The organism is Brenneria uluponensis (assembly GCF_032395385.1).
Classification (GTDB): domain Bacteria; phylum Pseudomonadota; class Gammaproteobacteria; order Enterobacterales; family Enterobacteriaceae; genus Prodigiosinella; species Prodigiosinella aquatilis.
Map to the genome: position 1 here is coordinate 2014128 of NZ_CP135917.1, position 57671 is coordinate 2071798.

General features: G+C 47.0%; 52 protein-coding genes and 3 pseudogenes (1 of these 55 only partly in view). 38 read left to right on the forward strand and 17 right to left on the reverse strand.

Going from position 1 to position 57671, the window contains the following annotated elements; all coding sequences use genetic code 11:
• Positions 1 to 6 precede the first annotated feature (6 nt).
• Complete coding sequence (gene matP, locus RS889_RS09240; RefSeq protein WP_290183166.1) at positions 7 to 462, forward strand: macrodomain Ter protein MatP; 456 nt, start codon at positions 7 to 9, stop codon at positions 460 to 462.
• Here matP and RS889_RS09245 read toward each other — a convergent pair.
• A complete protein-coding gene (locus tag RS889_RS09245) occupies positions 440 to 988 on the reverse strand; it encodes a 2-thiouracil desulfurase family protein (protein ID WP_021016399.1) in 549 nt (182 codons plus the stop codon). The genes matP and RS889_RS09245 overlap by 23 nt on opposite strands.
• Positions 989 to 1096: 108 nt before the next feature.
• Positions 1097 to 1282, reverse strand: a complete 186-nt coding sequence (locus tag RS889_RS09250) for a GhoT/OrtT family toxin (RefSeq protein ID WP_021016398.1) — start codon at positions 1280 to 1282, stop codon at positions 1097 to 1099.
• Positions 1283 to 1837: 555 nt separating this feature from the next.
• Here RS889_RS09250 and tnpA (RS889_RS09255) point away from each other — a divergent pair.
• From tnpA (RS889_RS09255) to mdoH, 9 genes and pseudogenes are all read left to right on the forward strand, one after another.
• Complete coding sequence (gene tnpA / locus RS889_RS09255) at positions 1838 to 2146, forward strand: IS66 family insertion sequence element accessory protein TnpA (protein ID WP_315707813.1); 309 nt, start codon at positions 1838 to 1840, stop codon at positions 2144 to 2146.
• Positions 2146 to 2514, forward strand: coding sequence for an IS66 family insertion sequence element accessory protein TnpB (gene tnpB, locus RS889_RS09260; RefSeq protein WP_290180505.1), 369 nt, complete (start codon positions 2146 to 2148; stop codon positions 2512 to 2514). Before tnpA (RS889_RS09255) ends, tnpB (RS889_RS09260) begins: the two co-directional genes overlap by 1 nt.
• 45 nt (positions 2515 to 2559) lie before the next feature.
• A pseudogene (gene tnpC, locus RS889_RS09265) lies at positions 2560 to 3987 on the forward strand (IS66 family transposase); the annotation flags it as partial.
• Positions 3982 to 4122, forward strand: coding sequence for a transposase domain-containing protein (locus RS889_RS09270; protein WP_315710963.1), 141 nt, complete (start codon positions 3982 to 3984; stop codon positions 4120 to 4122). The pseudogene tnpC (RS889_RS09265) and the gene RS889_RS09270, both read left to right, overlap by 6 nt.
• Positions 4123 to 4393: 271 nt before the next feature.
• Positions 4394 to 4666 carry a hypothetical protein gene (locus tag RS889_RS09275; RefSeq protein WP_315710397.1) on the forward strand — a complete coding sequence of 91 codons (273 nt, stop codon included), beginning with the start codon at positions 4394 to 4396 and terminating at the stop codon, positions 4664 to 4666.
• Between the two features lie 146 nt (positions 4667 to 4812).
• A complete protein-coding gene (locus RS889_RS09280) occupies positions 4813 to 5088 on the forward strand; it encodes a hypothetical protein (protein WP_021016396.1) in 276 nt (91 codons plus the stop codon).
• Between the two features lie 651 nt (positions 5089 to 5739).
• A complete protein-coding gene (locus RS889_RS09285; protein WP_315710399.1) occupies positions 5740 to 7410 on the forward strand; it encodes a methyl-accepting chemotaxis protein in 1671 nt (556 codons plus the stop codon).
• An 855-nt stretch (positions 7411 to 8265) separates the two neighbouring features.
• Entirely contained in the window at positions 8266 to 9801 is a 1536-nt protein-coding gene (locus tag RS889_RS09290) for a glucan biosynthesis protein G (RefSeq protein WP_315710964.1), read from the forward strand.
• Complete coding sequence (gene mdoH, locus RS889_RS09295) at positions 9794 to 12337, forward strand: glucans biosynthesis glucosyltransferase MdoH (RefSeq protein ID WP_315710400.1); 2544 nt, start codon at positions 9794 to 9796, stop codon at positions 12335 to 12337. The genes RS889_RS09290 and mdoH overlap by 8 nt, the downstream gene beginning before the upstream one ends.
• A gap of 109 nt (positions 12338 to 12446) precedes the next feature.
• On the opposite strand, the pseudogene RS889_RS09300 reads toward mdoH, so the two are convergent.
• The 6 genes and pseudogenes from RS889_RS09300 to RS889_RS09325 form a co-directional block, all read right to left on the reverse strand.
• Positions 12447 to 12842, reverse strand: a pseudogene (locus tag RS889_RS09300) (MFS transporter); the annotation flags it as partial.
• A 26-nt stretch (positions 12843 to 12868) separates the two neighbouring features.
• Entirely contained in the window at positions 12869 to 14398 is a 1530-nt protein-coding gene (gene tnpC / locus RS889_RS09305) for an IS66 family transposase (protein ID WP_315708219.1), read from the reverse strand.
• 85 nt (positions 14399 to 14483) lie between these two features.
• The gene (tnpB, locus tag RS889_RS09310) at positions 14484 to 14783 is read right to left on the reverse strand and encodes an IS66 family insertion sequence element accessory protein TnpB (RefSeq protein ID WP_315707917.1); all 300 of its coding nucleotides are present in this window, start codon (positions 14781 to 14783) and stop codon (positions 14484 to 14486) included.
• A 41-nt stretch (positions 14784 to 14824) separates the two neighbouring features.
• Complete coding sequence (tnpA, locus tag RS889_RS09315; RefSeq protein ID WP_315707916.1) at positions 14825 to 15130, reverse strand: IS66 family insertion sequence element accessory protein TnpA; 306 nt, start codon at positions 15128 to 15130, stop codon at positions 14825 to 14827.
• A gap of 76 nt (positions 15131 to 15206) precedes the next feature.
• Positions 15207 to 16046, reverse strand: a pseudogene (locus RS889_RS09320) (MFS transporter); the annotation flags it as partial.
• A gap of 146 nt (positions 16047 to 16192) precedes the next feature.
• The gene (locus RS889_RS09325) at positions 16193 to 17113 is read right to left on the reverse strand and encodes a Kdo(2)-lipid IV(A) acyltransferase (protein ID WP_021016391.1); all 921 of its coding nucleotides are present in this window, start codon (positions 17111 to 17113) and stop codon (positions 16193 to 16195) included.
• Positions 17114 to 17486: 373 nt separating this feature from the next.
• On the opposite strand from RS889_RS09325, the gene trhO reads away from it, so the two are divergent.
• The gene (gene trhO / locus RS889_RS09330) at positions 17487 to 18536 is read left to right on the forward strand and encodes an oxygen-dependent tRNA uridine(34) hydroxylase TrhO (RefSeq protein WP_315710401.1); all 1050 of its coding nucleotides are present in this window, start codon (positions 17487 to 17489) and stop codon (positions 18534 to 18536) included.
• 241 nt (positions 18537 to 18777) lie between these two features.
• Here the strand turns inward: trhO and bssS are convergent, their stop codons facing one another.
• The 3 genes from bssS to pyrC all read right to left on the reverse strand — a co-directional run bounded on the left by bssS (position 18778) and on the right by pyrC (position 20801).
• Positions 18778 to 19032: a biofilm formation regulator BssS gene (bssS, locus tag RS889_RS09335; RefSeq protein WP_021016389.1), complete on the reverse strand. Its 255-nt coding sequence runs from the start codon at positions 19030 to 19032 to the stop codon at positions 18778 to 18780.
• 359 nt (positions 19033 to 19391) lie between these two features.
• Positions 19392 to 19631: a DNA damage-inducible protein I gene (gene dinI, locus RS889_RS09340; protein WP_021016388.1), complete on the reverse strand. Its 240-nt coding sequence runs from the start codon at positions 19629 to 19631 to the stop codon at positions 19392 to 19394.
• Positions 19632 to 19757: 126 nt separating this feature from the next.
• Positions 19758 to 20801, reverse strand: coding sequence for a dihydroorotase (gene pyrC / locus RS889_RS09345; protein WP_315710966.1), 1044 nt, complete (start codon positions 20799 to 20801; stop codon positions 19758 to 19760).
• 181 nt (positions 20802 to 20982) lie between these two features.
• On the opposite strand from pyrC, the gene RS889_RS09350 reads away from it, so the two are divergent.
• On the forward strand, positions 20983 to 21270 hold the full coding sequence (locus RS889_RS09350) for a putative quinol monooxygenase (RefSeq protein ID WP_315710402.1): 288 nt from the start codon (positions 20983 to 20985) through the stop codon (positions 21268 to 21270).
• 74 nt (positions 21271 to 21344) lie between these two features.
• On the opposite strand, the gene rne is transcribed toward RS889_RS09350, so the two are convergent.
• The gene (gene rne / locus RS889_RS09355; RefSeq protein ID WP_315710404.1) at positions 21345 to 24560 is read right to left on the reverse strand and encodes a ribonuclease E; all 3216 of its coding nucleotides are present in this window, start codon (positions 24558 to 24560) and stop codon (positions 21345 to 21347) included.
• A gap of 582 nt (positions 24561 to 25142) precedes the next feature.
• On the opposite strand from rne, the gene rluC reads away from it, so the two are divergent.
• Positions 25143 to 26099 (forward strand): 23S rRNA pseudouridine(955/2504/2580) synthase RluC, encoded by a 957-nt coding sequence (gene rluC, locus RS889_RS09360; protein ID WP_315710406.1) that lies wholly within the window; start codon positions 25143 to 25145, stop codon positions 26097 to 26099.
• 44 nt (positions 26100 to 26143) lie between these two features.
• On the opposite strand, the gene RS889_RS09365 is transcribed toward rluC, so the two are convergent.
• A complete protein-coding gene (locus tag RS889_RS09365) occupies positions 26144 to 26728 on the reverse strand; it encodes a Maf family protein (protein WP_315710408.1) in 585 nt (194 codons plus the stop codon).
• A gap of 140 nt (positions 26729 to 26868) precedes the next feature.
• On the opposite strand from RS889_RS09365, the gene yceD reads away from it, so the two are divergent.
• The 22 genes from yceD to RS889_RS09475 all read left to right on the forward strand — a co-directional run bounded on the left by yceD (position 26869) and on the right by RS889_RS09475 (position 46815).
• Positions 26869 to 27390 (forward strand): 23S rRNA accumulation protein YceD, encoded by a 522-nt coding sequence (gene yceD, locus RS889_RS09370; RefSeq protein ID WP_021016382.1) that lies wholly within the window; start codon positions 26869 to 26871, stop codon positions 27388 to 27390.
• Positions 27391 to 27406: 16 nt separating this feature from the next.
• Positions 27407 to 27577 carry a 50S ribosomal protein L32 gene (gene rpmF / locus RS889_RS09375; protein ID WP_021016381.1) on the forward strand — a complete coding sequence of 57 codons (171 nt, stop codon included), beginning with the start codon at positions 27407 to 27409 and terminating at the stop codon, positions 27575 to 27577.
• A gap of 28 nt (positions 27578 to 27605) precedes the next feature.
• Entirely contained in the window at positions 27606 to 28649 is a 1044-nt protein-coding gene (plsX, locus tag RS889_RS09380) for a phosphate acyltransferase PlsX (protein WP_021016380.1), read from the forward strand.
• 6 nt (positions 28650 to 28655) lie between these two features.
• Positions 28656 to 29606, forward strand: a complete 951-nt coding sequence (locus RS889_RS09385; RefSeq protein ID WP_315710410.1) for a beta-ketoacyl-ACP synthase III — start codon at positions 28656 to 28658, stop codon at positions 29604 to 29606.
• An 18-nt stretch (positions 29607 to 29624) separates the two neighbouring features.
• Positions 29625 to 30554: an ACP S-malonyltransferase gene (fabD, locus tag RS889_RS09390; protein WP_315710411.1), complete on the forward strand. Its 930-nt coding sequence runs from the start codon at positions 29625 to 29627 to the stop codon at positions 30552 to 30554.
• Positions 30555 to 30567: 13 nt separating this feature from the next.
• Positions 30568 to 31302, forward strand: a complete 735-nt coding sequence (fabG, locus tag RS889_RS09395) for a 3-oxoacyl-ACP reductase FabG (protein ID WP_021016377.1) — start codon at positions 30568 to 30570, stop codon at positions 31300 to 31302.
• Positions 31303 to 31457: 155 nt separating this feature from the next.
• On the forward strand, positions 31458 to 31694 hold the full coding sequence (gene acpP / locus RS889_RS09400) for an acyl carrier protein (protein WP_016940845.1): 237 nt from the start codon (positions 31458 to 31460) through the stop codon (positions 31692 to 31694).
• Between the two features lie 84 nt (positions 31695 to 31778).
• A complete protein-coding gene (gene fabF, locus RS889_RS09405; RefSeq protein WP_021016376.1) occupies positions 31779 to 33020 on the forward strand; it encodes a beta-ketoacyl-ACP synthase II in 1242 nt (413 codons plus the stop codon).
• A 128-nt stretch (positions 33021 to 33148) separates the two neighbouring features.
• Complete coding sequence (gene pabC, locus RS889_RS09410; RefSeq protein ID WP_315710412.1) at positions 33149 to 33952, forward strand: aminodeoxychorismate lyase; 804 nt, start codon at positions 33149 to 33151, stop codon at positions 33950 to 33952.
• A gap of 5 nt (positions 33953 to 33957) precedes the next feature.
• Positions 33958 to 34974, forward strand: coding sequence for an endolytic transglycosylase MltG (gene mltG / locus RS889_RS09415; protein WP_315710414.1), 1017 nt, complete (start codon positions 33958 to 33960; stop codon positions 34972 to 34974).
• Positions 34974 to 35627 carry a dTMP kinase gene (tmk, locus tag RS889_RS09420; protein WP_021016373.1) on the forward strand — a complete coding sequence of 218 codons (654 nt, stop codon included), beginning with the start codon at positions 34974 to 34976 and terminating at the stop codon, positions 35625 to 35627. The genes mltG and tmk overlap by 1 nt, the downstream gene beginning before the upstream one ends.
• Positions 35627 to 36640 carry a DNA polymerase III subunit delta' gene (gene holB, locus RS889_RS09425; protein WP_315710416.1) on the forward strand — a complete coding sequence of 338 codons (1014 nt, stop codon included), beginning with the start codon at positions 35627 to 35629 and terminating at the stop codon, positions 36638 to 36640. The genes tmk and holB overlap by 1 nt, the downstream gene beginning before the upstream one ends.
• An 18-nt stretch (positions 36641 to 36658) precedes the next feature.
• The gene (locus RS889_RS09430) at positions 36659 to 37456 is read left to right on the forward strand and encodes a metal-dependent hydrolase (RefSeq protein WP_315710417.1); all 798 of its coding nucleotides are present in this window, start codon (positions 36659 to 36661) and stop codon (positions 37454 to 37456) included.
• 317 nt (positions 37457 to 37773) lie between these two features.
• Positions 37774 to 39207, forward strand: a complete 1434-nt coding sequence (ptsG, locus tag RS889_RS09435; RefSeq protein ID WP_021016370.1) for a PTS glucose transporter subunit IIBC — start codon at positions 37774 to 37776, stop codon at positions 39205 to 39207.
• A gap of 351 nt (positions 39208 to 39558) precedes the next feature.
• On the forward strand, positions 39559 to 40620 hold the full coding sequence (locus RS889_RS09440) for a malate/lactate/ureidoglycolate dehydrogenase (protein ID WP_315710419.1): 1062 nt from the start codon (positions 39559 to 39561) through the stop codon (positions 40618 to 40620).
• Positions 40621 to 40730: 110 nt separating this feature from the next.
• Positions 40731 to 41081 (forward strand): purine nucleoside phosphoramidase, encoded by a 351-nt coding sequence (gene hinT, locus RS889_RS09445; protein WP_021016368.1) that lies wholly within the window; start codon positions 40731 to 40733, stop codon positions 41079 to 41081.
• A 153-nt stretch (positions 41082 to 41234) separates the two neighbouring features.
• On the forward strand, positions 41235 to 41810 hold the full coding sequence (gene lpoB / locus RS889_RS09450) for a penicillin-binding protein activator LpoB (protein ID WP_315710420.1): 576 nt from the start codon (positions 41235 to 41237) through the stop codon (positions 41808 to 41810).
• Positions 41770 to 42654, forward strand: a complete 885-nt coding sequence (locus RS889_RS09455) for a phosphotransferase (protein WP_315710421.1) — start codon at positions 41770 to 41772, stop codon at positions 42652 to 42654. Before lpoB ends, RS889_RS09455 begins: the two co-directional genes overlap by 41 nt.
• Before the next feature lie 54 nt (positions 42655 to 42708).
• On the forward strand, positions 42709 to 43737 hold the full coding sequence (nagZ, locus tag RS889_RS09460; protein ID WP_315710422.1) for a beta-N-acetylhexosaminidase: 1029 nt from the start codon (positions 42709 to 42711) through the stop codon (positions 43735 to 43737).
• Positions 43738 to 43796: 59 nt separating this feature from the next.
• Positions 43797 to 44339, forward strand: coding sequence for an alpha/beta hydrolase YcfP (ycfP, locus tag RS889_RS09465; protein WP_315710424.1), 543 nt, complete (start codon positions 43797 to 43799; stop codon positions 44337 to 44339).
• A 309-nt stretch (positions 44340 to 44648) separates the two neighbouring features.
• On the forward strand, positions 44649 to 45947 hold the full coding sequence (locus RS889_RS09470) for an NAD(P)/FAD-dependent oxidoreductase (protein ID WP_425475146.1): 1299 nt from the start codon (positions 44649 to 44651) through the stop codon (positions 45945 to 45947).
• Between the two features lie 328 nt (positions 45948 to 46275).
• Positions 46276 to 46815 carry a glycine zipper 2TM domain-containing protein gene (locus RS889_RS09475; protein WP_021016362.1) on the forward strand — a complete coding sequence of 180 codons (540 nt, stop codon included), beginning with the start codon at positions 46276 to 46278 and terminating at the stop codon, positions 46813 to 46815.
• A gap of 205 nt (positions 46816 to 47020) precedes the next feature.
• Here RS889_RS09475 and RS889_RS09480 read toward each other — a convergent pair whose 3' ends face one another.
• Complete coding sequence (locus RS889_RS09480; protein WP_021016361.1) at positions 47021 to 48091, reverse strand: LacI family DNA-binding transcriptional regulator; 1071 nt, start codon at positions 48089 to 48091, stop codon at positions 47021 to 47023.
• Positions 48092 to 48407: 316 nt separating this feature from the next.
• On the opposite strand from RS889_RS09480, the gene RS889_RS09485 reads away from it, so the two are divergent.
• From RS889_RS09485 to RS889_RS09495, 3 genes are all read left to right on the forward strand, one after another.
• Positions 48408 to 49709 carry an MFS transporter gene (locus RS889_RS09485; RefSeq protein WP_021016360.1) on the forward strand — a complete coding sequence of 434 codons (1302 nt, stop codon included), beginning with the start codon at positions 48408 to 48410 and terminating at the stop codon, positions 49707 to 49709.
• Positions 49710 to 49742: 33 nt separating this feature from the next.
• Positions 49743 to 52106 (forward strand): glycoside hydrolase family 31 protein, encoded by a 2364-nt coding sequence (locus RS889_RS09490; protein WP_315710426.1) that lies wholly within the window; start codon positions 49743 to 49745, stop codon positions 52104 to 52106.
• A gap of 166 nt (positions 52107 to 52272) precedes the next feature.
• On the forward strand, positions 52273 to 53082 hold the full coding sequence (locus tag RS889_RS09495; RefSeq protein ID WP_315710428.1) for an arylamine N-acetyltransferase family protein: 810 nt from the start codon (positions 52273 to 52275) through the stop codon (positions 53080 to 53082).
• 129 nt (positions 53083 to 53211) lie between these two features.
• Here RS889_RS09495 and yegD read toward each other — a convergent pair whose 3' ends face one another.
• The 3 genes from yegD to mfd all read right to left on the reverse strand — a co-directional run.
• The gene (gene yegD / locus RS889_RS09500; protein WP_315710430.1) at positions 53212 to 54567 is read right to left on the reverse strand and encodes a molecular chaperone; all 1356 of its coding nucleotides are present in this window, start codon (positions 54565 to 54567) and stop codon (positions 53212 to 53214) included.
• 168 nt (positions 54568 to 54735) lie between these two features.
• Positions 54736 to 56241: an EAL domain-containing protein gene (locus RS889_RS09505; RefSeq protein ID WP_315710431.1), complete on the reverse strand. Its 1506-nt coding sequence runs from the start codon at positions 56239 to 56241 to the stop codon at positions 54736 to 54738.
• 92 nt (positions 56242 to 56333) lie between these two features.
• On the reverse strand, positions 56334 to 57671 hold the end of the coding sequence (gene mfd, locus RS889_RS09510; protein WP_315710432.1) for a transcription-repair coupling factor. It continues 2112 nt past the right edge of the window; only the last 1338 of its 3450 coding nucleotides appear in the window; its start codon lies beyond the right edge, outside the window — the gene reads right to left on this strand; its stop codon occupies positions 56334 to 56336.

Sequence of the window (57671 nt, forward strand, 5' to 3'; positions counted from 1 at the left end):
TTTATGATGAAATATCAGCAATTAGAAAATCTTGAGTGTGGTTGGAAATGGAAATATCTGGTGAAGAAACACCGTGAAGGTGAGCCAATAACACGTTTTTTGGAGCAGAGTGCTGCGGAAGAAGCAGTGAATGCATTATTGAACATGGAGAGTCAACCAATAAAAGTGTTGCAGTGGATTGAACAAGACATGAACCCGGCATTGGCAAACCGGATGAAACAAACCATTCGTGCCCGGCGCAAACGCCATTTTAATGCCGAACATCAGAACACGCGCAAAAAGTCTATCGATCTGGAATATCTGGTCTGGCAGCGTTTGGCGGGACTAGCGCATCGGCGTGGCTGTACACTTTCTGAAACCATTGTGCAATTGATTGAGGATGCTGAACATAAGGAGAAATATGCCAGTCAGATGTCGCTACTCAAACAAGATTTGCAGGCTATTCTGAATAATAAGGCGTGATGCGACTCCTTTCTCTCACACCTTCCCGGTTTTGCTGATCATTCTCTGACACTCGTTGTACTAACGCGCTTATATTATGCTCTGCAAACACCTCAATACCATGAATCAGAAGAAGCTCGGCTACTACGCCATAACCGGCCGTTGTCTGCCCATTAAATTGGCCGTTGTATACTCTCTGGCTTCCGCAAGAAGGACTCCCCTCTGTCAGCAATGCGAAACGACAACCATGCTCTTTGGCCATTTTCAGTGCCAACCAGGCACCGAGAATATACTTTTCTGTGACATCTGTACCAGAGGACTCGATTACTCGAGCACCCTGTGTAATAACAGCTCGTCCTGATAAGGAGGGAATAATCTCTGCTGAAGGTCGAGGTGTGGGGAATCCTGCTGCCAGTTCCGGGCAAAAAGTAACCAGCCGGTTTTCTTTGTGCCAGATATCCAGGTATTCCGACACCGTTTTTTTATCAGACCCATTATAACGGACCGGAAATCCTGCTAGGCAGGCGCTAATCAGGATTTTGCTCATCTGAAACCTTTAATCATTAATCACATGAGGACGGTGGCAAGATACGATGATTGTGGCAAGTCATGCATTATACAAGGAAATAATAGGTAATTTATTAACTAATAATAATTAAAAAAATGAAAAAACCAACACCACAGGAAAGCTTAATGGCCATGTCAGGCCAATTATCAACGCTGCCAGGAAACGGATAAACAAGGAATTATCACGACTCATTAGAAAAGTAAATAACATTGAAACCACAAGGCCAATGAAATAAACATATTCCATGATTTCCCATAGGTTATGATGCAACACATTTCTTTCCTTAGTATATAGAGTACAATTATTATAAAATATTAGTATTTAATTATCAATAAGTTAACTTGTCATTTCCGACTGCTCCAAACACGTTGTCAGGATGGTTAGCAAACCACAGTGATAAGTTTAGTCTGGATAAGCCAGCATCTGCTTTGTGTGAATATACTTTCCCATATAAGCGGACTCCTATAAAGATTTGCATATGCTATCAATATTAAGGATAGATTATGGCGTCACTGTTTGTTGCTTTATTCATCAGTGTCTGACTATTGTTGCTGAATAATGTTAACGCTAACGGCATCATTGTTTCTGATGGGCATGTCAAAGAAAAAGTTATTCGGTCATCAACCTCAGCCTATTCAGGAAACTCCCTTGTCCGTTTAATATCACCAACAGTGGTTGGTTGTCGCTGTGAAAAGCACTGTGCATGGGATAGACAAGGTGGGTGGTGCCTCTATTGGTTACAAAGTAAGCGCCCTTAAATCGGCATCTTTTTTTCAGTGATTAACTGCGCCACACTGCCGCTGTCTACCATAAATGCAGGGCGCAATCATGACATCTCAACAGCGGGCCGAGCATTGGCGCGAACAGATCACCACCTGGCAAGCATCCGGTCTTTCTGGCCAGGTTTTCTGCCAGCAACAGCAGCTGACATACCACCAGTTTGTTTACTGGCGGCAAAAATATTGTACCGATAACCCGACTCAAGCGCGGGCCCCAGGGTTTGCCAAAGTCACCGCCGACATCACCCACGTCGACACCCCAACCGAGCTGACACTCTCATTGCCCAATGGCCTGGTGATCACCGGTCTTAATGACCGCAATGTTTCCCTGCTGGGCGCTATTCTCAGGCAACTCTGATGCGTAACCGTGACTTACGCCCGGCGCTGGCGATGCCACAGATTTTTCTTTATCGCGCACCCATCGATTTCCGCAAGCAGGTCAACGGGCTGGCGGCGCTGATAGAACAGGAATTGGGACACGATCCTTTTACCGGGGCGCTGTATGCTTTTACCAACCGCCAGCGCAATAAAATCAAATGTCTGATGTGGGAAGACAATGGTTTTGTCCTCTATTACAAGGCGCTGGCAGAGGAGAAGTTCAAATGGCCCAGTCTGGCCGATGACCTGTTACCCCTGACCGGGGAGCAGATTAACTGGCTGCTTGATGGTTACGATATCAGTCTACTCAATGGGCATAAAAAACTGCATTATGATGGCGTTAATTAGTCGAAACAGGAAGCATCAGGTGGCTGTTTTTGTTATAATTTAACCATGAAAACGCCCACTTTCCCGCCAGCCGAAAACCCCGACAACCGCAGTTTATCTGCGGTTGAATTGCTGGCGCAGGTCGAGAAACTTCAGCAGCAGCTTCAACATCGCGAATGTTATATTTCCCTACTCGAAGAACTGCTCCGCCTCAAAAAAGCCCAACAGTTTGCCGCCAGCAGTGAGCGGCATACTGACCAGATTGCCTTGTTCGATGAAGCCGAACTGGACGTGGCAATGGAGTCCTTGTTGGCTCAACTGCCGGATGACGTATCGCCGCCCCCACCGCCGTCTGGCACCCAAAAACGCCAACGCGGTTTCTCCGCCAACCTGCTGCGTGAGCGTGTGGAGTTGTGCCTGTCCGACGAAGAAAAAGCCGGCGCCCGCGCCACCTTCTTCAGCAAGGTTAAAGAAGAGCTGGCGTTTATTCCCGCCCAATTAAAAGTCATCGAATACTGGCAGGAAAAAGCGGTGTTTGACCGCGATGGCGAGGAGTTTATCGTGGCGGCCCGCCGCCCGGTCCATCCGCTGGGCAAATGTTTTGCCACCACCGCCTTGCTGGCGTATATCATCGTCGCCAAATATGCCGATGGGCTGCCGCTGTACCGCCTGGAAAACATGCTTGCCCGCAGTGGCCACCCGGTAGGCCGCACCAATATGGCCCACTGGATCATCCGGTTAGCCAAGGTATTTGCCCCGCTGCTGGCCCGGTTGCGTGACGTGCAAAACAGTAGCCGTTACCTGCAAATGGATGAGTCCCGCATCCAGGTACTGAAAGAAGAAGGCAAAACCGCCCAATCGGACAAATGGATGTGGGTGATACGCGGTGGCCCCCGATAAACCTTCAGTGCTGTTCGAGTATGACCCGAGCCGCGCCGGTAGTGTTCCCGTGCGCCTGTTGGCGGATTCACCGGTATTTTGCAAACCGATGGCTATGCCGGTTATGACGCGGTGTGCCGTGAAAACAAGCTTGTGCGTATCGGCTGCTGGGATCATGCCCGGCGCAAATATATTGAAGCGGGCAAAGCGGTCCCCAAGGGCGCAAAATCTGCCAAAGGCAAACCCACTAAAGCGGATGTGGCGCTGGGCTACATCGGTAAACTGTATGGCATTGAACGGAGCCTGCAGGGGCGCAGTGAAGCGGACAAATACCTGGCCCGTCAGCAATATAGCCTGCCGTTGCTCAAGGCATTCAAACTATGGCTGGAGCAGAATGTCGGCAAGATAATGAAGGGCTCGCTGACCCGTCAGGCCATGGACTACACGCTCAACCACTGGGCAGAATTGATAGGTTATTGCGATCATGGGCAGGTGAACATCAGCAATGCGTTGGCGGAAAATGCCATCCGCCCGTTTGCGGTCGGTCGCAAGGCATGGCTATTTGCCGACAGTTCGCAGGGCGCCAGCGCCAGTGCCGGGTGTTATTCCTTGATCGAAACGGCGAAGGCCAATCAGTTAGAGCCGACGGCGTATATCCAGTATGTGCTGGATCACATCGGCGAGGCGGATACGCAAGAAAAACTCGACGCGTTATTGCCCTGGAATGTGCGGACCTGGTCCCCTTTTTAAAAAATGTGTCGCAGTATGGATAGGGGGAGTACGTCGATTTAACGGCGCTTACGTTACAAAGAGGAGGTAACCGGGAAAAAGATCACACAGTGAAGACAGAAAAATGCTCAATCCACTCGTTAACCAGTATATGTGTAACATGTTCATAATGCAGCGACAGTGGGTGTTTAAGTCATATTTATGACAAAAATATTAATTTTTTGTTCTCCTATGGACATCATAAGGAGAGTAGCATAGTTTGGGTTTTTATCTCTGTGATAAAGGTAATAAAATGAGTGAGATATCAAGTTTGTCGTTAAAGATTCCCTTGAGTCTGAAAGAGAAGATTAAAGTAGCTGCGCTGGAGAATCAGGTTTCGATCAGTACTGAGGTAAGCGACCGGTTGCTGAAAAGTTTTGATACTGATGTCCATTCCAGTGATGTTGATGTCATCGATAACCAAAATACCGAGGAAATGGCAGAGTTACCTCTTACAGCCAAAGAGATTAAAAAATTACGTCAGTTGCTGAAAGAAAAGCCTAAAAGCACCTCCAAAAAAAAGTAATGCCTTCCTGAATGCATGCTGTATCACGTTCTGATATAGCATGCTCTAAATCTGTGAATCCCTAGAATGTGAACAAGATCGATAAAATATCTTCGCTTTGTGCCGATAGACTACCTTTAGGCTGATTTATCTGACAGGGAATAAACATGCTCATGGGTACACTAAAAGAAACGTTACTGTTTGGTGCAACCGGTCAAGTTGGCATTCATCGCTATGAGATCTATAAACATGAGATGAAAGGTGGTTATTTTGCCATCATCTATGTACAAAAAACGATAGCTGTCCATGATAATAGTATGGTGATGTGGGTAATGGAGAATTCATATTTACCACTAAAATCAAATTTTGTACCGAATGCCCGCATGGAATGTGAAGTACATTGGCAAGAAGAAATTGCACCATCTCTCTGTTCTGGGGATTAATGGATTAAACCTGTAACGGATGGCTCGTGGCTTAATAAACGGATGAGAAGACAAGGACGTTATCTAAATGATACATAAAAACATTTTTTTGATAAAAATTTTACTATTAACACGATTAACTTTTAAGGATTTTAATACGTAGAATACGTAACCGCTATCAAACCCGCGTTAGTGCTCTTTCGATAACTTACTGATCTAGTAAAAATCGTACAAAAATTAATACCAGGCATTATCTTTGCAACACTGATCTGGTCTGGTTGCAGAGAAGGCACAACATCGTTTACGATATCTCACTGCAATTGATTCATGGAGGATGAAAATGATTTTTTCTATGTGGGAAATAACGGATAGTTGCATTGGATATGTCCGTTCTTTGATTTCTATCAAAAATTTATCACATCTGCGACTGCCAACCTGACTTGATTTTCTGTGAACAAAATTATTTTTGTCAATTATTCTGTTTTTCTATTATGGAAATATTCACTACGTCACCTCAAAAATAATAGTCTCAAATATTGCATAACATTGATAATCTTTCTACTAAAGGAAATTAAATCCACAAGGTAGGATCCTGGATAAACATATTATTCAATAATAGTAGTTATTTTTCTGGATTGTTAATAATAGGATTGAAGTTCAAAGGGGATTTATATGAGTTTTTCTAATTTACGCATAGGTTATCGCCTGGCTATTGGGTTCTTTTTCTTGATATTCATGTTATTGATCGCTGGAGGGGTGGCATTATTTAATATGAGTGATTTCAATAAAAAAATGGATAGTACGGTTTCAGAAATTTATCCGCTCACAGCCAAAGGTAATCAATTAATTGAGGAGTTGAATAATGCACTGATGGGACAACAGGTTATCCTTTTCCTCAACTCCGAATCTGATATCACCCGTAAACTGGAGGAAATCAAGGGGCACTCTGCCACTATCACTACAGTACTTAATGATCTTGAAAAGTCAGTTCACGACAAAAAATCCATTGATTTGTTTAATGAAATTCAAAGAATTCGCAAAGAATATATGATTTCTGGCAATAAAATCATGGAGTTGGTAAATAGTGGTAATAAAGATGAAGCAGTTTCGGAGTTGTTGAATGTCGCATTAACGCTTCAAAGCAAATATAAAAGTAAGGTTTCAGAGTTTGTTGACTATCAAGATGACCAAATGGTTGAGGCAAAAAATGAGGTGAAAAAAAGTTATTTTGAAGCTCGTTTATTGCTGATTTCGGTATTTCTGAGCAGTGTTGTTGTCGGTGTACTCATTGCGTGGTTGATGACTCGTAGTGTTACTCATCCATTACAGGAAGCATTGTTGATTGCTGAAAAAGTGGCGAAAGGAGATCTTTCTTCTGAAATAAAAACGGAGCGTAAGGATGAAACAGGTATGTTGTTGCGGGCACTCAACAATATGAATGCGAGTCTGCGTCAGATTGTCAGTCAGGTTCGAGATGGGGCTGAAATGATTTCCACCGCAGCTTCACAAGTCGCTGCCGGTAACCAGGATCTTTCTGCCAGAACGGAAGAGCAAGCTAGTTCTCTGGAGGAAACTGCAGCATCTATCGAGCAACTGACCTCGACTATTAAAAATACCGCTGACAATACGTCACATGCAACATCGCTTGCTAGTGAGGCTTCTGAAACCGTGGAGAAGAGCGGTGAGATGATGGTAAGTGTGACGCAGGAGATGCGTGAGATTAAAGATTCATCTCAACGGATGGCGGAAATCATCGGTGTTATTGACAGCATCGCTTTCCAGACCAATATTTTGGCGTTGAATGCTGCAGTTGAAGCGGCAAGGGCGGGTGAGCAGGGCAGAGGTTTTGCAGTAGTGGCTAGTGAAGTTCGTGCGTTGGCGCAGCGTAGTGCAACAGCAGCAAAAGAAATTAAAGAACTCATCGACGACTCAGTGGAAAAAGTTCTGGATGGGATGTCTCTAGTTGAAAACACGGAATTAACTATGGGGTCGGTGATTCAGAATGTCCAAAATGTGAACGGCATAATCAATGAGATTGCCCAGGCAAGTCATGAACAGAGTGATGGTATTAATCAAATTAATCTGGCGGTTGGACAGATTGATACCACAACCCAACAGAATGCGGCACTAGTTGAAGAGTCTGCCGCTGCTGCTCGTTCATTACAGGATCAGGCGCAGAATCTGACTAGAATGGTCAGTGTTTTCAAACTCGGCACATTTCATGTGCATTATGGTGAAAGCAAATATGTCTCGGAAAATAACCAGTTGGCATTGGTTACGGATTTACCCGATGTAAAAGGAAAGAAGATTACAGAGGATATGGCCGATTGGGCAACGTTCTGATATCACTGACATGATTTTTATGCTGAAAACCGTCATGGTGACCACGACGGTTTGTGCGTTTCCATCCTGGAATCGACCACAGCAGGGAAACACTTGACCTCGCCTATTGAGGACAGATTAGCCTGATTCAATGCATGCCAACACCATAGATTACTTCTCTTGATAATCGGCGACTGATGAACTGCTTTCTTGCGCTTTGGATGCGAAGCTATCTGGGAAGAAAACGACAGGTGTATGTTCTACCAGTCTATTGAGCCTCGATGAATATAATCCAGCCAGGCCGGAAAATGTTGCTGGTATAATTGAAGGCATACTGAATTGAGCAGGAGACAATGATTATTTTGTCACTTTACCTGAATCATGATAATGAGGTTATAGGAATGTTCTCTCACTGTGATTTGATGTGAAATCCCGTGGTGAATTTTTCAAAAAAAACGTGTCTATTCGAGTGATTAGAGGGAAGCACTTGCTACCTGTAGTGTGGAAGAGGACAATCAGCTTCTTTCTGTGTCAAAGGACTATTCTTAGGAATATCCTAGTTAGTATCCGTTATGGCAATAGCCATGCATAGAGCAATAAACGGACGGGGTGTTGAGGTGACAATGCACTGGAATTATTGAAAACCCAAATGATTTCTTGCCGGTGCAATAAGTCGATTTATCGGCGTTTTGCTATAAAAAAGCTGTTTATTGTCTTATAAAGATGTCTGTTGTCTAAACGCTGACCTATTATGATAGACCGTATCTTTATGAAGTTGTCGAAAGGCTAACTTATCCATTAATATGGATTTTAGTTGATTTAAGCACAGATACAGGGGGAGATGTGCTGGTTAATAATTTTAGGGTTAAACAGCGAGTGGCAAACCTTCGCTGGCTTTCAGCAGTGGTTATGTTGTCTTTGACTTCTTTACCCGTCTGGGCATTTTCTATTGATGATGTTGCCCAGCAGGCTGAGAAGCTGGCCGCAAAAGGTTTTGAAGCGCCGAAAAGTAATCTTCCTGCACAATTTCGTGATATGAAATTTGCTGACTATCAGCAAATTCGTTTCAAGCAAGACAAATCATACTGGAATGCAGCCAAAACACCGTTCAAACTGCAATTCTATCATCAGGGGATGTATTTCGACCTGCCTGTTAAGATCAACGAGGTTACGGCTACTAGTGTAAACGAGATCAAATATTCCCCAGACTATTTTGATTTCGGTTCTGTAAATCATGATCCTGAAACAGTGAAAAATCTGGGTTTTGCCGGATTCAAAGTACTTTATCCTATTAACAAGGCTGATAAGTACGATGAAATTGTTAGCATGCTCGGAGCAAGCTATTTCCGGGTCGTCGGTAAAGGTCAGGTGTATGGTCTGTCTGCACGCGGTCTGGCAATTGATACCGCACTGCCTTCTGGTGAAGAATTCCCTCGTTTTCGTGAGTTCTGGATTGAGCGTCCAAAACCGAATGACAATCATTTAGTCATTTATGCGCTGTTGGATTCACCACGTTCTACAGGAGCTTATCGTTTTGTTGTATATCCGGGACGTGACACTGTTGTAAATGTGGAAGCGCGAATTTATCTGCGAGATAAAGTGGGTAAGCTGGGTATTGCCCCGCTTACCAGCATGTATCTCTTTGGTGCGAATCAACCTTCGCCAACGTTGAATTACCGTCCAGAGCTGCACGATTCAGACGGTTTATCTATTCACGCGGGCAATGGTGAGTGGATTTGGCGCCCATTGAATAACCCGAAACATCTTGCTGTTAGTACCTATACTATAGAAAGTCCGAAAGGTTTTGGCCTGTTGCAACGTGGTCGTAATTTCTTGTCTTACGAAGATCTTGACGATCGCTATGATCTGCGTCCGAGTGGCTGGGTTGAGCCTCTAGGAGATTGGGGTAAGGGTAAGGTTGAATTGGTAGAAATACCGACGTCTGATGAGACTAACGATAATATCGTCGCGTTTTGGACTCCCGATGTATTGCCGGAAAAAGGCAAGCCACTGGATATGAAATACCGCTTGCGCTTTACCAGCGATGAAGACCAACTGCATACCCCTGGTATTGCCTACGTTAAGCGAACGATGCGCTCAACCGGTGATGTAAAACAGTCTAACCTGATTCGTCAACCAGATGGTACCACTGCTTTCCTGGTGGATTTTGTCGGACCGGAAATGGCAAAAATGGACCCGGCTACTCCCGTTACTCCACAAGTGAGTATTGGCGCTAACGGTGAAATTGTAGAAGACAGTGTACGTTATAATCCGGTCACTCATGGTTGGCGTTTGACACTGCGTTTACGCGTCAAGGACAATAAACAGCCAACAGAAATGAGAGCGGCATTAGTTAATGGTGATAAGACATTAACTGAAACCTGGAGCTATCAGTTGCCTGCTAATGAATAAGCCAACTTCTTCCTTCGATTATATCGATAAACTCCCTTTGTCTGCTGAGCAAGCGGGTGTCCTGCGTGAAAGATTATCGCGGGCAGATATCCAAGACCAGTCGGCGATTCATCAGGCATTGTCTGATAGGACGGCCGTCAATACCTTTTCAGGCGATGATGTCGCGCTTGCATCAGTGCAGGCACGCCTTGAAATTGCCTGGCCTGACGGGTTAAACGAAGGTAAACAGATAAGCAAAGACAAAGAAGGCCGTACGGCGTTACAGGCGATGCCAGTGATTACTCGTACGTCGATGTTTCCTGATGCATGGCAAACCAACCCGTTGGTACGCTGGTGGGATGGTTTGCTTGGCCGAGCCAAACCGCCTCGCCATCACTCAGAGGAGACAGTATATGAAAGCAGGTGGCGTATGGTTGGAACTATTCGTCGCTATATTCTGTTGATATTAACTTTATTTCAGACAGCCATTGCCACTTGGTATATGAAAACGATTCTACCTTATCAAGGGTGGGCACTTATTGACCCCTCTGAAATGATACATCAGGGGTGGTTTCAGATAGTAGTACAACTCCTTCCTTATATGCTGCAGAGCGGGATTTTGATTCTGTTTGCAATTTTGTTCTGTTGGGTTTCTGCCGGATTCTGGACAGCGCTGATGGGATTTTTGCAACTGCTTATTGGGAAGGATAAATACAGTATCTCTTCGACTATTGTTGGCAACGAGCCTTTGAATCCCGAACATCGTACTGCACTGATCATGCCGATTTGTAATGAAGATGTGGACCGTGTTTTTGCTGGTCTGCGTGCGACTTATGAGTCAGTGGAAGCCACCGGACAGCTCGACTATTTTGATATCTATGTCCTGAGTGATAGCAATGATGCGGATATCTGTATTGCAGAGCAAAAAGCCTGGATGGATTTGTGCCAGAAAGTTGGAGGGGCAGGGCGTATTTTCTATCGTCGCCGACACCGACGTGTTAAACGCAAGAGTGGCAACATTGATGATTTCTGCCGTCGTTGGGGAACGCAGTACAGCTACATAGTGGTACTGGATGCAGACAGTGTGATGAGTGGCGAATGTTTGACGTCGCTTGTCCGTTTGATGGAGGCTAATCCTAACGCTGGTATTATTCAGTCTTCACCCAGAGCGTCCGGTATGGATACCCTTTATGCTCGTTGCCAGCAGTTTGCCACCCGGGTTTACGGACCGCTGTTTACCGCCGGTCTGCATTTCTGGCAGTTGGGTGAGTCTCATTATTGGGGTCACAACGCCATTATCCGCCTGAAACCTTTCATTGAGCATTGTGCATTGGCTCCTTTGCCTGGGGAGGGCTCTTTTGCCGGTTCTATACTTTCTCATGATTTTGTTGAAGCGGCGTTGATGCGTCGGGCTGGCTGGGGGGTATGGATCGCTTATGATCTGCCAGGCAGTTACGAGGAGTTGCCACCTAATTTATTGGATGAACTAAAACGTGACCGACGTTGGTGTCACGGTAATTTAATGAATTTCCGCTTGTTCTTGGTGAAGGGAATGCATCCTGTACATCGTGCGGTATTCCTGACTGGCGTAATGTCTTATCTGTCAGCACCACTGTGGTTTATGTTTTTGGTATTGTCGACTGCTTTACAGGTAGTACATACCTTGATGGAGCCACAGTACTTTCTGCAACCGAGGCAATTGTTCCCAGTTTGGCCTCAGTGGCGCCCAGAGCTGGCAATCGCCTTGTTTTCAACCACGTTGGTTTTGCTGTTCTTACCCAAGTTGCTAAGTGTGATGTTGGTGTGCGCAAAAGGGGCAAAGGCCTATGGTGGCATATTCCGGGTGTTTATTTCGCTACTGGTAGAAATGCTTTTTTCCGTATTATTGGCACCAGTTCGGATGTTGTTTCATACCGTTTTTGTTATCAGTGCATTTCTTGGTTGGTCTGTACAGTGGAAATCACCTCAGCGTGATGATGACGCCACTCCCTGGAGTGAGGCATTCGTTCGTCATGGCTCCCAGCTAATCATTGGGCTGGTATGGGCGATTGGTATGGCTTGGTTGGATCTACGCTTCCTCTGGTGGCTGTCACCTATTGTCTTTTCTTTGATCCTGTCTCCGTGGGTGTCTGTGCTTTCTAGCCGTGCAAATCTGGGACTGAGCTGCAAGCGTTCAGGTTTATTATTGATCCCCGAAGAGTATGATCCGCCGTGTGAGCTGGTAGCGACGGATAAATATTTTCGTCTAAATCGTGATGGTAAATTGGATAACGGATTTATGCATGCGGTGTTCGATCCGTCGATTAATGCATTGTCTAGTGCTATGGCAACTGCTCGGCATCGGTTCAGTCAGCCGATTGAAAATATACGTGAACAGCGTGTAGCCGACGCATTGGCTCGAAAACCACAGCAGATTGATAATAACCAACGATTAGCATTAATCAGTGATCCGGTTACATTGTCTCGTTTGCACTATCGTGTCTGGCAGCAACCGGAGCATTATGCCGCTTGGAGTAATTACTATCGAAGTTTACCCATGCCGGTGATTAAAAATTAATCTTTTTATATTTAGCTATCTGAAAAGCGACAACATAAGTTGTCGTTTTTTTTATATGAAAGAATAACGAAGGCGTTTAAATCTACCCTGAGTGAGGATGAACAATCATCTAATCACCCGGGAGTTCTATCCGAGTGGGTTTGCGCTGCAAGCTCCACCACGAATAAACCGTATTGAGTAGTACCACACAAGCCGTCGCAATAAATACTGCCCTGAAACCATAATTAGCAGACACCGTGGCACCCAACAGTGGGCCGGTTACATTTCCGGCATCCCGGAACGATTGGTTATAACTGAAAATTCTACCAGCGACCTGATTGGATGAATGATAGATCAATAAGGTTTGTACCGCAGGCAGTAATGCACCATCAGCCGCCCCCAGTAAAAAACGTAAGACAGCAAGCTGCCATGGAGATTGAACTAACGCCATAGGTATTAACAAAATCACTGATATTGCCAGCATGGCCGTCAGAATACGTTCGGGGCCGACTTTGTCACCGAGTTGTAAGCGCCGAGTTACCCGGTGAAGCCTTATTCAGCTTCGCTGATCACCACATTCCACGGCAGTAAATCATTCAGATCATCGTTCGATGTCCGTTTAGGCAGTTCGCGGAACAGATGCATGAAGTAGTAATACGGATTGAGATCGTTGGCGCGGCAGGTCATCACCAGGCTGTACAGATTCGCGCTCGCGATGGCACCGCCCACCGATTGGGAGAACATCCAGTTTTTGCGGCCCGTGGTGAACGGGCGGACATCTCGCTCGGTCACGTTATTATCAATGCTCAGTCGCCCATCTTCAAGGTAGGTTTGCAGTTTCATCCACTGGTTCAGCGTGTAGTTAACGGCTTTGCCTAGCGTACTTTTCGGCACCACACCAGGCTGCGTTTCAACGAGCCATTGATAAAATTCATTCAGTACCGGCACCGCTTTTTTCTGGCGCAGCGCCTGTCGCTCGTCCGGACTGAGGGCTTTAGCTTCTCGCTCCACTCCATATAATTTGCCGAGGTAATTGAGCGCTTTTTCTACTCGCCCGGCTTTCTTTTTCGGCTGCGACTTTTGCGCATCAACGAAGTAACGCCGGGCATGAGCCCAGCATCCTGCTTGAGTGACGGTTTTCAATGTGTCGTATCCAGCGTAACCGTCGGTGAGTAAATACCCGGCGTAGTCACCTAAAAAGTGTTGGACACACAGACCCGCACGACTCGGTTGATAATCGTAAATCACCACCGGATCCGCTTCGAACTCACCGCTGCGATAAACCCACATGTACGATTGGCTCTGGGCTTTTCTATCCGGTTCATTGAGCACTTGCACGGTGGTTTCATCGGCGCAGATGAGAGGCTCAGCCAGCAAGTGACCTTTCATTGCTTCAATGATGACCCCAACTTTACTGCCCAGTTGCACGCACCAGTTGGCCAATGTTGTGCGGCTCAGTTCAATGTCACTGCGTTTTAATATCTCTTCCTGGCGATAGAGCGGCAACGCATCAACATATTTAGCGGTGACCACGGCGGCAAAGGTTTCTGGACAGCCGATGCTTTTGGGGATCATGCTCGGTGGCTTGGGCGCGGTGACGATTTTGCTGCGCATTTCGGTGGACTCACAGTGGCGGCATGCGTATTTGGTACGTTCGTGACGAATGACGCTGACGTGTTGTGGGATGATTTTTAACTGCTCAGACGTTTCGACGCCACAGGGATGCAGCTCATGACCACAACATTCGCAGTGCGGCGCATTCAGCGTGTGAGTGTGGACGTCACGCTCAAGCGCTTTGGGTAGCGGTTTACGACCTTTTTTGTGGTGTGCTGGCGCAGGTTTGCTGATGGCATGTTGTTGCTCGGCTTCGTTGAAGGTGCCTTTAGGCACGTGCTCACTTTGGGCCGAGAAGCGTCTGGATGTGCTTAGGTTGAGTTGCTCAATAAGCAGTTGAAGCCGATTTTCAAGTTCAACCACCGCTTCTGCTTGCGTATGAAGTGCCTCTTTGAGCGAGCCATTTTCGGCCTGAAGTTGCAGCAACATGGCTTTCAGTTGGTCAACATCATCGGGCAAGTCAGTCATGGTCAAGGCTCATCGTAATAAGATGAGTCAAGTGTGACAGCCTAAAAGGATCGTTCAAGTGACAAATGACGATCAGTTTTACCGGTCACACGTTTAAGTGATGCAGCGGCTTATGCGCTTGAGCATGCTCGATAGTGAGCCCCGACAAGAGCCAATGGAGCTGAGCCTGGCTGATGTGTATCGCATTATCGGGTTTGGGTGCTGGCCATTTGAAGCGGCCTTTTTCCAGGCGTCGATAATAGAGCCAGAAGCCGTTGGTATCCCAGAAGAGGATTTTGATTTTATCGCGCGCGCGATTGCAGAAGATGAACCAGGCTTGGCTCAGTGGATCCATCTCCAGCACATCGGCGACGATCAGAGACAATCCATCAATTGATTTGCGCATGTCGGTAGAACCGGAGACGAGGTAAATACCCGAATGGGGGACTAACATAGCAGCGCGTTAACCCAGCTCTGGATGTGGTGAGCGGGTAAGTCGGCGGGCAGTTCGACCGACAGTCCGGAAGGCAGTGAGAGTATCACCACCCCATGAGGCGATAAGTCGCGGTATTCTTGTACGCGTACTGGGTGAATCCGCAGTGTGGATGAGTGGTCGCTGAGTTTTTGTTTCCAGTAATAATAGGTGCCGATATTAATCTGGTGGGCTTTACAAAAATTGGTAATGGAGAGGTCACTTTGAGCTTGTTGTACAAAGAGTTGAGACCAGTATTGCTGTTTTTCGTGAGATGTCATAATGTGCTCCTTGTGGTTAGGAGCACTATGCCGCGAGGGTGGTATTATTGGTAGGTGGGGTTAAATTGGCGCTTACACCGAGTTTGCCTAGCCGGGGAGCACTGATTAACGCGGAAATTCCAGGAATCGCCGCTATCATACCGCTAATGAAGGCCAGATTTTGAGTTTGTCCAGCCAGATCCCTTACATATAAAGTAAGAATCGGGGCGACAGAACCGGTAGCGATCTGAATAATCATCGTTGTAACAAATAAGCTGAGAATAAGTTTTGGATTTTTAAGTGAAGTCATCACTTGTCTTCCATTCAACATGTGTTTCTTGTCTACCGGCGCAAAGTGCTCACGAACACTGAAAAGTGTAATCACAAAACACAAAAAGAGCACAGATGCTGTAATGAAAAACACAGGTTTGAGTCCATATATATCAGCAAGATAACCACCGATCAGTGGACCTATTAATGCACCACTGACGGCACCGGTTGACAGTGTCCCCAGGGCCCATCCACTTCGGTGGCGTGGTACTTGTGTGGCGATGAGTGCATTAGCATTAGGAACAAAACCTCCCAGCATACCTAAGGCAGCACGCAGAAATAAAAATTGCCAAATATTTTGCGCGAGACCCATTAATACCATGACTATAGCCATGCCAAGTGCAGAACGTAATAGCATCAGCTTTCGCCCTTTACGGTCGGCGAGTCTTCCCCAGAATGGTGACGCGATAGCAGAAAAAAGGAAGGTAATACTAAAGACCAGGCCTGACCACAGATTCAAGGCTTCATGACCCGTGATGCCAAGTTGTTCCACATAGAGTGGTAGGAAAGGCATGACTAGACTGAATGCAGCGCCGGTAAAAAAACAGCCTAGCCAAGTAACATACAGATTGCGCTTCCAATCAATCGGTTCTGCTTCAGAGGTCATAAATTCCTAATACAAATGATACATATTCCGAACCGGTGATAGAGGCAATGCTGCTGAAACTTAACTAACAGTATGTGCCTCTGGTCTTATGCCAGTAAATCGAATATTACATGGCATCAAAGGGTATTCTCAGTGAGTTTTCCAACTTAATAAAGGGAAGGCTCCCCTTCCGGGCGTGTCTTAAAGCGGCGATGCAGCCACATATATTGATCCGGTGCCAGCAAGATATTTTGCTCAATGAGACTATTCATCCAGGCAACGGTGGTTTCTTCATTTTCAAGCGGTATATCCGTTTCTGCTGGCTGAATAATTAATTCATATCCGTTGGCATTAGGCAGTCGGCGGGGGACAAATGGGACAACCGCCGGTTTGGCTGCACGGGCCAGCATGTAACTCCCTACGGTGGTGGCCGCTTTATCTACCGCAAACAGAGGAACAAAGACGCTACTACGTGGGCCATAATCATGGTCTGGTGCATACCATATAATTTCACCCTGTTTGAGCGCTCGAATCATACCTTTCAGATCTTTGCGATCCAGCATGGATTTGTTGGAGCGCATTCTTCCCCAGGTTTGTAACCAGTCGAGCAATTTATTGTCATTGGGTCGATAAACACCGATGCCGGCGTTTTGCATTCCAAAGATACGTGCGCCCAATTCCAAAGTAAGGAAGTGCAGGCCAATCAGCATAATACCCCGTTTTTCCTGTCGCAATGGCAACATGTGCTCTATCCCGATGACGGTAACCCAACGGTTGATTCGCCAGTCTGGCCAAAACCAGGCTATACCGGTTTCCATTATCCCCATTCCTACAGACTCAAAGTTTTTTTTCACCATGACATTACGTTCTTCCAGAGACATATCAGGAAAACAAAGTTCAAGATTGCGGTGGGTAATTTCTACGCGTCGCTTCAGAAAGTGCATTGCCAGACGTCCTAATGCAGTACCAATATGATAGATAATTGGATAGGGAAGCAGCACGATCAGATAGAGAACACCAATGCCTAGCCATGTTAGCCAGTAACGGGGGTGAAGCAGAGAGCGATTAAATGAAGGGATTTGTGTCATGGTCTCAAGTATCAAAATCGGCACAAACAGTGCCAGTTGTTAATGGTTAGAAATCAGAACTCACTCGGCAGGTGGATCACCACTGCATTGATAGCATCTGTGGTTACTATGCTACAGCCTAATTTTTATACGAAAATTCAACATGAGGATTATAATAACATCCGCTATTGATCGTTTTAACTTTTGATGGCAATAAATGAAACAGAACATCATTGTATATATAGCAGAAAACTTGATTTTTATATCCTGATAGCAATTTTACTATCCTGACAGATAGTGTCCAATCAGGTATCATGCCAGCCCACACATTTAAGCAACAATGCCATAACATGGCGTTGATGTTCTAATCTCATCAAAAACAGGAAAGTACACCATGCCAGTGCTACATAACCGTGTTTCCAATGAGGAGTTGAAGGCGCGCATGCTCGCAGAAACAGAGCCTCGCATGACCATCTCCTTTTACCGATATTTTCATATTGATGACCCACAGGTTTTTCGCGACCGATTATATATGGCGTTCACTGCACTTAATGTTTTTGGTCGGATTTATATTGCTCAGGAAGGTATCAATGCACAAATCAGCATACCGCAGAGCCGCTTTGACGACTTCAAGACAACATTATTTAGCACTCATTCAGAACTTGATCACATTCGACTCAATATAGCTCTGGATGACGATGGAAAATCATTTTGGGTTTTGCGGATGAAAGTTCGTGACAGGATCGTGGCTGACGGTATTGACGACCCGACGTTTGATTCATCTCTGGTCGGGCATTATCTGAAAGCGGAACAGGTTAATCAGATGGCCGAAGACCCCGATACGCTGTTTGTTGATATGCGTAATCATTATGAATATGAAGTTGGTCATTTTGAGAATGCGATAGAAATTCCTTCAGATACCTTCCGGGAACAGCTTCCGATGGCAGTGGATATGCTTACTGATTCACGTGAAAAAAATATTGTCATGTATTGTACTGGGGGCATTCGCTGTGAGAAGGCTAGCGCATATCTACTGCATCGTGGCTTTAAAAATGTTTATCATGTCGAAGGTGGCATTATTGAGTATGCACGACAAGCCAAAGTCAAAGGTCTGCCGCTCAAGTTTATTGGCAAGAACTTTGTGTTTGATGAACGTATGGGCGAACGTATCTCAGAACATATCATTGCGCATTGTCACCAATGTGGAACGCCATGTGACAGTCACACTAATTGCCGTAATGAGGGGTGTCATTTACTGTTTATTCAATGTTCTGTATGTGCGGAAAAATATGAAGGATGCTGTAGTTCAGCGTGTCAGGAAGAGCGAAAGTTATCACTTGAAGAACAACGATCCCATCGTAGTAACCGGGAAAATGGCATGAAAATTTTCAATAAATCAAAAAAATTATTGAATTTAACGCTACATAAACCTGGAATGAAATGAGTAAATAAACAAGATATTGCTTATCTGAGTTACCAATTGATTTCAGGAAAATAGACAGTATGGTTTGGTTTTACTAAACGCTCAAATTTGAATAAAGTCACACATAATATGAGTCGATGTGCCTATTAACGAGAAGATTTACCTGAAATTAAAAAGAGGCTCTGTGAGCTAAGACACCGCTCATTAAGAGCGGTGTCTATAGTGCTGAAAAGAAAATTGATGTAAATATAAAAATAAAATATCAGTGCTTTAGGTAATCAATAGCTTGAAATTCAGTCGATTCGATCTTGGCAATACCGGCTTCTAAAATATAAATAAGCTGTCTTGCCACATCTGTTGTTAACCACAGTGTGCGATCAACTTGCGCCTCATCGGGTGTTTGATCCGCTTTTGATAAATAATGCAAGCGAATCATCATTGCGTCATAACTGTCAACGGTACTGATATCCCAACCCACGAGTGGATGTGTTTGAATAACTTCATTTTTTCTGTCCATAAATACCCCTTATTGACTAGTTACTAACGTGAGTGACTAACGAGGTTTAAGGCGGCTCTTATCAAGTGAGCAATATCAGTATATCGTTGCTGGATTCATTTATGGAAATTAATTGTAGGAAATTTGCAAATAAAGATGTCGGTCAATAATTATTCAGACGAGATACAGAGAGTGATAAACAATAAAACCCGTTAACATGAGGAAGCTATTGCTTCATTGGCAAATAGTAATGTAGGCAGATCTCAATAAAAACAAGGTGCAGCTACACTGTTGAGTCCGCCTCTAAGCCGAAAAAGCTAAATGATGAAGGAGAAAAACGATCATTCATATTGTGCAAATTCATGATATGTGGATTCTCATTATTCAGATATAAACCAATCGTCAGCACTCTCCCAGGTTTCCTGTAAAATTTCTGAGATCTTTTCTTTGTCTTCCTTACTCCCTCCCAAAACACTCAGATTGTTGGCTGCGGCGTAGCGTACCTTAACCGCCGTTTCCGGGTAATAGTGGCTAATTCGCAAACTGAGCTCATGAGTTAGCGCCTCAATGGCACCAACGGGCAGGATTGATGTTTTTGCTATAGTGACTTCGACGTGCATGATATCCTCCAAAGTTAACTGTTTATTTATACAGCTGTTAACGCAGAAGGACAAGACATTGAATGAAAATTTTTATTTACGGGTAAGTGAGGTTTCACCCTGTCGGAGCAGGGTGAAGAAAGCCGATCAGCGAATAGACCAGTTTAATGTCTGGCCAGCAAGGAATGGGATCAATACGTTGTCACCAGCTTGAACCTCTTCTGGGAATATGGTGGCTTCACGATGGAGTTCAATAAACGAGTCGTTTACCGGTAAATCATAAAAATGAGGGCCATTAAGTGAACAGAAGGCTTCTAGTTGATCCAGCGCATTCATTTCTTCAAACACAGTTGCATAAGCACTTAATGCTGCCTGCGCATTAAAAACTCCGGCACATCCACAGGATGACTCTTTGTAATGTCGGGCATGGGGAGCTGAGTCGGTCCCCAGGAAGAATTTTTTGCAACCGCTAGTAACTGCATCACGCAGTGCCTGTTGATGCACATTACGTTTTAGTATCGGTAGGCAATAAAGATGGGGGTGAATACCGCCAACTAACATGTGGTTACGGTTAAACATTAAATGTTGAGGGGTAATAGTGGCAGCCAGAAAGTGATCCCCTTCTTGTACATATTGTGCTGCTTCTCGTGTTGTAATGTGTTCGAAAACAACCTTCAACTCAGGAAACTGCTTTCGTAACGGCTCCATGACTCTCTCAATGAAACGGGCTTCCCGATCAAATATGTCTACCGCAGGGTCAGTGACTTCACCATGAACCAGCAGTGGTATGCCTAGCTTTTGCATCATTTCCAGTACGGGATAAATTGTCCTGATGTCAGTCACGCCATGACTGGAATTAGTTGTCGCATGAGCGGGGTAGAGTTTGGCGGCAGTGAATATGCCCCGTTCGTAACCTGATTCCAGTTCTGCCTTATCAAGAGAGTCCGTCAGATAGCATGTCATCAGCGGCTGAAAATTATCCCCTGCCGGGCGCGCGTCTAGAATGCGTTGTCTGTAAGCGACGGCACCTGCAACTGTCGTTATGGGCGGCGTCAGATTTGGCATAACGATGGCTCGGGCGAAAAAGCGGCTGGTGTGTGGCAGGACAGCTTTAAGCATCTGATCGTCACGTAGGTGAAGATGCCAGTCGTCAGGGCGACGAATCTTCAGAACATTTGGCAAGGGGGTCATGAATAACGCTCCGGCGGTCAGTGAATAAACATCATAATTAATGAACTGATACGGCGGGGAATAAGCATAAGCGGAAAGTCCCATCAATGCATCCGTTTGTTGATAAACGGTTGAAATTAATTCCGTACTAGCGTTTTATGGTTAAACATTCAAATACTTATGTAAATAGTAGAGGATAGTTATGGAAATTCGTATTGTTGCCAGTGTGCAGGCCAAACCTGGATGCATTCAGGAAGTCACGGCAGTACTAAAACAGGTAGTTGACCCTAGTCGTCAGGAGGCTGGGAATCTACAGTATGATTTACATGAAGAAATCAACAAACCAGGTACTTTTGTGTTTTTTGAACGTTGGAAAAGTCAGGATGTGCTGAATGAACATGAACAAACGCCACATTTCCAACAGTTAGTTGCACAGCTAAAGGGTAAAATTGAAGGTATGGACATCAAGTTATTGAAATCTATTGCATAAAAAGCCCGTCATAGACGGGCATAGAGAAAAAAACAGAGCACCACGAGATGAACTTACGTGGTGCTTTTTTATGGTCAGTCTTCAGTCGTTGATGATGGTTTTGTCGCTGGTACACTAGCCTGATTAGCTGCGGCATGGCCGCCTGCTGCTCCTTTACCATCAAAATGGTAGCCTGAGCGCTGCCAGTCACTCAATTTTGGCGTGTCAGGCACATAAGAGGGGGCTGGTGCTTTTGTCATCGGTGCAGTTGCATGGTGATAATGTGACTTATCATCAGCATCATGCTGTTCAATGACGGGTGAGGGTGCAGACTGAGGTGCTGCGACATAAGGTTCTGGTCGCTCACCAACAGGTTGAACGTCGATTATCTGTGGAGATAACGGCGCCGCTTCCTGTATTTCCTCGACGATTGGCTGAACAGCAACATCTGAAGATGTCTCTTGAGTCAGTGCGGCGACTTCCTCAATAATGTTAATGTCAGTTTCAAGAGCCGGGGATACATCGTGTGAGAGATGTGTTTCCAGCGGTGATGGCGATTGTGCGGTAACTGCTTCTTCTGGTGCAGTTATCGTATCTACCTCAGCGTCAGTGGCTACAGACTTAACTTCTGGTGGCATGTCGTGGGATGTTTCCGTCACAACAGTTTCAGTCGCGAGCGTATTTTCTGTAGCCGCAGCTACCGGCAACAAGGGTAATTCAGATGAAGGCATCACGTCCTGTATCTGTTCCTCATCAACTTCAGGCAATTGAGGCTGTGCTACAGGATATTTAATCCAGACTTTCCCTGATGCTATTTCAGGTGCAGATGCAGCCTGGGCCAATGGCATAGGGGAACTGACCGGATAACGCTCATCACGATAGCGACGACGGCGTTGTCCGCTGACGCGTAGATGCCGAGGAGAGCGGCGTGAGCGCCGTGGCATCCCATTTTCACCAGTGGTACCACCACGATTAGTTTCTGTGATCTGATGGTTTTCCACTCCATTAGAATTACCTTCAACTTCAACCGATGCTTCTTCCACATCAGCCTGATGGGGCAGCACCAGAGAAACTTCCTCAATAATACCGATTGACGTATCAACAACATCATCCGTGGTAGATACATCACGAACACGGACTTTTTGCGTTAACTGACGACGCTGACGACGTTGCATTACCGGAGCTGGCTTATCCTGTTCCGCCGACGGGGAGGTCTCTTCTGCACTCTCGACAGTGGTATCGAGCGCTTTGACTTCTGGTTGTGTCGGCCGTTTTTCTTCCTGTCGACGTTTCTGACGATCTGCTCGTTGTTCGCGACGCTGTTCATCATGAGGTGCTTTTTCAGTCGTTGCGGCAGCAGCAGTACTACTTTGGTTTTGATCATCATCGGATACGACGTTCTGTGCGCGCTTATTCCGGCGCTGATCTTCACGCGGTTCTCTGTTCTCGCGGGGAGTTCTGTCACGGCGATTGCTGGACTGGCGACGGCTGTTATTCCGACGCTCCTGGCGTGGTTCTTCAGTAACAACGGGTACGGTGTCTTCTTTCTTATCCGTCTCGGTAGCCGGAGAGGCGAAAATGCCTTTCAATGCACCAAACAGCCGACCGAATAAACCAGGTTCAGTAGGTGCTGAGTTGGTTTCAGATGATGTCGCCGGGGAGGGGGAGACAGCTGGCACTTTTTTCTCAGAAAGTGGAATGTCCGGCATGGTAAAGGTTGCCAGTGCGGGTTGTTCCGGTATTTTCCGTTCAATAGGCTGTTGTTCTTCCAGTGCCTGCTGAGTTTCAGCTTCCAGCAATTGGGGAAGCAGGTAGCTGAGCGTCGGCTTCTCTTCGCCTTTGCGAACGCGGACGACAGAATAATGTGGCGTTTCCATACCATCGTGCGGAACGATAATTGCTCGTACACCGCCTTGTCGTTTTTCAACTGCGTTTACGGCATCACGTTTTTCGTTCAGCAGGTAAGAGGCGATAGGTACCGGAACAATGGCGTGAACCTCTTGGGTATTCTCCTTCAGCGCCTCTTCTTCAATCAAACGCAAGATGGACAATGACAGGGATTCATTATCCCGGATAGTTCCCATTCCGCTACAACGTGGACATACGTGATGGCTGGATTCACCCAACGAAGGGCTGAGACGTTGACGAGACATTTCTAACAGGCCAAAGCGTGAAATCCGCCCAATCTGGATACGGGCACGATCCTGACGAACAGCATCACGCAGACGGTTTTCAACTTCTCGCTGATGGCGTACTGGGGTCATATCAATATAATCAATGACAATCAGGCCACCGAGGTCGCGCAGACGCAGTTGCCGTGCAATTTCATCTGCGGCTTCAAGATTGGTGTTAAATGCCGTCTCTTCGATATCCCCTCCACGGGTAGCCCGTGCTGAGTTGATATCTATAGCTGTCAATGCTTCCGTGCTGTCGATAACGATAGAGCCACCGGAAGGCAGTCGGACTTCGCGCTGGAAGGCCGATTCAATTTGAGACTCGATCTGATAATGGCTGAACAGTGGAATCTCACCGCTGTACAGCTTGATTTTACTACTGAAATCTGGGCGACCCAATGCAGCAATATGTTCTTTGGCTAATTCGAGAACTTTTGGATTGTCGATCAGAATTTCGCCGATATCCTGACGCAGATAATCACGAAATGCGCGCACTATCACATTGCTTTCCTGGTGAATCAGGAACGGTGCCTGTCGGCCTTCTGCTGCTTTTTTAATGGCTTCCCAGTGCTTTAAGCGGAAAGCCAAATCCCATTGCAGAGAGTCAGCCGATTTCCCTACACCGGCGGTACGGACAATAAGCCCCATACCATCGGGTAACTGTAATGAACCCAGTGCTTCTTTCAGTTCTGTACGATCATCACCTTCAATTCGGCGAGAAATTCCACCGGCTCTTGGATTGTTTGGCATTAGCACCAGATAACTGCCGGCCAGACTGATAAACGTTGTAAGCGCTGCCCCTTTGTTACCACGCTCTTCCTTATCGACCTGAACGATAACTTCTTGTCCTTCACGCAAAACATCTTTGATGTTCGGGCGACCGTGAGAAGAGTAATTACTGGGGAAATATTCGCGCGCGATTTCTTTAAGTGGGAGGAAGCCATGCCGTTCTGCACCATAATCAACAAATGCTGCTTCCAGACTTGGCTCAATGCGTGTGATTTTACCTTTGTAGATATTTGCTTTCTTTTGTTCATGACCCGGACTTTCAATGTCCAAATCATAGAGGCGTTGACCATCAACCAAGGCAACACGCAACTCTTCTTGCTGAGTTGCGTTAATCAACATTCTTTTCATCGTAACTTACTCATTATTTTTACAATACATTATTGATAGAGCTGCGGATAAATACGGTGCATGACCGGAGAGAACCGATGGCCTCGAGGCTTATTGCAGAGACGTCAACCTCCCGGTTGTCGACTGCATAGAGACGCATTTTTCGGTAGCCTGTAGATCCTGGCGGGAGTTACAGCGCATTTACTGCGGGAACAGCTTCTGAAAGTATGTTACCAGACCTGATTCCATATGCCGGCCAAGCTGCAAACCGCAGCTCGCTAACTGCTTGATTAAACAATACGTCTTACGCCATTGCTGCGTTTATGTGTAATCAGGCAAATATAATAATTCCGCAATTTCCCTTGTTCTAATGGAAATCAGCATGGAAAACTAAAGCATTATTCCATTGCTGACACGTTTATAGCAAGGTGACTTTGCCTGTCTGTATAAAGCTTGTCGTGCTGTTTTTAACCAAACTAGCAATAGTTGATACTAGTACCGGCGAGGCAAACCACTCTAACAATATCTTCATAAGTCAGACTGACAGTTAAGCATAGAAAAAGATGTGGCGCTATCTACCTGTGCTCTTTAGAATCCCGTTTCATGAAAACAGATAATCCATCAGTACAATTTTTGACGATTTCTGCTGAAGAGGCAGGTCAACGAATAGACAATTTTTTGCGCACTCGTCTTAAAGGTGTGCCAAAAAGCATGATTTATCGCATTTTGCGTAAAGGTGAAGTGCGTGTGAATAAGAAAAGGGTTAAGCCGGAATATAAATTGCTTGATGGCGATGAGATCCGTGTTCCGCCTGTACGGCAGTCAGAACGGGCTGAGAGCACTGTTTCGGCCAGTCTTGATAAAGTCTCTGCATTAGCAGATTGCATAATTTATGAGGACGACTATCTATTAGTGCTGAATAAACCTTCTGGTACCGCTGTACATGGTGGCAGTGGCCTCAGCTTCGGCGTTATTGAGGCCTTGCGGGCTCTGAGGCCGGAGTCACGTTTCCTTGAACTGGTACACCGACTGGATCGGGATACGTCTGGTGTGTTGCTGGTGGCCAAGAAACGTTCTGCATTACGGGCTCTTCACGAGCAGTTACGGATGAAAAATATGCAGAAGGATTACCTGGCGCTGGTTCGGGGACAATGGCAATCTCATTGCAAAGCTGTGCAGGCACCACTATTTAAGAATGTTCTTCAAAGCGGAGAACGTATTGTCCGGGTAAATAGTGAAGGAAAAGCATCAGAGACTCATTTTAAAGTCGAAGAGCGGTTCGAACATGCTACGTTGGTCAAAGCCAGCCCCGTAACGGGAAGGACACACCAAATTCGGGTACATGCGCAATATGCTGGCCATCCTATCGCTTGTGATGACCGTTATGGTGATCGTGATTTTGACCGACAACTGGCGGAAACCGGATTAAAACGGCTCTTTCTTCATGCGCAGGCGCTATGCTTTGAACATCCTAATACGGGAGAAACATTGCGGCTCGAAGCTCCAATGGATAAGGAACTACAGCACTGTCTGCGGGTCTTGCGACAGGCTAAAAAATGATGCATAACGCCTGTCGCTGTTACAGGCATTTTTTCTGATGCCGTTTATTGCAGGAGTGGGTGAACCCCTTCTTTACGCAGCATTTCCAATAAAGCGATTAACGGTAGCCCAATTAGGGTATTGGGATCGCGGCCTGACAATCTTTCAAATAATGTGATCCCCAACCCTTCACTTTTGAAACTGCCAGCGCAATCCCAGGGTTGTTCTTTATCTACGTAATGTTCGATCTCTGTGTCGCTAAGGTGCCGGAAGTACACGTCAAAAGGCTCTGCGATGCATTGAAGATGTTGTGTCCCACTATTTAACAGTGATAATCCGGTAAAAAAAGTAACACAATTTCCGCTAATCTGACGTAATTGCCGCATAGCATTATCCTTGTTATGAGGTTTCCCTGTGATTTTGCCAGACAGAACACAAACTTGATCAGCACCGATGATTAAATGTCTGGGATATCGGGTAGCCAGTGCCTGTGCTTTTGCTGCTGCCAGACGTATGACAAGCGCAGTGGCATCTTCCCCGGGGAGTGGTGTTTCATCCACGTTGGGTGATGCACAAATAAAAGGGATATCCAGCTTTTCCAGCAGAGACTTGCGATAAATAGAAGTAGATGCGAGAACGATTTGATGCATAAATTTTTTTAGAAACCATAGCGTAATGATGAAAGGCATTCTACACTGAGCGCCGCTCAGGAAGCGAATAGAGGTAAGTGAACTGCTTCACTACCTTTTTCTTTGACTCTATGTCGTTACGACGTTAATATGCGCGCCCTATGCAAAAGGTAAAATTACCCTTAACCCTTGATGCGGTTCGCACTGCTCAAAAGCGTTTAGATTATGTTGGTATCTATACTGCTGAACAAGTAATGCGTGTTGCCGAATCAGTGGTGAGTGTGGACAGTGATATTGAAGCTGTGTTGTCATTCAGTATTGATAACCAAAGATTGGCTGTGATTAATGGAAGCGCTGATGTTGCGGTGACATTACTTTGCCAGCGTTGTAACAAGCCTTTCAAGCATCAAGTTCACGCTACGTTCTGTTTTAGCCCGATCATCAATGATGAGCAGGCCGAAGCTTTGCCGGAAGTATATGAGCCGATCGAAGTCAATGAGTTCGGTGAGGTTGATTTATTGGCAATGATTGAAGATGAAATCATTCTGTCTTTGCCAATTGCTCCGGTGCATGATTCTGAACACTGTGAAGTGTCCGACGCGGATATGATATTTGGTAAGTTGCCGGAAGAGGCAGAAAAACCCAATCCATTTGCCGTATTAGCCAGTTTAAAGCATAAGTAATTAAGGAGTAAGGTCCATGGCCGTACAACAGAATAAACCTAGCCGTTCCAAGCGTGGTATGCGTCGTGCTCACGATGCGCTGACCACTTCTGCAATTTCCGTAGATAAAGTTTCTGGCGAAACTCATCTGCGTCATCACGTCACTGCGGATGGCTACTACCGCGGTCGTAAGGTCGTTGCCAAGTAATTCCTGCGAATTTCAGCAAGGAAATACATTGACACGCCTAACTTTGGCGTTGGATGCAATGGGCGGGGATTTTGGCCCTTGCGTCACAGTGCCTGCGGCATTGCAGGCACTGGCTTCCAGTCCAAGCCTCCATTTGTTATTGGTTGGCGATCCTGCTGTACTTATTCCATTACTTGATAACGTCGATTCCTCTCTACTTTCCCGCTTGGATGTTGTACCCGCTGAATCGGTAATCTCTGGTGATGTTCGTCTATCACAGGCGATCCGTAACAGTAGGGGAACCTCTATGCGTGTCGCATTGGAGTTGATAAAGGAAGGGCGGGCAGAGGCATGTGTCAGTGCTGGTAATACCGGAGTATTGATGGGGTTGGCAAAATTGCTGTTAAAGCCGCTTGAGGGAATTGAGCGCCCTGCCTTGGTTACCTTGTTGCCGCACCAGCGACAGGGCAAAACGGTCATTTTGGACTTGGGTGCCAATGTGGAGTGTAGTAGTACCATGTTGGTGCAGTTTGCCGTGATGGGCGCGGTCATGGCAGAAGAAGTGTTGGGACTGACAAATCCTCGTGTAGCACTTCTGAATATTGGTGAAGAAGAGAGCAAAGGCCTTAATAATATCCGAGAAGCTGCCGCGCAGTTAAGAATGACACCGTCGATCAACTATATTGGCTATTTGGAAGGTAATGAATTACTGACCGGCAAGACAGATGTGATGGTCTGTGACGGCTTTGTGGGTAATGTCGCATTGAAGACTCTGGAAGGTGTGGTGAGGATGTTTTTGTCGCTTCTGAAATTTTCTTCGGGTTCAGAACACAGACAAAAACCGTCCTGGTGGCTGAAATTTTTGGGGCGTTGGTTGCAAAAACGACTTGCGAAGCGTTTTAAGCACCTGAACCCTGACCACTATAATGGCGCATGTCTGTTAGGATTACGTGGAACTGTAATTAAGAGCCACGGTGCCGCGAACCAAAACGCGTTTGCGGTAGCTATTGAACAGGCGATGCAGACGGTACAGAGGCAACTTCCGGAGCGGATTGCTGCGCGACTAGAAGCTGTATTACCCAAGAGTGACTAAGCGTACATGTATACAAAAATTATCGGAACGGGAAGCTATTTGCCCGCACAAATCAGGACAAATACTGATTTAGAAAAAATGGTGGATACGTCAGACGAATGGATTGTTACTCGTACCGGTATCCGTGAACGACGCATTGCGGCACCTGATGAAAGTGTTGCAACAATGGGGTGTCGTGCAGCTCAGAAAGCGCTTGAAATGGCAGACGTGGATAAAAACAAGGTTGGATTGCTGATTGTTGCAACGACTTCCTCCAGTCATGCTTTCCCAAGTTCGGCTTGCCAGATCCAGCAAATGCTGGGAATCAAAGATACTATCGCCTTTGATCTTGCGGCCGCCTGTGCTGGTTTTACTTATGCACTTAGTGTTGCTGACCAGTATGTGAAAAATGGTGCAGTGGATTATGCTTTGATAATTGGAGCAGATACATTGTCTCGTACTTTGGATCCGACCGATCGTGGCACACTGATCCTGTTCGGTGACGGTGCGGGTGCAATGCTGTTAACCAAATCTGAAGAGTCAGGCATTATTTCCACGCACTTACATGCAGATGGCCGCTATGGTCAGTTACTGACGTTACCCAATCCGGAGCGTACTGGTCAAGAATCCGCTTACCTGACAATGGCGGGTAATGAGGTTTTTAAAGTTGCGGTGACAGAATTGGCCCACATCGTTGAAGAAACGCTGGTGGCATCTAATCACGATAAAAGCGAACTGGATTGGTTAGTGCCCCATCAGGCGAACCTGCGCATCATTAGCGCAACGGCTAAAAAATTAGGTATGAGCATGGATAAGGTTGTTGTGACTCTGGATCGTCATGGTAATACTTCAGCCGCTTCAGTTCCTTCCGCTTTGGATGAGGCGGTGCGTGATGGGCGTATCAAACGCGGACAATTAGTCTTGTTGGAAGCCTTTGGTGGCGGTTTTACCTGGGGTTCGGCATTGGTTCGTTTTTGAGTAAACAGGATTTTTGATATGACGCGATTTGCAATGGTGTTCCCTGGACAAGGTTCCCAATCAATGGGTATGTTGTCTGAATTAGCTGAAAAGTTCCCGCAAATAGCAGAAACCTTTGCCGAGGCATCTGCTGCTTTGGGGTATGATCTTTGGCAGCTGGTTCAGCAAGGGCCTGCAGAAGAATTGAATAAAACATGGCAGACACAGCCAGCGCTACTGACGGCTTCTGTTGCTATATGGCGGGTTTGGCAACAGCAAGGTGGCAGAATTCCTGCATTGATGTCTGGTCATAGCCTTGGTGAATATTCTGCTCTGGTTTGCGCTGGAGTATTGGATTTCAAGCAAACGGTCAGTTTGGTTGAATTACGCGGTAAATTGATGCAGGAAGCTGTACCTGAAGGTACTGGTGCTATGTATGCCATCATCGGTCTGGATAACGAATTGATTACTGGTGCTTGTATTGAGGCTGCGCATGGACAGGTAGTTTCGCCGGTTAATTTTAACTCTCCGGGTCAGGTTGTTATTGCTGGTAACAAGGAAGCGGTCGAACGTGCCGGGGGCCTTTGTAAAGCGGCGGGGGCGAAGCGTGTTTTACCTTTACCCGTGAGTGTTCCTTCGCATTGTGCTTTGATGGAACCTGCTGCCCGTAAGTTGGCGGATGCATTGGAGATAATCACGTTTTGTTCTCCCCATATTCCCGTGGTGAATAACGTGGATGCACGCATTGAAACCTCGTCAGAGGCGATACGCAGCGCGCTGGTTCGCCAGCTTCATAATCCGGTACGTTGGACTGAGTGTGTCGAATTCATGGCTTCGCAGGGTGTGGAAACATTACTAGAAGTCGGGCCGGGTAAAGTTTTAACCGGATTAACTAAAAGAATCGTTAGTACCCTGACTGCGGTAGCAGTAAACGATTCTGCTTCTCTGTCAGCGGCACTTGAACAATAGAAACGGTGAAAATATGATTTTTGACGGAAAAATTGCTCTGGTTACCGGAGCCAGTCGTGGAATTGGACGGGCCATCGCTGAAGTATTGGTTGCACGTGGCGCAAAAGTTATTGGCACTGCAACCAGTGAAAAAGGGGCTGCAGATATTAGTGCCTGGTTGGGAGAAAAGGGAAAAGGTTACCTGTTGAATGTCGCTGATGCGGCTTCAATTGAGAGTGTGTTGGCAAGTATCCATGCGGAATTTGGTGATATTGACATTCTCGTCAATAATGCCGGTATTACTCGAGATAATTTGCTGATCCGCATGAAAAACGATGAATGGCAGGATGTGCTGGATACGAACTTAAGTTCAGTATTCCGCCTATCCAAGGCCGTATTGCGTACCATGATGAAAAAACGTTTTGGTCGTATTATAACCATCGGTTCTGTTGTTGGTTCCAGCGGAAATCCTGGGCAGGCTAACTATGCGGCTGCCAAGGCTGGATTGATCGGGTTTAGCAAATCTCTGGCATGTGAAGTCGCCTCTCGTGGTATCACGGTGAATGTTGTTGCTCCAGGATTTATTGAAACTGACATGACACGGGCATTGACAGATGAACAACGTGCAGGCATTTTGGCGGATGTTCCTGCCAACCGTCTGGGTGATGCGAAAGAAATCGCTAGTGCTGTTGCGTTTTTAGCCTCTGATGAGGCGGGTTACATTACCGGCGAAACATTGCATGTCAACGGCGGCATGTATATGATCTAATGAGTACGACCGTAATTTGCGTTAATTTGCGGCGAAAACCGCAAAAAAGCACAAAATCTTGGTTCGACCAGTCTTGATTTTGTTGCATCTTTTTCAACATTTTATACACTACGAAAACCATCGCGAAAGCGAGTTTTGATAGGAAATTTAAGAGTATGAGCACTATCGAAGAACGCGTTAAGAAAATCATCGTTGAGCAGCTTGGTGTTAAAGCGGAAGAAGTGGTAAATAATGCTTCTTTCGTAGATGACCTCGGCGCTGATTCTCTTGACACTGTTGAGCTGGTAATGGCACTGGAAGAAGAGTTTGATACTGAAATTCCAGATGAAGAAGCTGAAAAGATCACAACTGTTCAGGCAGCCATTGATTTCATTCAGGCTAATCAGCAGTAATCGAACATATCTAGGCGGTCATTCGACCGCCTAAGTTTCTTTTTTTGCACCCCTGTATCATTTTTCCCTCCCTGGAGGTTCAGCGTGTCTAAGCGTCGAGTAGTTGTGACTGGTCTGGGCATGTTATCTCCTGTCGGCAATACAGTAGAGTCAAGCTGGAATACTTTGCTTGCCGGTCAGAGTGGTATCAACCTGATTGACCATTTCGATACTAGTGCCTATGCAACGCGTTTTGCTGGCTTAGTAAAGGACTTTAACTGTGAGGAATTTATCTCGCGTAAAGAAGCACGCAAGATGGATTCTTTTATTCAATACGGAATTGTGGCCGGTATTCAAGCCATGCAGGATTCTGGTCTTGAGGTTACGGAAACCAATGCTCCCCGTATTGGGGCTGCAATTGGTTCTGGTATTGGTGGCCTAGGACTTATTGAAGAAAACCATAACTCCCTGGTTCATGGCGGGCCACGTAAAATCAGTCCGTTTTTTGTCCCGTCTACCATTGTTAATATGGTCGCTGGGCATCTGACTATTATGTATGGTCTGCGCGGGCCAAGTATTTCTATTGCTACAGCGTGCACATCTGGTGTGCATAATATTGGCCATGCTGCACGCATTATTGCTTATGATGATGCGGACGTGATGTTGGCTGGTGGGGCTGAAAAAGCCAGTACGCCATTGGGTGTCGGCGGTTTTGGCGCTGCCCGTGCATTGTCGACTCGTAACGATAATCCGCAGGCTGCCAGTCGGCCCTGGGATAAAGACCGTGATGGTTTTGTTCTGGGTGATGGCGCCGGTATTATGGTACTCGAAGAGTATGAGCATGCTAAAAAGCGCGGAGCCAAAATTTATGCAGAAATAGTGGGTTTTGGTATGAGCAGCGATGCTTACCATATGACTTCACCACCGGAAGATGGTGCTGGAGCTGCATTGGCAATGGTAAATGCGCTACGTGATGCCGGAGTTAGCACCTCTCAGGTGGGATATATCAATGCGCATGGAACCTCGACATCTGTGGGCGACAAAGCGGAAACGCAAGCTGTCAAATCCGTCTTTGGGGCAGATGCTTCCCGTGTGCTGATTAGTTCAACAAAATCCATGACCGGTCATCTGTTAGGTGCGGCAGGTGCTATTGAGTCTATCTTCAGTATTCTTGCACTGCGTGATCAGGCTGTACCACCGACGATTAATCTGGATAACCCTGATGAGGGATGCGATCTTGACTTTATTCCTCATGAAGCACGTCAGGTAGCCAACGTAGAATACACTTTGTGTAATTCCTTTGGATTTGGTGGTACTAACGGCTCACTGGTATTCCGTAAAATCTAATATGATGTTTTAGTAGAAAACCCGGTTTTACCGGGTTTTTTTTTGGATCTATATAAAATCAGATAGCGACTACTTGTGAATGATGGCATGCACTGACAAGCTGATTTGGTCAAGAGGGAGTAAATACTATGCTCTGGATTAATGGCGAACAGGAACAACAACTGTCGGCATTGGATCGTGGTACCCAGTTTGGTGATGGCTGCTTTACCACAGCAAGAGTGGTGAATGATCGTATTGTATGGTTTGAGCGTCATCTGCAACGTTTACAGCAGGCGGCAGAAAAATTGATGTTACCCACCGTGGAGTGGAAAAAACTTGAGGCCGAAATGCATCAGGCTGCTCGTGGATATCAAGATGGTATTGTGAAGGTTATCATCACCCGAGGGCAGGGTGGGCGAGGATACAGCCCTGGTGGTTGCCAAGGATCCACGCGTATTGTTATGCAGTCTGATTATCCTGAACATTATACACGTTGGCGAAGCGAAGGCATTAGCCTGGCGGTTAGTCCGGTAAGATTAGCCAGAAGCACATTGTTGGCCGGGATAAAGCATCTGAATCGGCTTGAACAGATATTCATCCGTATGCATCTTGAACAGACCAGTGCTGATGAGGCCTTGGTGCTTGACACCGCTGGTTGGGTGGTGGAATGCTGTGCGGCTAATTTATTCTGGCGCAAGGGAAACGTGGTATATACGCCAGATGTATCGCAAGCTGGCGTGGATGGCGTGGCGCGACAGCATATTATTGCGCAGTTGGCAGTGTCAGATTTCCGGTTGCAGATTGTAAATGCGCCGCTGGAGACATTGGCGGATGCGGAAGAACTGATAGTTTGTAATGCATTAATGCCAATAATTCCCGTAAATCAGGTGAATACCTGGTGTTATCGCTCAAGAAAGCTTTACGATTTTCTGAGCCCTAACCATGAGTCATGATTTTTATGCAGAGAACCAAAATTGGTCTTTTGATCGTAACCTTTCTGATTATTGGCGCAGTCGTTTTTTGGAAACAGGTACAGCGTTTTGCACTATCGCCACTATTGATCAAGCAGGATATCATTTTCACGCTTCCAACAGGAACTGGCCGGGAAGCGCTGGAAACATTGTTGATTGAAAAGCAGGTGATGAAGAAGAGCGCATGGTTTCCCTGGTTATTACGGATAGAACCTGAATTGGCGAACTTCAAAGCCGGCAGTTATCGATTTATTCCTGGCATGACTGTCCGTGAAATGCTGGCCTTACTGGCCAGTGGTAAAGAAGCTCAATTTCCTATTCGTTTTATTGAAGGTTCCCGCCTGAAAGACTGGCTGGAGATATTGAAACAGGCCCCTTATATTAAACATACTCTGAGCGATGAAAGTGTTCAGGATATTGCCGATACATTGAATATCAAGGATAAACCTAACCCAGAAGGCTGGTTTTATCCCGATACTTATCTGTACACCGCAGGTACGACCGACAAATCGCTGTTGTTGCGCGCACATCAGCGTATGGAAAAAACACTCAGTAATATTTGGCAGGGACGTCAGGAAGGGTTGCCCTATAAAACACCGGATGAATTGCTGACCATGGCGTCGATTATCGAGAAAGAAACGGCGGTGAATGAAGAGCGGGCACTGGTCGCCTCGGTTTTTATTAACCGTTTACGGGTAGGGATGCGCCTGCAGACAGACCCTTCGGTTATCTATGGTATGGGGGACAGTTACGATGGTGTCATTACGCGCAAAGCGCTTGATACGCCAACCCCATACAATACTTATATTATTATCGGTTTGCCGCCGACACCGATTGCGATGCCTGGCAAGGCATCCCTGGAAGCTGCCGCACATCCTGCCAAAACAAATTACTTCTACTTTGTGGCGACGGGTAAAGGTGGGCATACATTTACCACCAACCTGGTGGAGCATAACCGAGCTGTTCAGCAGTACCGTTCAGTTTTGGCCAGCGAAGGAAAATAATGAACAGTAAATTCATTGTCATTGAAGGCCTTGAGGGAGCAGGGAAAACCAGTGCTAGAAATGTAATAGTTGATACATTGCGCCGGTTTGGTATTCAGGATGTGATGTTTACCCGTGAACCGGGGGGCACACCATTGGCAGAAAAACTGCGTGATCTGATTAAGCAAGGGATTGATGGTGAGAAGGTAACGGATAAAGCCGAACTGCTGATGCTTTATGCTGCGCGGGTACAGTTAGTTGATAATGTGATAAAACCCGCATTGGCTCGTGGAATCTGGGTAATTGGTGATCGTCACGACCTCTCTTCTCAGGCTTATCAAGGCGGCGGGCGGGGTATTGATCCCCAGTTATTACTATCGCTACGTGATACGGTGCTGGGCGACTTTCGTCCTGATTTGACATTATATCTCGATTTACCACCAGCAATGGGCCTTCAGCGTGCTCGTCAACGCGGTGAACTGGATCGTATCGAACAGGAGTCACTAGCATTTTTTGAACGAACTCGGACGCGATACCAGGAATTGGCCGCTCAGGATGACAGTATCATTACGATTGACGCGTCCCAATCCATTGACGAAGTTGGCAACAATATTAGCAATGTCTTGTCGCAGTGGTTACGGCAGTCGGGAATCTCTGGTGAGGTACAAGACTGATGGAATGGTATCCGTGGCTTAATACCGCTTATCGTCAACTGCTTGGGCAGTATCAGTCAGGACGTGGGCACCATGCATTGCTGATTCACGCATTGACTGGCATGGGCGATGCCTCGCTGGTGTATGCGTTAGGTCGCTGGCTATTGTGTCAGCATCGAGAGGGGATCAAAAGTTGCGGGAAATGCCATTCTTGCCAGTTGATGAGTGCTGGTACGCATCCTGATTGGCATGTGCTCCGTCCTGAAAAAGGAAAGCAGAGTCTGGGTGTCGATGCAGTACGTGACGTGCTGGAGACAATATATCAGCATGCCCGTCAGGGGGGGGTGAAACTGATTTGGTTACCGCTGGCAGAGTCATTAACCGAAGCTGCGGCCAATGCTTTGCTGAAAACGCTTGAAGAGCCACCGATGGAGACCTATTTCTTACTGGGATGCAGAGAGCCTTCTCGCTTGTTGGCCACCTTTCGCAGCCGTTGTTTATACCACTATCTTGATGTGCCGGATGAAGCGTATAGCGTGCAATGGCTGAGTAGTCACTATCCGATGGACAGTCAGGCGACACTGACGGCGCTGAGATTATATGCCGGTGCACCGCTGGCTGCCGCCAAGCTGTTGCAGCCTGAACATTGGAAACCACGGCAAACACTGTGCCTGACGTTGTCTGATTGTCTGATACAGCGGAACTTTTTGCCATTAGTTACTCCGTTGAATCACGAAGATGTTGATGATCGAATTCACTGGTTGTCTGCATTGTTACTTGATGCCATAAAGTGTCAGCATGGGGCAGAGGAGTATCTGGTTAATCAGGATCAGCTTCATCTGGTGCAACAATTGGCGAACACGCTGGACAGTGATCGACTACACCATGAACTGCGTCAATGGTTACAATGCCGTCATCAGTTGCGCGTCATAACCGGTGTGAACCGCGAGTTATTGTTAACAGAACGGCTGCTGAACTGGGAACAAAATCTGTCGGTAGCAACGCTTTTGCCATCCCATCCATTTTCTGTCTGATTACTACTGGATAGCTATATGTTGTTAGTTGATTCTCACTGCCATCTTGACGGACTGGATTACCAGTCTTTGCATAAAAATGTCACCGATGTGCTTGAAAAAGCGCAATGCCGGGATGTTGGGTTTGTGTTGGCTGTTGCAACCACATTGACGGGTTTTCGCGCGATGGCTGAGCTTATCGGTGAAAGAGAAAATGTCGCTTTTTCCTGTGGAGTACATCCGCTTAATCAGGATGCGCCTTATGATTATGCTGAACTGCGCGAATTGGCTTCTTCTCCTGTGGTGGTGGCAATGGGGGAAACCGGCCTGGATTATTATTATCAGCAGGAAACCAAAGTGCAGCAACAAGCGTCTTTTCGGGAGCATATCCGCATTGGCCGCGAGTTAAACAAACCGGTCATTGTGCATACCCGTTCGGCCCGAGAAGACACGTTGACGATTCTGGAAGAAGAAAACGTAGAAGCCTGTGGCGGCGTATTACACTGTTTTACAGAAGATCTGCCGACAGCAAGGAAACTGCTGGATATGGGGTTCTATATCTCTTTTTCAGGTATTGTCACGTTTCGTAATGCAGAAGAGTTACGCGAGGTTGCTCGATATATACCGCTGGACAGAATGTTGATTGAAACTGATTCACCGTGGCTAGCACCGGTGCCCTATCGGGGCAAAGAAAATCAGCCTGCCTATGTCCGTGACGTCGCTGAATATTTGTCCGTCCTTAAAGGCGTCAGTCTGGAAACGTTGGCAATGACTACAACCCATAACTTTTCACAGCTATTTCATATTGATTCAGCACGGTTGACCGCCACTGAATAGTGGATGAGAATAGCCGAGTTTTTTTTCGCTTCGTAATTAATGAACGAGAACATAAGCCTAACTCGGCTTGTATCTGGGCCGGGTTGTGGCTTTTTTTAGTGATTGATCACAAATAACGAGACTTTCAGTATGGATGCTGTCTATCCGTACATTAAAACGTGACTGTTATCAAACATTGAACACGGCATTTATTTTACTCTGCGTAAAAATTATGAGGGTGCTAAGACACCCAACACTGGGAAGAATGTTATCCCCACCTTCAATGCCATATCAAAAATAAAAGTACTAGCACTATATACTCAGGAGCACTCTCAATTATGTTTAAAAACGCATTTGCAAACCTGCAAAAAGTAGGTAAGTCGCTCATGCTGCCGGTATCTGTACTGCCTATTGCAGGTATTCTGCTGGGCGTCGGATCGGCCAATTTTAGCTGGTTACCTGCGGTTGTCTCTAGTGTCATGGCACAAGCCGGTGATTCGGTATTTGCCAATATGCCACTGATTTTTGCTATTGGTGTCGCGCTGGGCTTCACCAATAACGACGGTGTTTCAGCACTGGCTTCAGTGGTTGCCTATGGCATCATGGTCAAAACCATGGCCGTTGTGGCACCATTGGTTCTGCATTTGCCAGCGACAGAAATCGCTGCCAAGCATTTGGCCGATACTGGGGTTCTGGGGGGGATTATTGCAGGCGCCATTGCGGCGTATATGTTTAATCGTTTCTACCGCATTCAGTTGCCGGAGTATCTGGGGTTCTTCGCTGGTAAACGGTTTGTACCGATTATTTCCGGACTGGCTGCCATTATCACAGGTCTGGTTCTGTCTTTCATCTGGCCACCAGTGGGAAGCGTTATCCAGACTTTCTCTCAGTGGGCGGCTTATCAGAACCCGGTAGTAGCCTTCTTTATCTACGGTCTTGTCGAACGTAGCCTGGTACCGTTTGGTTTACACCATATCTGGAATGTACCTTTCCAGATGCAGATTGGTGAGTTCACCAATGCGGCGGGTCAGGTATTTCATGGCGATATTCCTCGTTACATGGCGGGTGACCCGACTGCTGGCAAACTGTCTGGCGGTTTCCTGTTTAAAATGTACGGTCTGCCGGCTGCGGCTATTGCCATTTGGCATACAGCCAAACCGGAAAACCGCGCTAAAGTCGGTGGGATTATGATCTCAGCGGCATTGACCTCTTTCCTGACAGGGATCACTGAGCCGATTGAGTTCTCTTTCCTATTTGTGGCGCCAATTCTTTATGTAATTCACGCTATTCTGGCAGGTCTGGCATTCCCGATCTGTATCCTGCTGGGTATGCGAGATGGCACCAGTTTCTCCCATGGTCTGATCGACTTCATCGTATTAAGTGGCCACGGTAGCAGACTGTGGTTGTTCCCGATTGTGGGCCTTGGTTATGCGCTCGTTTATTACACTATTTTCCGTGTGCTGATTGTTAAACTGGACTTGAAAACACCTGGTCGTGAAGATTCCACTATCGAGCAGCTCTCACAGAACAGCACCGAAATGGCGGCTTCGTTGGTATCGGCATTCGGTGGTAAAGAAAATATCACTAATCTGGACGCTTGTATTACTCGTTTGCGTGTCAGCGTAAGCGATGTTGCCAAGGTGGATCAGGCTAGTCTGAAACAATTGGGTGCGGCCGGTGTTGTGGTTGCCGGCTCTGGTGTCCAGGCTATATTTGGTACCAAGTCTGATAACCTTAAAACCGATATGGATGACTATATCCGCAATCACTAAGCAGGTAGTGGGTTGCTATTGAAAGAAGGGCGCGAAAGCGCCCTCAGACCGTTGACAAACTTAGATATAGCGTCAGAACGGTGATAATGAGGAAGAGGAGTAAAGCATCCGCGCCAGGGATGGCGCGGCTTGAGCTTACAGGGAGGTACTTGCAGCGCCTTTACGATCTTCTCATTATCGCCGCTATATAGACGTTGTCATCAAACTCAGGGCGCGAAAGCGCCCTTTTTCATGCGTAAAAAACAGTCTGGACATGAAACCGATAATCGATTCCCTCTCAGAGGATTTCAGCAGTAGGATAAAAGGACAACCGGTAGCAACATGATTAACCATACTTTGAAGGGAAGAGTGATGCAGATTTCAGCCGACCAGTTAATACAGATTTCGCGTGAATTGTTACGAAAGGCAGGATGTGAGGAAGATGAAGCGTTATGTGTGTCCGATCATCTGGTGGCCGCCAACCTGAAAGGGCACGATAGCCATGGTGTCGGCATGTTACCGGACTATGTCAGCTTTATTGCCCAGGGCTTGATGCACCCGAATACACCTGCGCGTTTATTACGTGATGCTGGTGCTGTGCTACAGTTTGCCGGTGATCGTGGCTTCGGTCAGCGTACCGGAAAAGAGGCGATGCAAGCTGCTATTGAGCGAGTAAAAACAACCGGTGTCTGCCTGATGACATTATCATCGACGTGCCATCTTGGCCGAATTGGAACGTATGGAGAAATGGCGGCCGAGGCTGGCATGATAGCCATCCACTTTGTTAACGTTAATGACCTGCCGCCGTTGGTTGCACCTTTTGGTGGCAGCGAAGCGCGTTTCGGAACCAATCCGATTTGTATCGCTTTCCCTGGCACTCACGAGCACCCAGCGTTTATTCTTGATTTTGCTACCAGCATGGTCGCGTTGGGGAAAACACGAGTGGCTTATCTGGCTGGCAAAACATTTGATGACGATGTCATGCTGGACCAGAAAGGGCATCCGACCAACGATCCCCGTGTTATGTGGGAGGGCGAAAGTACCGGCGCGCTGAGGCCGATTGCCCTGCATAAAGGCGGTGGACTGATACTGGCGGCAGAGTTGCTGGCCGGTATTTTGTCTGGTGGGGGAACGGTTCAGCCAAACAACCAACGCCAGGGAGCGATTGTGAACAACATGACGACCATTGTGATCGATCCTTCTCAGTTGGTTGCCATGGAGTGGCTGCAACGAGAATATGATGACATGCTGGAGTATGTCCGTTCCTCAAAAGCCACGGATCCGAACACACCAATATTGATTGCGGGTGAGCCGGAGATACAGACGCGGCAACAGCGTACCGAGGTCGGTGTAACGGTTGCAGATCAGGAATGGCAGAGAATTGTCGCTGCCGGACGTCAACTGGGAATGTCCGCTACAGCATTTTCTGTATAACCATAGGACTAGTTTGCTTAAAGCGACAAAGAAAGTTGAAAATAACCAGATTCAACACGCATACTGCCAGCACACTGCTAACCAGTGTCGATTTTTAAAGGATATATATCATGGCTGAAGAAACTATTTTTAGTAAAATTATCCGCCGGGAGATTCCTGCCGATGTGGTCTACCAGGATGAATTGGTCACTGCTTTCCGTGACATCGCACCACGTACACCTACCCATATTCTGATTGTTCCGAATGTGTTGATTCCAACCGTTAACGACACCACCGCCGAGCATGAAGCCGCTTTAGGTCGCATGATTACGGTTGCCGGAAAAATTGCGCAGCAGGAAGGGATTGCTGATGATGGTTACCGCTTGATTATTAATTGCAATCGTCATGGCGGACAGGAAGTTTATCACGTACATATGCATCTTCTTGGCGGATGTGCGCTGGGGCCTTTGCTGGCTATTTAATTTATGCCTGTTATGTGCAGATCCATTGATACCCTGTCCGGTGACGGTGTCATTTTTCTGACAACATGCAGAACATTTTTCAATGCACAGTAGCTGAGATGTGAGACAGGCACGTTTTCAGCGCTTTCGGTACGGCGTGTTACGAGGATAAATATGAAAAAATATCTAGGACTATTGCTGTTGGCGCTGGTACTGGCTGGGTGTTCCAACCGTCCACCCGAGTCTGGACAACCGCCTGCCAGCATTGAGCCGGTACAACCGGAAAAACCAACATTGCCGCCACAAAGTGAGCCCCTACCTGTACCGCCTAAACTTCAGACATTTGACTGGGACGCGAGCATAACACCGCTGATTGATCAGATGCTCAAGACGAGCGGCATCAACAAGGGCAGTATTCTGTTGGTGGATAACATGAAAAATAACACCAACGGTGCGCTGCAAACAGTCAACGCCACCACGTCTATCTATCATGCACTGGCAGCCAACACGGTGTTTACGGTGGTGTCACGGGAACAATTAGCCGTTGCCCGACAAACGTTGGGAATTTCTGCGGAGGATAGCCTGGGATCACGGACCAAAGCCATTGGTCTGGCGCGTTACATTGGCGCACAATATGCACTGTACAGCGATGTCAGTGGTGATGTGAATTCGCCCAATCTGGATATGCAACTGATGCTGGTACGAACCGGTGAAATCGTCTGGTCCGGCAGTGGCACGGTACGCCAGTAAAAATGAGTTGGTGGCACTCATCCGTCAGGTTATCCCGACGGTGATAACCACCGGTTTTCATTTGGTGCCGATCCGCGGGCTGAGTTCGGAAAACTGGCGGATTTGCACGTCGCAAGGTGATTGGCTGGCGCGTCCCCAGTTATTGGCGGGATTACAGATTGGTACTGATCGTCAGCGTGAGTTTGTGGTATTGCGTCAGATGGCGGCGCATGGATTGTCGCCCCGACCGCTATGTTGGCAGCAAGGATGGCTGATTATTGAGTGGTTATCCGGCCATATCGCCACACAGGAGGCATTCATTGATGCAGTTAATGATGGCAGTCTGGCTGTCAGTCTGGCGCGTTTGCATCAGCAACCTGGCTATGGTTTTCTGCTTGATCTGAAAACACGGTTTGCCCGCCACTGGCAGTTGATGGACCCTGGTCGTCGTTCGCCGGCATTATTAAAACGACATCAGATGTTTCAACATCGTCGCCTTCCTGAAGGTGGTATCTTCGCACCTCTGCATCTCGATATACATGCTGGCAATCTGCTGCAAAAACAGGATCAGTGGTGGTTTATTGACTGGGAGTATGCCGCTGATGGTGATATTGCGCTGGAAGTGGCTGGGCTATTTCGCGCCAATGATCTGAACGAGGCATCACAACAACGTTTTCTGGACGCGTATTGTCATCAGTGGCCGGGATTATGCCCTGATGTGCTCGGGCATCGGGTTTACCAGTGGTTGCCCTGGGTCGACTTCATGATACTGATGTGGTACGAAGTGCGCTGGCAACAAACACACCAGAAATCATTTTTGCAGGCTGCTGACGCGATGCGGCTGAGATTGGGAATAACACCTTGAAACGGCAGGAGCCGTGACCTATACCATACCGAGCGGATAAATAAAGGGGTTTTTGTGGGGCCGTTAATGTTAGATGTTGCCAGCTATGAGCTGAATGCTGAAGATCGTGAAGTTTTACAACATCCGTTGGTCGGTGGCGTGATTCTATTCAGCCGAAATTTTCATGATGTCGCACAGTTGCGAGAACTGGTGCGGCAAATCCGCCAGGTTTCTGGGACGCGGCGAGTGATAGCGGTGGATCAGGAAGGTGGCCGGGTGCAACGGTTTCGTGAAGGTTTCACCACGTTGCCAGCAGCACAGGCATTTGCGGCACTCAACGATCTGCACCGTGCCCAGCAGTTGGCGGAAGAGGCAGGGTGGCTGATGGCGGCGGAACTGGTGTCAATGGATATCGATATCAGTTTTGCCCCGGTATTGGACGTGGGTCATCAGTGTACCGCGATTGGCGAGCGTTCATTCCATGACCAACCGGAAATTGCATTGGCCGTGGCGGGCCGATTTATTGATGGTATGCACAGCGCGGGAATGAAAGTTACGGGCAAGCATTTCCCCGGACATGGTGCTGTTATTGCTGATTCGCATAAGGAAACCCCTCGAGACGACCGTCCGCTAGATCAAATTCGTACGTGCGACATGTGGATGTTTCGTGAGTTGATTTCACGTCAGCAGTTAGATGCCGTCATGCCTGCCCATGTGATTTATACTCAGGCTGATCCGCATCCTGCCAGTGGTTCTCCTTACTGGTTAAAACAGGTACTCCGTCAGGAGCTGGGTTTTGGCGGCGTCATATTTTCTGATGATCTCTCAATGGAAGGGGCGGCTGTGTTGGGAAGTTATACGGAGCGTGCGCAGGCGGCGCTGGATGCCGGGTGTGATATGATTCTGGTGTGTAACCAACGTAAGGGCGCCGTTAGTGTACTGGATAATTTGTCTCCGGTTATGGCGGCAGGAATAAGCAATCTTTATCATCGGGTAACCTTTACCCGTCAGCAGTTGCTAGACTCATCGCGTTGGAAACAGGCCAATCAAGCGTTGATTGCGTTGAATGAACAATGGCAGACGTACAAGACGGATAAGCTATAAACACCTATTCTATTAGGTAATAACCTGGTGTGTCAGTAAATGCAGCGGTGAGGATACAGATGATTATCTACTTACACGGTTTTGATTCAAGCAGTCCCGGTAACCATGAAAAAGTTCTGCAGTTGCAGTTCATTGACGACGATGTTCGTCTGGTTAGCTACAGCACATTACACCCCCGTCATGATATGCAACACTTACTGAAAGAAGTGGACAAACTGTTGCAGTTTAGTGCTGATGATCGTCCACTTATCTGTGGTGTCGGGCTGGGGGGGTTTTGGGCAGAGCGTATTGGTTTTCTGTGTGATATTCGACAGGCTATCTTCAATCCTAATCTGTTTCCACAGGAAAACATGCTAGGGAAAATTGATCGTCCCGAAGAGTATGTGGATATAGCCACCAAATGCGTGGATAACTTTCGTGAAAAAAATCGTGATCGTTGTCTGGTAATGTTGTCCCGTCATGATGAAGTTCTTGATAGCCAACATACTGCCCAAGTGCTGGATAACTACTACGAAATTATTTGGGATGAAACTGAAACCCATAAATTCAAGAATATCTCACCGCATTTGCAGAGAATAAAAGCGTTTAAAACGCTGGGATAATTCCTTCCAAATTTCTTTTTTCTTTACCTCATCAGGCTCAGCATGATACGGGCCTGATGCCCTTTTCTAAATGAACAAACCCACGCTAACCTATTGAACAATAGGTTAAAATAGCGGCTTCGTGGCCTATGTAACTAAAATAAATTGATATATATCAATTTTGGTGTGACCAAATGACCACGCATGCTATTCTGATGAAAATTACTCGATTTAATTTAAGTATAACACTATGTAATATAAGGTTATTCTCTATTTAACTTATTATTAACTATTGGTTCATTATTTTCTCAGGGGGTTATTTTGACATCAATGCCAATCAAAAAAATCGTGATTGTCGGCGGCGGTGCGGGCGGACTGGAACTGGCAACCAGTTTGGGTCATAAACTGGGACGCAAGGGCAACGCTGAAATCACGTTGATTGATCGCAACCATAGCCATCTCTGGAAGCCGTTATTGCATGAAGTCGCTACCGGTTCACTGGATGATAATATGGATGCGTTGAGCTATCTGGCGCATGCCCGCCATCACCATTTCCGATTCCAGTTGGGTACCTTGACGGATATTAATCGTGAAAAAAAAGTGGTTCAACTGGCGGAAATCCGTAACGAACAGAGTGAACTGCTGGTAGTGGAGCGTACCTTGCCATATGACATTCTGGTGATGGCGTTGGGTAGTATATCGAATGATTTCGGTACTTCTGGCGTTAAAGATCACTGCATTTTCTTGGATAACCCCAGGCAAGCACACCGGTTTCACAATGAAATGCTGAATCTGTTCCTGAAATTTACAGCCCACCATGGCGAGAAGGATCGGGTGAATATCGCTATTGTTGGTGGTGGCGCTACTGGGGTTGAGCTGTCTGCTGAACTGTACAATGCGGTTAAACAACTACATAGTTACGGATTTGACGGATTAGATAATCAAGCGCTGAACGTGACGCTGGTAGAAGCGGGTGAACGTATTCTGCCGGCGCTGCCAGCACGAATCTCTGCCGCCGCGCATCAGGAGTTAACCAATATTGGTGTCCGGGTATTGACCAAAACCATGGTGACCAGTGCGCAATCGGACGGATTGAATACCCGGGATGGTGAATTTATCAATGCCGATCTGATGGTTTGGGCGGCGGGTATTAAAGCACCCGACGCGATAAAGGACATTGCGGGTTTGGAAACCAACCGTATCAATCAGTTGGTGGTTGGGGCAACGTTACAGACAACCCGTGATCCTGATATTTTTGCCCTTGGTGACTGCGCTTCCTGTCCGCAGCCAACTGGAGGCGTTGTGCCACCGCGTGCTCAGGCCGCGCACCAGATGGCGTCACACTGCTATAGCAATATTCTTGCGCTACTGAATGGTCAGTCACTGAAACCTTATATATACAAGGATCACGGCTCACTGGTTTCGCTGTCTAAATTCAGCACGGTTGGTAGTCTGATGGGCAACCTGATGCGAGGATCGGTGATGATTGAAGGCCGAATCGCCCGTATCGTTTATATTTCCTTGTATCGTATGCATCAGATAGCACTACATGGATATATTAAAACGGGATTGATGATGTTGGTAGGTGGTATCAACCGAGTGATCCGTCCGCGTCTGAAGCTGCATTGATCGTTTGTCCCTCCTGGTCTGCATTCGCAGGCCAGCTACATTATTGATACTCTTCTCTGGGCAGCAGAATATCCCGTCTTTTTGCGCACTCTCGTTAAGAAAATTCCCGATTGGGTTTTTATTGTCACCAATCTACTATTTTTAGTTAACAAATCCTATTGTGAGCGAGAAAGACATTGTGCAAACTCTCGCATGTTTACTGGCGGCGGCGGTGTATATGTCACTATCTCTGAAGGATGGTTATTTAGATGTAATCTCTGCGCTGCCGTGTAATGCATGTCGGGGCAGATGATGAACAATGTATAGTCATAGAGTCAGGAGGTTTCCTGTGAACAAATCAATGTTAGCGGGTATAAGTATCGGGATGGTTGCGGCATTGGGGCTGGCTGCAGCTGCCAGTTTGGATGTCTTTTCGTCCAAACCTCAGTTTGCGCAAGTGTTGACAGCAATCCCAATTAAAGAAACGGTGAAAACGCCACGTAAGGAGTGCCGTAATGTGACGGTCACACATCGTCAACCGGTGCAGGATGAAAATCGTCTTGCCGGTTCGTTACTGGGGGCAGTTGCGGGTGGTGTACTTGGACATCAGATCGGTGGTGGTCGTGGTCAGGATGTGGCAACAGTTGCGGGTGCGCTGGCTGGTGGTTATGCCGGGAATCAAGTTCAGGGGAAAATGCAGAACAGCGATACCTATGTGACCTCCCAACAGCGTTGTAATACGGTCTATGATAAATCGCAGAAAGTGCTGGGCTATGACGTGACCTATAAAATTGGTGATCGGCAAGGCAAAGTCCGAATGGATCGCGATCCTGGCACCCAAATCCCACTGGACCGCAATGGTCAGTTAGTGCTTAATCCGCAGGTTTAAATTTGAGTATCAGATAAACAAAAACGGCGTTTTTACCGTAATGATTGTCGGTTATGAAACCCGGCTACAGAGGAAAACAGCCACGTTAGGTATCTCTCTGGGAACCCAACGTGGTCTCTCTTCTTAAAACAGGGTTAAGTGAGCAGCATTAGGGTGTTGGTGGCTATGATTATAGCCAACGCTTTTTTCCATTTGGTATGCCTATTCAGTCATAAAGATTATCTGCCTGTACCGGGGCATGCATTTTACTCGGGCGAATGCGTTTAACCGAATCACGGATCACCAGCGTGCCATTCAATAGCAGATTACCCATTACTCTGTCCGGCTGCATAAGCTGGAGTTGTAGTAATCTGACGGCTTCTTTACCTAATTCGTCTCGTGGTACCTGCACCGACGTCAGGGGAATATCATGAATCGCTGCCAGATTAGCGCTATCCATACTCATGACGGAAACCTGCTGTGGTACTCGTAACTGGGCTTTATGCAATGCATTTACTACACCTGCCGCCATAAAATCACCGCCGACCAATATGGCTGTCGGCATCTGTTCTGGCGAACAACCGGCTAAAAATTCAGTGACTTTCTGTTCTGCTTCGGTCGTGCTAAATCCTTGAGTAGTCAAGAGACATCGTGCTTCGTCAAAGGATAAATTATGGCTTTGGTAGGCATCACGGATACCTGCCAGGCGAAGCTCCATGGTGTAACGCCGCAGACATAAAAGAGTAAGTACCTCGCGGTGCCCTTGTTCAAATAAGTAGTTAGCTGAGAATTCGCCAATCAATTGATGTGCTGGCGAAACACCCGGTAGCTTCATTTTGCGATCAATACAGTTGATCAGAATGCAGGGTTTACCCAGGTCGGTTGCCAGCGCATGAACATACGGATCATCAATACCCACCAACATGGCGGCTTCTGTTTCAGGATCACGCATTTTTTCCAGAAACAGTGCCACATCACAATCATTCTCTTCCAGACCACAATAGCGCAGGCGCACATCATGCAATGACAGCGCCTCGATGATGCTTTGAATAACGTTGTGATAAAAAATGTCAGACCGCACATTGAATGCCCGGGATGGCGCGAAAATCATCAAACTCTTCAGCAATAAACGCCCCACGACCAAATCATCCAGTACGCCCTGCTGTCGGGCTGAATGAAGTATGCGTTCTCTGGCAGTGTTGCTGGTATTGGTTTTTCCCGACAACACACGAGAGACTGTACTGATCGAAAACCCCGTTTGTGCCGCGATTTCGCGTATTTTCAGGTTTCTTTTCATTTTGTGATCTCACTACATTTATCAAATGAAAAAATTTTCATGACAGATAAATGGCTTTCATACGGGTGTTTTCTGTCAGAAAGATGCTTCTCTGAACATAACATGAAAATAATTGCAAAAATTTGGGTATTCCCAGGTTTTCAATTCTTCTATCTTGACTCCGATAAATCAATTCAGTGCTGATCACTGGGTTCATTAACTATAAATTTGTTAAAAAACAAAAAGATAAACATATAACTCTGCACGGCTCGATGACTGGTGGGTTTGGCATATAGCAGAACGCTGTCAGTCAGTGCGGTCCTACAAGGAGATCATCATGAGTCTCGACATTAATCAGTCTTCATCAGTAATAAAAGAAAAACGTAAATTGAAAAATTTGCGCTGGTGGATGCTTGTCCTGTTCCTGCTTGGTGTAACGGTCAACTACATTACTCGCAACTCTCTGGGTATTCTGGCCCCGGAACTGAAAACCAGCCTCAATATCAGTACCGAACAATATTCATGGATTGTCGGCGCTTTCCAACTGGCCTATACCATTTTCCAGCCATTATGCGGTTGGTTGATAGATGTGATTGGCCTGAAAGTGGGCTTTATGGTCTGCGCCATTGTCTGGGCAATGATGAGCCTATTACACGCAGGCGTCAGTGGCTGGTTACAGCTTGCTGTCCTGCGTTTCTTTATGGGCGGAGCGGAGGCGGCCGCTACTCCGGCCAATGCCAAAACCATTGGCGAATGGTTCCCCAAAAAAGAGCGCCCAATTGCGGCCGGTTGGGCCGGGGTCGGGTTTTCCATTGGTGCGATGTTGGCACCGCCGATTATTGTTCTGGCTCACGTGTCTTTTGGCTGGCAAGGTGCATTTTTGTTTTCCGGCCTGTTGGCAATGGTGTGGGTGGTACTCTGGGGGTTGTTTTACCATAGCCCGGAAACGCATCCCAATTTGAGTCGTGAAGAGCTGGCAATTATCAAGCAGGATAATGAACCGGCTCCGGTCAGGCAGCCTTTTTTCACTGCGCTGGCGACGGTGGCAAAGAATAAGCGTTTTTATGGTATCGCTATTCCAGCATTCATGGCGGAGCCGGCGTGGGCCGTGCTGAGTTTCTGGGTTCCACTGTATCTGGCCAAAGATCAGGGAATGGATTTGAAGCATATTGCCATGTTTGCCTGGTTGCCTTTTCTGGCGGCTGATTTTGGTAGTGTAATCAGTGGTTATCTGACCCGGTTATATGCCCGGTTGTTCGGTTGTTCCCGGATTAACTCCGTCGTCGCCAGCTCAGTAACCGGTGCCTTTCTGATGATATCGTTGGCGTTGGTCAGCATAACTAAAGATCCTTACGTCGCTATCATGTTGATTTCGATTGGTGGATTTGGTCATCAGGTGATCTCGTGCATGCTCAGTGCGCTGGTGGTGGAATCGTTTGACAAAGGGCAGATGGCCACTGTCAACGGTATGCGCGGGTCTTTCGCCTGGATTGCCAGCTTTCTATTCTCACTGTTGATCGGTGTGACTGCGGACAAGATTGGTTTTAACCCTTTGTTTATCGCCATGGGCTTTTTCGATCTGTTCGGTGCAGTGTTCCTGATCGCATTTATCGCTGAGCGTCGCTCACGAGTACATTAAATCTGCTATCGTCATAATGAAAAAGAGTTACGCATGAAAACACTAAAAAACTGGGTATTCCATCAGCAAACCGCTGATCGGATTGAGTTACTGGTTGATGATAGGCATATTTTCCAACTTTATGTTCTTGAACCCGACCTATGCCGGGTATTAATTAAACAGGATGGAAAGTTACACCTGAACCGTACCTGGAGTATTGCGCCGCAGCAGGATGTGCCGTGGCAGGGTCGGTCGCGTGAAAGTACGGATGGATTTAGTCTGCCAGGATTCTCCTTGCGGCAACAGGATGGTGAGTTGCAACTCAGTACTGATCGCCTGCGAATAACGATTCATCAGCCTTTGGGGCTGGAGTGGGAATATTGCGATTCGCAGGGCAAATGGCAGCCATTAGCCGCCGATCGGCCGACCGGTGCGTATCTGCTGAATCAACATGGTGATGGCGTTGAGCATTATCAACGCCGTTTCCCTGAAGATCATTACTATGGTTTGGGAGAGAAAAGCGGCGATCTCAATCGGACGGGCCGTCGGTTTGAATTCCGTAATCTGGATGCAATGGGATATAACGCGGCAACGACGGATCCGCTCTATAAACATCTTCCCTTTACCATTACTCACCGTAGAAACGTCAGCTTTGGTGTTTTTTATGACAACCTCAGCACGACATGGCTCGATTTGGGCAATGAAATCGACAATTACCATCAGCCATACCGACGCTATCAGGCGCAAGCCGGCGATCTGGATTACTATCTGTTTCTCGGCCCCCAAATTCTGGCGGTGACCAAAGCATTTGTCCGGCTGACCGGGAAAACCCTGTTCGGACCTAAATGGAGTCTGGGATACAGTGGCTCAACGATGCACTATACCGATGCGCCTGATGCGCAGCAGCAGCTAATGAAGTTTATCGCGCTGTGTCAACAACACGATATTCCCTGTGATTCGTTTCAACTCTCTTCAGGATATACTTCGATCGGTAGCAAGCGCTATGTTTTTCACTGGAACCGGGACAAAGTGCCGAGCCCGCAGATTATGTCGCAAGCCTTTCATGATGCGGGCATCAAACTTGCCGCTAATATCAAACCTTGCCTGTTACAGGATCATCCGCGGTATCAGGAGGTCGCCTCACAAGGGTTGTTCATCCGTGATGCAGATTGCGACTCTCCCGAACGTTCCAGCTTCTGGGATGATGAAGGTTCTCATCTTGACTTCACCAATCCGGCGACGGTGGCATGGTGGCAAGAGAACATCATGGTTCAACTGTTGGAAAATGGCATAGATTCGACCTGGAATGACAATAATGAATTTGAAGTTTGGGACAAAGAGGCTCGTTGTCACGGGTTTGGTGAAGAAATTGCCATCAAACATATCCGACCTGTTATGCCATTACTGATGATGCGGGCCTCACTGGAAGCTCAGCAACGTTTTTCCCCACAGTTACGTCCTTATCTGATTTCTCGCTCTGGCTGTGCCGGAATGCAACGTTATGTCCAGACCTGGAGTGGCGACAATCGTACCAGTTGGCAGACGCTGCGTTATAACACCCGTATGGGAATTGGAATGAGCCTGTCGGGGTTATATAACATCGGCCATGACGTTGGGGGATTCTCCGGGCATCAACCGGATGCGGAACTGTTTGTGCGTTGGGTACAAAATGGGATTATGCATCCACGCTTTACCATTCATTCGTGGCATGACGATGGTACGGTCAATGAGCCGTGGATGTATCCGGCGGTAACACCGATCATTCGTGATGCCATCATGCTGCGCTACCGGTTGTTACCGTACTTTTATACGTTGTTGTGGCTGGCCAGCGCCGAAGATGAACCGATGCTGCGAGCGACCTTTCTCGATCATGAGCATGATCTACAGACGTTTGTCGAAACCGATGACTTCATGTTGGGACGGGATCTGCTGGTTGCCAGTGTGGTGGAACCGGGACAACGGCAACGTCAGGTTTATCTGCCGGATAATGAGACCGGCTGGTATGAATTTTATAGTGGCCAATGGTACAGCGGAGGGCAAACGATAACACTGGATGCGCCGTTGGAACGCTTACCGTTGATGGTAAGGGCCGGGGCTATGATTCCGATTGCTGCACGGACGCGCTTTGTTTGTCAGGCCGATGATGACCAGCGAGCGTTTTTGGTATTCCCACCACTTGCCGCAGGGCAACAGCGTGGCGTGTTGTTTGAGGATGATGGAGAAACCCATCACTGGCGGCAGGGGGATGCATTATGGCTGCACTGGGAAATGACCTGTGATAGCCAGCGTATTGATGTTTGCTTCACCCCAAAGGGCAATTTCCATCCGGCTTGGCAGCAAATTGCGCTGCAATTGCCACCGGGAGAAAAACGGCAACTGTACATTAACTCGCGTAAAACTGATTGTTATTCTCTCTGAGTAAATAGTCCATTGTTGTAGAGAAGCGCGTTACGCTGGCATAGGTCAACGCGTTTCTTATTCCAATTGCAGTTGTAAAATAGAAAGTTGCAGGTTTATCAATATGATCGTCGGCGTTATTATCTGAGATAATGAGAGAGATTAACCGGCTTATCGAGGATGAAAAATGCTGGATAGCACACAATTACATTATTATCTCCAGAGAATTGGCGTTGATTCACTGCCCTCAGAACCATCATTGTTATTACGAACTTTGCATATCGCCCATCTCAGAAATATCCCGTTTGAAAATCTGGATGTGGTTTTTAAAAGAAAGATAACATTGAGTCAATCCGCCATTTATAAAAAGGTTATTGAAAATGGACGCGGCGGTTTCTGTTATGAACTGAATTATGGCTTCTATCTGTTATTAAAAACCCTGGGTTTCACTACGCAGTTGTTATCTGGTCGGGTATTTAATGTTGAAGGATATGGCGCTTATTTTGACCATCTGCTTTTACTGGTTGATCTGGATAACCAGACGCTCATCGCTGATGTAAGTTTTGGTGATTCATTTTGTATTCCGCTTTTACTGGATGGAACGGTTTCTCATGAAGATGCCGCGAGCTATAAAATTATTCCTTTTGATGATGGCTATCAGTTGTTACAAAAGAAACCGCATGCCGACTGGGCACCGTTGTATATTTTTGATTTGCATCCCTGGCAGTTGGATGATTTCGCGGTTATGGCCGATTATCACCAAACATCCCCTCAATCGTTGTTTACGAAAAAATCGATTTGCAGTCGGGTAACGGAAGATGGTCGAATAACGTTGTCGGATAATCAATTAATTATTACGCGGCAGGGCAACAGAACTGAAGACGTCATTACGGATTGTAGCCGTTATATTGAGTGCTTAAGCCACCATCTCGGAATCCGTTTGCCGGAAGATTATAACGTTCAGCACTGGTTCGATTCGTTAGCTTCTCCATTATGAAATAATTCACACCTGCAATTGGCAAAAAACTCAGTTCACGGTATAAGGCGTTCAGATTCCATAGCCTGAACGCCTGAGAGAGAATGACAGAAGCTGTAGTCGCCATTGGCGTTAGCCAGCTAGTTTGGTTCATGCTTCCCGGAACACAATTTCCGCCCAGCGGGCCAGGCCTGCGGTGACAGAACCGAAATCATCGCCACTGGCAATCGGTATGCCGGGCAGACACTGCTGTACGGCGTCGCGCAACAGCGGTGAACGGGCGCTGCCGCCGGTCAGGTAAATGACATCCGGTCGGGTCTGTCCATCTTTCTGCACCAGCGCAATCTGCTGCTTGATATGTTCCAGCGGCTGGACAATCGCCTCTTTCAACTGACTAGTGGAGATCCGGGTTGTCAGATCGGGTGCAATGAAGGGCAAATCAGCCAGTGTGGTTTCACTCGCCGAAAGCGCAATCTTGTGCTCTTCAGCCACACGTACCAACCGATAACTCAGCTTTTGTTGCCAGACGGTCAATAATCGTTTTACCTGCTCAGGTTCGCGGGCGTCACGAATCAGGTCGCGCAGAAGCTTCCCACATGCCGCACTGTAAAATTCGCTTTGCGCCGGTACATCATTAATGGCAACGGCATTCCACCAAGGCAGAATCGGCAATGCTGTCCCTTTTTCCGTGCTGCCATTCATCCCGAGCAACGGGCAAAGTTGTTTGAAAGCCAGCATAATATCCAGATCGTTACCACCAACCCGGCAGCCGCTGTGCCCGAGCAAACTCTGCTGACGTTCGTGTTTCTGATGCCAGTTTGGTCCCATCAATAGCATTGAGCAATCGGTGGTACCGCCGCCGATATCCACTACCAGCACGCGTTTCTCTTCGTGCAGCGTGGCCTCAAAATCCAGCCCGGCGGCGACCGGTTCAAATTGAAACACCACATCCTGAAATCCGGCACGTTGTGCGGCCCGCGCCAGAATACCTTGTGCTTGCTGGTTGGATTCTTCGCCGCCAATACCTTGAAAATTAATCGGACGACCAATTACAGCACGATTAATGTTATCACTGAGCTGTAGCTCAGCCTGTAGGCGGATATGCAGCATCATGGCGCAGACCAGGTCTTCAAACAGAGCCACCTGTTGTGCTTTCAAGCCAATGGCGCCAAGAAAGGACTTCGGCGATTTAACAAACCAGACTTCTTGCGGGTCGTCCATATAGTGTGACAGTGAGGCTTGGCCAAACTGAACACTGCCGGAGTGAACGTGAATATCCTCTTCGCGGTTAAGGTTGATCGCCCGCTGTAATAATTGCGCATTTTCCCCGTCGGCAGGCACCTGATGGTGACGCCATAGCCATTCACTGACGGCTTCTCGCATTGGCGCACAAAGCATCGACGGCATATAGGGTGAACCGTTTTCCAATGGAAGTAGCCGTGGCGTACCCTGGTTCATTACCGCGACAGAGCAGTTTGCCGTGCCATAATCAAAACCCACAAACATTGTTATATCCCCATGCCATTAGAGAAGGGGCGGGAATTTACCGCTTTGAGGAGGCAGTTGTAAAGATGGATGACTGATAAATGTCTGTTTTGATAATAAGGTGTCAGAGGGTTGCACTTAGGATGTATGTTCACCGAGGCTTGTTTATCGTTGTAGCGTGTCTTCAATCTACGGTTTATCCAGCCATGTTTTTACTAATTCAGCAAAAGGCATGGGTATTGAAAACAGATAACCCTGTAGAAAATCAATTTTTCTGCTGGAAAGGAACTCAGCCTGAAATTCAGTTTCTACGCCTTCGGCGATAGTCACTAATCGCATTTTCTGTGCCATATCAATGACGCAGTTCACCAGTACGCTGGCTTGCGGGTCTTCTCGATTAATCATACTGACAAATGATTTATCAATTTTGATGATATTTACTTGTAGCTTTCTGAGATAGTCAAAATTTGAATATCCGGTACCAAAGTCATCCAGTGCGATCAAAATACCTGCTGCACTCAGCTTTTTGAAAAATGAAATGGTTTCCGGGGTGATATCAATTTTTTCACGTTCGGTAATTTCAACCATCAACCGAATTTTTTTATCACCGAGCGCGTCCATGAAATTCTGGCAATCGGTGATAAAATCATCGTATTGGCAATGCTGTGCGCTGATATTAATGCCAATGTGTAAGCCGTCGGGCAGTTTATCCAGATAAAGACTGAGATCCTGGATGACACGGTTCATTAGCGACTGTGTCAAAGGAATAATCAGACCACTTTGTTCGCACAATGGAATAAATACGTCCGGAGATATAATTCCTGTTCGGGGATGATTCCACCTGGCCAGCACCTCAAAACCATATATTTCGCGTGACTCGGTGGTTATCACCGGTTGATAGAAAGGAATGATTTCCTGATTTCGAATGGCCCTTTTTATTTCATCATAAGGTGATTTGCTTTGTGTTAAGTATTTATAAGTCAGACCCCCGGAACTGAGTGAAATCAGCAGAATAACCAGAAATGTCATTTTTTCCTGACGCCAGAAATCGTTAAGCGAATAGTCATCGGTGGAAGAGAATAAAACGGCAAAATGATATCGGTTGGAAGGGATGATAACAAAATTACGATGATTGTCCGGATCGAATGACATCACTTTACCGTCAACGGAAATCCAGGTATAGCCAGCCTGCATATACAAGCTCCGCCGCTTACTGAGAAAATTAAGTACGCTGATGAGGGGAGGGACATGAATGCCTATTCCCACACTACCGTTGGCGGTGGTTTTCAGGTACATCAACAAGGGGGTATTTGGTGTAACCGTGTTGCCGGCTAATAACGCCAGTTGCCCTTTATAAAAACGTGCCAGCATCGCCGGGCGATGGTCTACACCAAATAACGAGGAACAATAAACCACATTGTCTTTAATCAGGCTTACGGTTCTCAGATGACTCTCTCTGGCCGCCATCATATTGAGCTTTCTGATGACATCGGGGGTACAGGATCGCCCCAGCAAGGGGGTGCTGAGTTCAGCCGTCTGTTGCGCTTCATTAATAACTTTTTCAATATTATTGACAGCTTTCTCGGCATTAGATACCGCTAATTTATAATCAGCCTGATAATCCTGATAATAAATAACCCCCACCCCGATGATTAGCATCGTTAAAAAGGTTAAAGAAGCAATTAGTTTATTCATCTATTCATGGCCCCTACTAACCTTCTTGTCTTGCTATATCGGCGTTTGTAACGCCGACTTGAATTGAACCATGATAGTTTTGATGAAAAACTTCACACTGCGCAAGTGTGTTGTGCCATATTCCCCAGAAGATTGTCGATAAATTCAAGACGTTGCTGGCGGGCAGTCAAATCCTTGATAAATTTTAACCGTGCAGGGCCATCCAGCCGATAAACCTTGGGTTCCCGTTGTAGTAAACCAATCAGGTGTGTGGGATCAACACAGTTATCTTGACTAAATTCGATAAAACCGCCTTTTTCGTTACTTTCAATTCGTTTAATTCCAAGCTTGTGTGCCTGCTGGCGTAGCGCGGCAATCTGCAGCAGGCTGCGGGTGGCATCTGGCAGTTGTCCAAAGCGATCAATTAGCTCGACTTTTAGCTCATCCAGCTCGTTTGCTTGTTTGGCGCTGGCAATACGCTTATAGAACGAGAGCCGGGTATTTACATCCGGGATAAAGTCATCAGGCAAGAGCGCCGGCAAGCGTAGCTCCACATCGGTCTGACTGCTGATGAGATCTTCCAATGAGGGTTCGCGGCCTGCTTTGAGCGATTCGACGGCGCTTTCCAGCAGTTCCATATACAGTGAAAACCCGACACTTTCCATCTGGCCGCTCTGATCTTCCCCCAGCAATTCACCAGCACCACGAATTTCCAAATCGTGGGTGGCCAGCGCAAAACCGGCGCCCAAATCTTCCAACGAGGCAATGGCCTCGAGGCGTTTGTGTGCATCGACACTCATTGCTTTGGGATTCGGCGTCAGCAGATAGGCATATGCCTGGTGGTGGGAGCGCCCCACGCGTCCGCGTAACTGGTGCAATTGTGCCAGACCAAAATGGTCGGCCCGCTCGATGATGATGGTATTGGCGCTGGGAATGTCGATACCGGTTTCAATAATAGTAGTACATACCAGCACATTGAAACGTTGATGATGGAAGTCATTCATGACGCGTTCCAGGTCGCGTTCACGCATCTGACCATGCCCGATGGTGATGCGAGCTTCCGGCACCAGTTCATTCAGGCGTTGCGCCGCCTTTTCAATATTTTCGACATCGTTATAGAGGTAATACACCTGGCCACCACGCAGAATTTCACGCAGGATAGCTTCCTTCACTACCAGACTGTCATATTCACGCACGAAAGTTTTCACCGCCAGACGTCGCGCCGGCGGGGTGGCGATAATAGACAGATCACGCATACCACTCATTGCCATGTTTAGCGTGCGGGGAATTGGCGTGGCGGTCAGTGTCAGGATATCCACATCGGCACGCATAGCTTTAATGCGCTCTTTGTGTCGTACACCAAAGCGGTGCTCTTCATCTACGATCAACAGGCCGAGATCGTGCCAGTGCACATCACTCTGCAACAGCTTGTGGGTGCCGATCAGAATGTC

Bases quoted from the DNA above. Each gene is read 5' to 3' on its own strand.
- RS889_RS09365 (WP_315710408.1), bottom strand. From the start codon at position 26,728: ATGCATCAAATCGTTCTCGCATCTACTTCTATTTATCGCAAGTCTCTG.
- acpP (WP_016940845.1), top strand. From the start codon at position 31,458: ATGAGCACTATCGAAGAACGCGTTAAGAAAATCATCGTTGAGCAGCTT.
- RS889_RS09385 (WP_315710410.1), top strand. From the start codon at position 28,656: ATGTATACAAAAATTATCGGAACGGGAAGCTATTTGCCCGCACAAATC.
- tmk (WP_021016373.1), top strand. From the start codon at position 34,974: ATGAACAGTAAATTCATTGTCATTGAAGGCCTTGAGGGAGCAGGGAAA.
- RS889_RS09275 (WP_315710397.1), top strand. From the start codon at position 4,394: ATGAGTGAGATATCAAGTTTGTCGTTAAAGATTCCCTTGAGTCTGAAA.
- rluC (WP_315710406.1), top strand. From the start codon at position 25,143: ATGAAAACAGATAATCCATCAGTACAATTTTTGACGATTTCTGCTGAA.
- RS889_RS09245 (WP_021016399.1), bottom strand. From the start codon at position 988: ATGAGCAAAATCCTGATTAGCGCCTGCCTAGCAGGATTTCCGGTCCGT.
- RS889_RS09505 (WP_315710431.1), bottom strand. From the start codon at position 56,241: ATGAATAAACTAATTGCTTCTTTAACCTTTTTAACGATGCTAATCATC.
- bssS (WP_021016389.1), bottom strand. From the start codon at position 19,032: ATGGACAGAAAAAATGAAGTTATTCAAACACATCCACTCGTGGGTTGG.
- tnpB (WP_290180505.1), top strand. From the start codon at position 2,146: ATGCGTAACCGTGACTTACGCCCGGCGCTGGCGATGCCACAGATTTTT.
- lpoB (WP_315710420.1), top strand. From the start codon at position 41,235: ATGAAAAAATATCTAGGACTATTGCTGTTGGCGCTGGTACTGGCTGGG.
- RS889_RS09430 (WP_315710417.1), top strand. From the start codon at position 36,659: ATGTTGTTAGTTGATTCTCACTGCCATCTTGACGGACTGGATTACCAG.
- hinT (WP_021016368.1), top strand. From the start codon at position 40,731: ATGGCTGAAGAAACTATTTTTAGTAAAATTATCCGCCGGGAGATTCCT.
- RS889_RS09325 (WP_021016391.1), bottom strand. From the start codon at position 17,113: ATGACACAAATCCCTTCATTTAATCGCTCTCTGCTTCACCCCCGTTAC.
- holB (WP_315710416.1), top strand. From the start codon at position 35,627: ATGGAATGGTATCCGTGGCTTAATACCGCTTATCGTCAACTGCTTGGG.
- fabD (WP_315710411.1), top strand. From the start codon at position 29,625: ATGACGCGATTTGCAATGGTGTTCCCTGGACAAGGTTCCCAATCAATG.
- RS889_RS09470 (WP_425475146.1), top strand. From the start codon at position 44,649: ATGCCAATCAAAAAAATCGTGATTGTCGGCGGCGGTGCGGGCGGACTG.
- yegD (WP_315710430.1), bottom strand. From the start codon at position 54,567: ATGTTTGTGGGTTTTGATTATGGCACGGCAAACTGCTCTGTCGCGGTA.
- pyrC (WP_315710966.1), bottom strand. From the start codon at position 20,801: ATGACCCCCTTGCCAAATGTTCTGAAGATTCGTCGCCCTGACGACTGG.
- RS889_RS09280 (WP_021016396.1), top strand. From the start codon at position 4,813: ATGCTCATGGGTACACTAAAAGAAACGTTACTGTTTGGTGCAACCGGT.
- mltG (WP_315710414.1), top strand. From the start codon at position 33,958: ATGCAGAGAACCAAAATTGGTCTTTTGATCGTAACCTTTCTGATTATT.
- pabC (WP_315710412.1), top strand. From the start codon at position 33,149: ATGCTCTGGATTAATGGCGAACAGGAACAACAACTGTCGGCATTGGAT.
- mdoH (WP_315710400.1), top strand. From the start codon at position 9,794: ATGAATAAGCCAACTTCTTCCTTCGATTATATCGATAAACTCCCTTTG.
- tnpA (WP_315707813.1), top strand. From the start codon at position 1,838: ATGACATCTCAACAGCGGGCCGAGCATTGGCGCGAACAGATCACCACC.
- matP (WP_290183166.1), top strand. From the start codon at position 7: ATGAAATATCAGCAATTAGAAAATCTTGAGTGTGGTTGGAAATGGAAA.
- tnpC (WP_315708219.1), bottom strand. From the start codon at position 14,398: ATGACTGACTTGCCCGATGATGTTGACCAACTGAAAGCCATGTTGCTG.
- RS889_RS09285 (WP_315710399.1), top strand. From the start codon at position 5,740: ATGAGTTTTTCTAATTTACGCATAGGTTATCGCCTGGCTATTGGGTTC.
- dinI (WP_021016388.1), bottom strand. From the start codon at position 19,631: ATGCACGTCGAAGTCACTATAGCAAAAACATCAATCCTGCCCGTTGGT.
- RS889_RS09440 (WP_315710419.1), top strand. From the start codon at position 39,559: ATGCAGATTTCAGCCGACCAGTTAATACAGATTTCGCGTGAATTGTTA.
- tnpA (WP_315707916.1), bottom strand. From the start codon at position 15,130: ATGACATCTCACGAAAAACAGCAATACTGGTCTCAACTCTTTGTACAA.
- rpmF (WP_021016381.1), top strand. From the start codon at position 27,407: ATGGCCGTACAACAGAATAAACCTAGCCGTTCCAAGCGTGGTATGCGT.
- RS889_RS09495 (WP_315710428.1), top strand. From the start codon at position 52,273: ATGCTGGATAGCACACAATTACATTATTATCTCCAGAGAATTGGCGTT.
- fabG (WP_021016377.1), top strand. From the start codon at position 30,568: ATGATTTTTGACGGAAAAATTGCTCTGGTTACCGGAGCCAGTCGTGGA.
- yceD (WP_021016382.1), top strand. From the start codon at position 26,869: ATGCAAAAGGTAAAATTACCCTTAACCCTTGATGCGGTTCGCACTGCT.
- rne (WP_315710404.1), bottom strand. From the start codon at position 24,560: ATGAAAAGAATGTTGATTAACGCAACTCAGCAAGAAGAGTTGCGTGTT.
- tnpB (WP_315707917.1), bottom strand. From the start codon at position 14,783: ATGCGCAAATCAATTGATGGATTGTCTCTGATCGTCGCCGATGTGCTG.
- trhO (WP_315710401.1), top strand. From the start codon at position 17,487: ATGCCAGTGCTACATAACCGTGTTTCCAATGAGGAGTTGAAGGCGCGC.
- RS889_RS09480 (WP_021016361.1), bottom strand. From the start codon at position 48,091: ATGAAAAGAAACCTGAAAATACGCGAAATCGCGGCACAAACGGGGTTT.
- RS889_RS09485 (WP_021016360.1), top strand. From the start codon at position 48,408: ATGAGTCTCGACATTAATCAGTCTTCATCAGTAATAAAAGAAAAACGT.
- RS889_RS09490 (WP_315710426.1), top strand. From the start codon at position 49,743: ATGAAAACACTAAAAAACTGGGTATTCCATCAGCAAACCGCTGATCGG.
- ycfP (WP_315710424.1), top strand. From the start codon at position 43,797: ATGATTATCTACTTACACGGTTTTGATTCAAGCAGTCCCGGTAACCAT.
- ptsG (WP_021016370.1), top strand. From the start codon at position 37,774: ATGTTTAAAAACGCATTTGCAAACCTGCAAAAAGTAGGTAAGTCGCTC.
- RS889_RS09350 (WP_315710402.1), top strand. From the start codon at position 20,983: ATGGAAATTCGTATTGTTGCCAGTGTGCAGGCCAAACCTGGATGCATT.